We start from the raw sequence: 56,211 nt of genomic DNA, 5'->3' as shown, positions 1-56,211 counted from the left end.
GACCTCGTCGACGCGCATTCGCTCGCCGGCGTACGACGCTACGCGCGCGTCGATGCCTTCGTACCGGCCGCACGCGAACGCGAGCCAGGGCTCCGTGGCGAGCTCGTAGGCGAGCTCCTGGGTGAAGGGCCGCCCGGCCGGGGTCGGCACGATCAGCCGGGGCTGTGCGGGACCGTCCACGGGCGCGATGGCGTCCAGCGCCTGTCCCCAGGGCTCCGGCTTCATCACCATGCCCGCTCCCCCGCCGTACGGAGTGTCGTCGACGGTCCGGTGGCGGTCGTGGGTCCACTCGCGCAGGTCGTGCAGGTGGACGTCCAACAGGCCGCTCTTGGCCGCCTTCCCGACCAGGGACACGTCAAGTGCGGCCAGGTACTCCGGGAAGATCGTGACGACGTCGAGCCGCATGTCAGTCCCCTGACTCGGTCTGGACCACCTCTGCGCCCTCGGGGTCGAGCAGGCCGGGGCGGTCCGCCACGACGACGTACCGCTTGTCGATGTCGATCTCCGGGACGAGCTCCTCGACCATCGGGACCAGCACGAGGTTGCCCGCGGTACGCCGGATCTCCAGGAGGTCCTGCGACGGCAGGTGCACGATGTCGGTCACCTCGCCGACCTCGGCGCCGTCAGTGGTGCGGACCGCCAGACCGATCAGCTCGCGGTCGTAGTACTCGTCGGGGTCCTCGGGGCGCTCGTCGGCGTCGATCTCGGACTGGAGGACCAGGTTGCGCAGCTGCTCCGCCGCGGTCCGGTCCGGCACCTCGGCGAACTTCACCAGCAACTTCCCGCTGTGCCAACGGCTCGAAGCGACGGTCAGCGTCCGGGACACCTTGGCATCGGTCACGAGGGACGCCCCGTCGGCGAACCGGCGGTCCGGCTCGTCGGTACGCACCTCGATACCGACCTCGCCCTTGATCCCGTGTGCGCGGCCGATCCGCCCGACAGTCACCAACACCTGCACTACTCCTTTGTACGAGATGAGGGGCCGCACCCCAGACCGGGGTGCGGCCCCTCACAGGACTGCTGTGGACTACCGAGTCAGCGCCGGGGGCGCTTGTTGAACTCGTCGACGAAGTCGATGCGCAGCGAGGACTCGGAACTGAGGGCGCCGACGACGGTGCGGATCGCGGTGGCGGTGCGGCCGTTGCGGCCGATCACCTTGCCGATGTCGTCGGGGTGGACGTGCACCTCGAGGGTGCGGCCACGCCGCAGCGTCCGGGCCCGGACGCTGACGTCGTCGGGGTTGTCCACGATGCCTCGGACCAGGTGCTCGAGCGCCTCGGTCTCCATCATCGTCAGGCCTCGGTGGTCTCGGCCGCAGCCTCGTCGGCCTTCGGCGCGGCGGCCTCGGCCTTCGCGTCGTCGGCCTTGGCCTCAGCCTTCGGAGCCTCGGCGGCCTTCGGCGCCTCGGCGGCGGCCTCTTCCTTCGCGGTGTCGTCAGCCTTCGGGGCCTTCTTCGCCGTCTTCTTGGCGGTGACGGCCTCGGTCTTCAGCGAGCCGTGGGCCTCGGCCAGCGCCTCGTTGAAGATCTCCTGCTTGTCCCGCTTCGGCTCCTTGACGCGCAGCGGCGCCGGGGCCGGCAGGCCCTTGAACTGCTGCCAGTCGCCGGAGGCCTTGAAGATCGCCTCGACGGCCTCGCTCGGCTGCGCGCCGACGCCCAGCCAGTACTGCGCCCGCTCCGAGTCGACCCGGATGAACGAGGGCTCGGTCTTCGGGTTGTAGATCCCGATCTCCTCGATCGCCCGGCCATCCCGCTTGGTGCGGGCGTCCATGATGACGATGCGGTAGTGCGGGGTGCGCTTCTTGCCGATGCGCTTCAAACGGATCTTGACTGCCACTTTCGGGTGGTCTCCCTTGGAATTACAGACTGGGTGAGCAGCACAGCGTCGTGGGGACAACGGAGTGACACACTCGATGGGCCGGCCGGGCAGTGGAGTTAGAGGGCTGCACAGAACCTGGACGGACTCAGCAGGCCATTCTGCCAGAAACCGGGCCGCCCAACCAATTGGCCTCAGGCGCGCAGGTACGCCAGGTTCGGGAGCTGCTCGACGTACGCGTCCAGGAGGCTGCGGCCGACGGTCACCGAGTCTACGAGCGGGTGGTAGGCGAAGGCCTTCACAGCGGTGGTCCGTGAGGCGGTGGCAGCGGCCTCGATCGTCGCACGCTCGACAGCCTTCACAGCGCTCACCAGACCGGCCTGATGATCGGTCAGTTGCGACACCGTCACCGGCAGTGCCCCGTTGGCGTCCACGGTGCAGGGGATCTCCACCACGGCGTCGTCGTCGAGGTGGTGCAGTACGCCGCGGTTGCGGACGTTCAGGATCAGCGAGGCGCGCTCGTTGTGGGCGATCGCCCGCATCAGCGACAGCGCGACCTGTTCGTACCCGCCGGCGGCCATGTCGCGCTCGTCCCGTTCTCCCGCGTCCGCGACCTCACGACTCTCCACCATGTACGTCGACTCGCGCTCGGCCCGGGTCTTCTGCCACAGCTCGAACGCCTGCTCGGGGTGCTCCCCGGTCTCGGCGTAGAACGCGGACTGCTGCTCCAGGAGGAACGTGCCACGCGTCTGCCGAACCCCCTGTACGGCGGCCAGCGTCTCGCGCGCGAAGTAGTAGTAGTGCAGGTACTCGTTCGGAATCGAGCCCAGCGACCGCAGCCAGTCCACCCCGAACAGCCGGCCCTCCTCGAAGGAGGCCAACGCGTCAGCCGACTGCAGCAGGTCCGGCAACCGGTCCACTCCGCCGGACCGCAGCCCGCGCAACCATCCGAGGTGGTTCAAGCCGGCGTAGTCGTAGAACGCGGTAGACGGGTCCACTCCGAGCGCCAGCGCTGCCCGGAGCCCCAGGCCGGACGGGGAGTCGCAGATGCCGATCACCCGGTCGCCCAGGTACGGAATCATCGCCTCCGTCACCATGCCGGCCGGGTTGGTGAAGTTGATCGTCCACGCTTCCGGAGCGACGGCTGCGATCCGCTGCGCGATCTGTACGGCGACCGGCAGCGTCCGCAGCCCGTAGGCGATCCCGCCGGCACCGACGGTCTCCTGGCCGAGCACGCCGAGGTCCAGCGCGACCCGCTCGTCCACGGTCCGCCCCTCGAGCCCACCGACCCGGATAGCCGAGAAGATGAAGTCGGCACCCCGCAACGCCTGGTCGAGGTCGGTCGTCTCGGTGACGACCGGAGCGTCCGCCAGACCGTCCGCCTGCTGGCGCAGCACTGCTGCGATCGCGGACAGCCGGCCACGGCCGGTGTCGTACAGCACCACCGACGTGATCCGTCCAGGACCGCGGTCGCCCAGCAAAGCGTGGTACACGAGCGGCACCCGAAACCCGCCCCCGCCGAGGATGGTCAGTTTCAACTGGGTCGTCGCGGGAATCCCTCTCTGCGTAGGGACCGCGACTCCCTCCCTTCGTGGATCGAAAAGAACTGTCGGCGCAAGCTGATTGAGTGGACGGCATGTCCCGATTCCGGATGTTCCCGACTCCCGCGCAACAGTCTGCGTTGCTGGGGCAGTGCAGGCACGCCCGGTATGTGTGGAACCTGGCGCTTGAGCAGTGGTCGATGTGGACCCGTGACAAGGGCTCGACGCCGAGCTTTGCTGAGCAATGCCGGCAGTTGACCGAGGCGCGGGCCGAGTTCAGCTGGTTGCGGGCCGGATCGCAGACCGTGCAGCAGCAGGCGTTGCGAGACGTCGACCAAGCCACCAAGTACTTCTACGCCGGCACCCACCGACGCCCGACCTGGCGCAAGGTCGGGCGCCATGAGGGATTCCGCATCGTCGGCAGCCAGGCGACCCGGATTGTCAGGCTGAACCGCAAGTGGGCACGGATCAATGTGCCGAAGGTCGGCTGGGTCCGGTGCCGGCTGTCTCGTGCCGTCCCCGAGGCGAAGTCTTACCGAATTACCCACGACCGCTTCGGCCGCTGGCATATCGCCTTCGCCGCCCCTCCGACTCCGATCCCCGCACCGGGAACAGGTCAGGTCGTCGGCGTAGACCGCGGTGTCGCCGTGTCCGCGGCACTGTCCACCGGTGAACTCCTGGCCTGCCCTCGCTCGTCGGAGACTGAACAAGGACGCCTCAAGCACCTGCAACGCCGCCTCGCGCGCTGTCGCCCCGGCTCCAACCGCTGGCGACGTGTGAAAGCAGCGATCGCACAGCTTTGTGCCCGCGCCGCGGACCGGCGCAAGGACTGGGTCGAGAAAACGAGCACCCATCTCGCGCGCCGGTTCGACGTTATCCGCGTTGAGGACCTGCGCATCACCCAGATGACCAGGCGACCCAAACCGAAGCCCGATCCCCAACAGCCCGGTGGATACCTGCCGAACCGACGCCGGGCCAAAGCCGGCCTGCACCGGGGAATTCTGGCCAACGCCTGGGGAACATTGGTACGTCGTTTGGAGGAGAAGGCACCGAGACGAGTCGAGAAAGTCAACCCCTCGTACACGTCGCAGACCTGCAGCGTCTGTGGGCATCGCGCACCGGAGAACCGCGAGAGTCAAGCGGTCTTCAGGTGCGTCGCCTGCGGACACCAGGCACACGCGGACGTGAACGCGGCGATCAACATCGCGGCCGGACGGGCCGTCAGAGCACGTCGAGAGACGCCGGTACGGGTCTCGCCGAAGCGTGAACCTCAACGCGCTACCTCCCCGTAGCAGTTGGAATCCCCGTCCTAGAGGGCGGGGAGGACGTCAAGCGAGAACCACCTCTACTCCTGCTTCGGTCAGTTGGGCACGGGTTGCCGCGTCGGAGTCGGGCTCGGTGACGACCATGGAGAGCTCCCCCGGCTCGCACACCCGGGCGACGCCGTGCCCCGGGAACTTCGTCCGGTCGGCGAGCAGGACCACCCGGTCGGCAGCGTTGATCATCGCCCGCTTCACCGGGACCTCGATCATCGTGCTGTCCATGACCCGTCCGTCCGGCCGGACTCCACTCGTCCCCAGGAACAGCCAGTCGACGTGGATCTGCCGCAGGCTCTCCTCGGTCAGGTAGCCGACCAGCGACCGGTAGCTGCGCCGCACGAACCCGCCCAGCACGATCAGCTCGATCTGCTCGTCGTTCTGCAGCTCCTCCAGTACGGCGAGGTTGCTGGTCACCACGGTCAACGACCGCCCGTGCAGGTGCTGTGCAACCCGGAGTGCCGTCGTACCGATGTCCAGCAGCACCGACTCGCCATCGGCGACCAGCTCGGCGGCACGCCGCGCGATCCGGTCCTTCTCCTCGGCATGTACGGCGTTGACGTCGGCGAACGGCTCGTCACCGCCGTCGACCGCGAGCGCACCGCCGTACACGCGGGTCAGGCGACCCTCGGCGTGCAACTGCTCGAGGTCGCGCCGGATGGTGGCCTCGCTGACGCCGAGCTTCCCGGCCAGCACCTTGACGCCCCCGGCCCCGTCGGCCCGGAGCGCGCGAACGATCTGATCCTGACGCTGCTTCGGCAACACAGGCAGACCGTATCACGCAAACTCCGTCATTTTCAGTCAAAGTTCTGATTAGGTATTGCGGATCCTGCGCAGGAGTTTCAAGATTCATGCACGAGTTTGATCGACCCTGCAGGAGTGTGCTGAGTATGCACGACCTGGATGTTGTGGTGTCCGGTCTGGTCTTCCAGGACCTGGTGCTCGGCCTGCCCACTGCGCCGCGTCCCGGCACCGAGGTCTGGGCCACCGAGTCGCACGAGAGTCCGGGCGGCATCGCGAACTTCGCGGTCGCGCTCGCCCGGCTCGGCCTGCGGACCGGCATGGCCGCGGCCTTCGGGGAGGACGCCGACGGTGACCGCGTCTGGACGTACCTGACCGCCGAGGGCATCGATCTGACACTCTCCCGCAGACTCGCCGGCTGGCAGACCCCTCTTACGGTGGCCCTTGCCTACGACAACGACAGGGCACTGGTCACCCGGGGTACCTCTCCCCTGCTGTCGGCCGACGAGCTGATCACCACGCCGCCGGCTGCTCGAGCCGTCGCCGCCCACATCGGACCCTGGCCGAACGAGTGGCTGGCGAAGGCGAAGGCGGCCGGCAGCGTGGTGTTCTCCGACGTGGGCTGGGACCCGACCGAGCAGTGGGACCCGGCAGTGCTCGACCAACTCCAGCACTGCGACGTGTTCCTGCCGAACGCCGACGAGGCCATGCACTACACGCGGACGGACTCACCGGAGCAGGCCATGCACCAGTTGGCGGAGCAGGTGCCGCTGGTGGTCGTGTCCAACGGCGCTGCGGGCGCTACTGCACTTGACGCGAGTACTGGCGAGCAGGTCGCCGTACCTGCGTATGCGGTTCCGGCGGCGGACACCACCGGGGCGGGTGATGTGTTCGCCGCCGGTTTCATCGCTGCCGCGCTCTGGGACCTGCCGCTAGCGCAACGGGTGCGGTTCGCCGCACTCACCGCTGCGCTCTCCGTCACCCGGCTCGGCGGTGCGGACGCAGCACCGCGCTGGGCCGACCTCGTGGCCTGGCAGGCCGCGCATCCCGAAGACCACCACCTCCAGGCGCTGATCAGCGCACACTCATGGGCAAACTCAGGAAGGTAGAACCATGGAGCTCTCACGTCGGACATTGCTCGGGGGCTTCGCAGCCGTAGCGGGCGGGTCGCTGGTCGGCTGCTCGTCAGGAATGAACAGCACCGGGACGACCGCCAAGAAGAACACCGCCACCGCGCTCACGATGTGGTGCTGGCCGGGCGGCCTCGGCAAGTCGGTGCTGGACGACACGATCGCGCACTTCCCGGACCCGAAGATCAAGTACTCCGAGATCGGCGGCGACTTCAAGCAGAAGCTGATCACCACCTTCAACGGCGGTACGTCGATCCCGGACATCACCGGCCTGAAGGGCGAGGACATCGCGTCGCTGCTGCCCCAGGCCGAGCGGTTCGTGGATCTGAAGACCGTCGGCGCGGACTCGATCCTCGGCGACTACCTGGAGTGGAAGGTCAAGCAGGCCACGACACTGGACGGCAAGGTCATCGGTCTGCCGATCGACGTCGGCCCGACCGCGCTGTTCTACCGCGAGGACGTCTTCGCGGCGGCCGGGCTGCCGAGCGACCCCGCGAAGGTGGCCGAGCAGCTGAAGACCTGGGACGACTTCTTCGACGCCGGTGTCCAGCTGAAGGCGAAGAACCCGAAGGCGTTGCTGGTCTGGGACGCCACCGACCTCTACGACATGGTCATCGGCCAGGGCACCGAGCGGTACATCTCCAAGGACAACAAGTTCATCGGCGACCAGGACCACATCCGCAAGGCCTGGGACACCTCGGTCAAGGCGATGACGATGAAGATCGACGGCAAGACGCCGAGCGGCTCCCCGGACTGGAACGCCGGCCTCGACCAAGGCACGGTGCCCGCGCACATCGGGGCCGCCTGGGTCGCGCTGGACATCAAGTCCGCGGTGAAGAAGACCGCGGGCAAGTGGCGGCTCGCGCCGACGCCCGGCGGTGCGGCGAACTTCGGCGGCTCGTTCCTCGCGATCACCAAGAACGCCGCCGATCCGCAGAAGGCGTTCGACGTGATCAAGTACATGCTCAACGCCGACAACGAGGCCAAGGCGTTCGCCGACGCGCAGATCTTCCCGTCGACGCCGGCGGCGTACGACAAACCGCAGCTCAAGGCGGCCGACGCGTTCTTCGGCGGACAGGTGCCGATCGACGTCTTCGGCCCGGCCGCGAAGGCGATCCCGGTCGCGTACCAGAGCCCGTTCGACGACTCGGTCGCCGCGCCGTTCCACGACGAACTGAAGACCGTGCAAACCGGCGCCAAGACCTCGGACGCGGCGTGGTCCGCCGCCGTCTCGAAGGCGAAGGCGATCGCCAAACGCCAAGGAGTCCAGTGACTGTTTCATGGCCACGCCTCCGGCGCGGCGGGTCATGGGGCTGGAACTCCCGTCCTTCCCTCGTCGCTCCGGTCGCTCCGCTCCCTCCGCTCCTCAGTCCAGGACGGGAGGCCCCATGACCGAAGCGACAACGATGCGGACGACGTCGCTGGCCGGTGCTTCGACCGGTCAGCAGCGGCGGGTCTGGTCGTACTGGCGGTTCTACCTGGCGCTGTCGCCGTTCTACGTCCTGTTCGCGGTGTTCGGGCTGTATCCGATGCTGTCCACGATCGTGCTGGCGTTCCAGCGCTGGGACGGCCTGAGCGCCCGCCGGTTCACCGGGCTCGACAACTTCGCGTTCCTGGTGAAGGACCCGACGTTCTGGCAGTCGCTGGAGAACACCGTCGTACTGTTCCTGATGTCGACGGTCCCGACGCTGGTGCTCGCGCTGGTGCTGGCGGTGATGCTGCAGTCGGCGGTCCGGTTCACGAACGTGTACCGAATCGCGTACTTCATCCCGAACGTCACGTCGCTGGTCGCAATGGCGATCTTCTTCAGCTCGATCTTCAGCACGAACTTCGGCCTGGTGAACGCGGCGCTGCGGTCGCTCGGCATCCCGCAGCAGGACTGGCTCGGGCAGCCGTGGGGGATCAAGATCGCGATCTCCACGATGATCGTGTGGCAGTGGGTCGGGTACAACACCCTGATCTATCTGGCCGGTCTGCAGGCGATCCCGAAGGACCAGTACGAGGCCGCGAAGGTGGACGGGGCGGGAGCGGTACGGACGTTCTTCTCGATCACGTTGCCGCAGCTGCGTCCCGTCGTACTGTTCACCGTCGTCATGTCGACGATCGGCGGGCTGCAGACGTTCACCGAACCGCAGGTCATGGTCGGCAACAGCGGCGGCACCGGGCAGAGCGGGATGACCGTGGTGCTGTTCTTCTACCGGGCCGCGTTCCTGGACAACGACTACGGGTACGCCGCCGCGATCGCGCTGAGCATCTTCGCGCTCGTGTTGTTGTTCACGGCAATCAACTGGCGGATCTTCCGTGGACGGGGTGAGGACCGATGACGCGGTACCGGCTGCGCGGCCTCGCGCTGCACGGGGCGCTCGTGCTGGCGCTCCTGGTGTTCATGTTCCCGTTCGTGTGGACGATCCTGATGGCGTCCAACACGACCGCGGACATCTACCGGTTCCCTCCCAAGCTGACCTTCGGCGGGCACTTCGGTGAGAACGTCCGGCACGTGCTCGAGAACGTCGCGTTCTTCCAGTCGATGGCGAACACCGCGGTGGTGGCGATCTCGACCACGTTGCTGGTGCTGTTCTTCGACTCGCTGGCCGCGTTCACGTTCGCCAAGTTCCGGTTCCCGGGGCGGAACGCGTTGTTCGTGATCCTGCTCGCGACGATGCTGCTGCCGGCGCAGCTGGCCGCCGTACCGCAGTTCCAGACGATGGCGATCCTCGGCTGGGTCGGTTCGCTGAAGGCGCTGATCATCCCCGGTGCGGCGAATGCGTTCGGCATCTTCTGGATGCGGCAGTACTTCCAGAACTCGATCCACGACGAGCTGGTCGAGGCCGCGACACTGGACGGCTGCGGCTTCTTCGGAACGTACTGGCATGTCGCACTGCCGTCCGCGCGACCGGCGCTGGCCTTCCTCGGCATCTTCACGTTCGTCGGTTCCTGGAACGACTACATGTGGCCGCTGATCGTGCTGACCAACCCGGACCACCTGACGCTGCAGGTCGCGCTGTCCACCCTGAACCGCTCGCACGGCGTCGACTACAGCATGGTGATGACCGGTGCGCTGCTCGCGATGGTCCCGCTGGTGATCGTGTTCGCGGTCTTCGCCCGCCAGTTCATCAAGGGCGCAACGGAAGGCGCGGTCCGCGGCTGAAGTCGCGGCTGAAACTCCGGAGTAAGCTGCGGAACCCAGAGCAGCAGCGGTACGTCGGAGGGGCAATATGGTAGGCAAGCGGGGGCGGGTGATCGGCCGGATCGCACCCGGGATCGTCGGCGAGGTGATGTTGCCGGTCCGGGGTGCCACCGAGGCCTTCTACGCTTACCCGGCGACCGACGAGGTGCTCGAGGTGGGGACGCAGGTTGTCGTCGTCGACTTCGACCCGCCTCGCACCGTGTACGTCGCTCGCGCTATCTAACTTCTGTTCCCTTGGAGGGGAAATGCTCTGGACGTACCTGATCACCGGTGCGATCGCGCTGGTGGTCCTGCTCATCCTGTTCCGGATGGTCTGGCGGGTGGCGGAGCCGAACGAGGCGCTGATCATCTCCGGCCTCGGCGCACACTCCAGCACCGAGCAGGTCAACGAGACCCTCGGGTTCAAGATCGTCGTCGGCCGGGGCACCGCGGTGCTCCCGGGTTTCCAGACGGTACGGCGGTTGCCGCTGGACATCCGCGCGACGCCGCTGACCGTGACGTGCGTGTCCAGCCAGGGCATCCCGCTGCACATCAAGGGCGTCACGGCGTACAAGGTCGGTGACGACTACGGCTCGATCGCGAACGCGGCCCGACGGTTCCTGGAGCAGAGCGACGAGCAGGTGATGAGCACCATCCACGAGCTGTTCGCGGGTCACCTGCGGGCGATCGTCGGCTCCACCACGGTCGAGGAGATGCTGCACGACCGGGAGACGCTGACCACCAACATCCGCGGCTCGCTGGCCGGGGACATGGAGAAGCTCGGCCTGGTGGTGGACTCGCTCCAGATCCAGGAGATCGACGACGAGTCCGGCTACATCAAGAACCTCGGCCGGCCGCAGGCCGCCGCGGTCGAGGCCGCGGCCCGGATCGCGCAGGCCGAGCGGGACCGGGAGGCGACCGAGCGCGAGCAGGTCGCCGCGGCGGCGAAGGCGGCCGCGATCCGCGAGAGCGAGATCGCGAAGGCCGGCTACCAGGCCGAGGTCGACCAGGCCTCCTCCAAGGCGTTCCAGGCCGGCCCGCTGGCGGCGGCGCTGGCCAAGCAGGAGGTCGTCGTCGCCGAGACGGAGACCGCGAAGCTGAACGCGTCGCTGTCCGAGCGGCAACTGGAGTCGACGGTGCTGAAGCCGGCCGACGCCGAGGCATACAAGCAGCGCACGCTGGCCCAGGCCGCCCGTGACGCGCAGATCGCGGCCGCCGAGGCGAACGCCAAGGAGGTTCAGCTCCGCGGTGAGGCGCAGGCGAAGGCCACCGAGCTGAACGGTAAGGCCGAGGCGTCCGCCGTACAGGCCAAGGCGATGGCGGAAGCGGCTGGTATCAAGGCGCGCGCCGAGGCGCTGGCCACGAACACCGAGGCGGTCGTGGCGCAGCAGCTCGCCGAGGCCTACCCGGAGATCGTGAAGGCCGCGGCGAGCTCGTTCGAGAAGGTCGGCAACATGGTCGTGCTGAACGGTGCCCAGGGCATCGAGGACACCCTGGTGAAGACCATCACGATGGGCGGATCGGGTTTCGCACTGGCCAAGCAGCTGATCGACTCGCTGGCCACGAAGCAGAACGAGGCCCCGAAACTGGAGCCGGTCCCGGACGAAACCGCCTGACAATCCACGTAACGTCCGAAGAACTGAGGCCTATAGCGCTCGGTTCTTCGGACGTTACTGCTTTCAGGCGGTGTGGAGGGTCAGGCCGTACGCCTGCAGGATCTCGTTGACCGGCTGGAACCAGGTCTCGCCGCCGCTGCTGCAGTTGCCCCAGCCGCCGGACGTCACGCCCTGCGCCTGGTCACCGGTGATGAACGACCCACCCGAGTCGCCGCCCTCGGCACAGACGTTGGTCTTGGTCGCGCCGTAGAACAGCTGCCCGTTGCCGTAGTTCACCGTCTCGTTCTTCGCGAGGATCGTCCCGCAATGCCAGTGCGTCGTCGAACCGCTCCGGCACACGGACGAGCCGATCGGCGCCTCCCACGACCCGCGGACCAGCTGGTCACTCACCTGTCCCCAGCCGAGCACGACCGGGACGGTCCACCAGCCGTAGCCCGTGGCGACCCAGGCGTAGTCGTTGCCGGGGAACGACCAGCCCTGGAACGAGCCCTGGTCGGTACCGTCCCAGCCGCGCACGATGCCGCTCCGGCCGCAGTGGCCGGCGGTGACGTACCCGCCGTACACCGAGAAGCCGATCGAGCAGCGGATGTTGCTGACGTAGTACGGGTCGCCGCCGACCGTGCCGGCCGCGAAGGTGCGGGGTGCCTGCGCCGCGACCTCCTTGACCGTGACCGCGCCGGCCTTCGCGACCTTGGCCACGAACGCGTCGACGGCCTGGGAACGCTTGCCTGCTTGGACTTTGATCACCACACTGCCGGTCCGCGGGTCGGCAGCCCAGCCGCTGACCGCAGCCGGCACTGCCTTGCCGGCCAGCTTGTCGACTACTGCCTTCTGCTGATCCAACGCCTTTGCAGGCACCGGTACGGCGGCCACTTGCGCACCTGTGGCGCGTACGGCGGCTGCGCGCGCGGAGCCGACCACACCGACGACCAGCTTCCGCGTGGCTGCGTCGTACCAGGCTCCGCCGAACGCGGCGCCGGCCGCTTTCTGGGCCGCAGGCAACAACTTGGCTGCCGAGGTCTCGGCTGCCAGGCGGTCCTGCATCTGCTGCTCGGTCAGCCCGAAGTCACGTTGCATGGCAGCAGACTGGCCGGGCACAGCCAGCGGCTCGGGTGCTGCCAACGCTTGCGCGGGCACAGTCAGGACAGCCGCCGTGAGTACGGCGGCCAGTAGAACCTTCATCGGAACTCTCCTCACCTAGGGGCGGTTCGGTGCGTGAGAGCGCTCTCTGGACGAGAGTGGCCTACGTTGTCAGGTGCGTCAAGAGCTCACTACAGCTTCACAGCCCGAGGTAGGCGAGAACGGCCAGGACGCGGCGGTGGCCGGAGTCGGTCGGCGGCAGGTCCAGCTTCAGGAACACGTTGCCGACATGCTTGTGCACCGCACCGTCGGAGATGACCAGCTTGTCCCCGATGGCCGTGTTGCCGAGGCCTTCGGCCATCAGTGCGAGTACTTCGCGTTCGCGCGGCGTGAGCCGGTCCAGCGGGCTGCTGCGCTTCACCATGAGCTGGCTGACCACCTCCGGGTCCAGCACAGTCCCTCCGCCCGCAACCCGGCGTACCGCTTCCAGGAACTCGTCGACGCGGGACACCCGGTCCTTCAGGAGGTACCCGACCCCCTCGCTGCCGGCCGCCAGTAGTTCGGCGGCGTACACCTCCTCGACGTACTGCGAGAACACCAGCACCGGAAGCCCCGGCCGGACGCGGCGGGCCTCGATCGCGGCACGCAGGCCCTCGTCGGTGAAGGTCGGTGGCAGCCGTACGTCGACGACCGCGATGTCCACCTGGTGCTCGTCGATCGCCTTGGCGAACTCGTCCGCGGCGGTGGCGACCGCAGCGACCTCGAAGCCGGAGTTGTCGAGCAGCAGGCTCAGACCCTCCGCGAGGATCGGGTTGTCCTCGAGGATGATCACCCGCACGGAAGGATCACCTCGACGGTGGTCGGTCCGCCGATCGGGCTCCGCAGCTCCATGTGACCGTCGATCGCCTGCACTCGGTGGAGCATGCCATGCAGGCCACTCCCCCGGCCCAGCAGGTCGGACTGCTCGCTGACTCGTGCACCACCGATCCCGTCGTCCGTGACGGCCAGGTAGAGCTCAGAACCGCGCCGCTCGAGCTGTATGTCGACATGTCCCGCAGCACTGTGCTTGGTGATGTTGGTGAGGGACTCGGCGACCACGAAGTACGCAGCGGCCTCTACTGCTGCCGGGACCTCGCCCAGCTCGCCGATGCGGAGCTCAACCGGTAGCGGGCAGCGGGCGGCAAGTGCGGAGACCGCTCCGGCCAGACCGCGGTCAGCAAGGATCGGCGGGTACATGGTCCGCAGTACGCCGCGCAGCTCGGTCATGGCTTGCTCTGCACCGTCACGGGCGTCGTCCAGCAGTTTGGCGGCCTTCTCCGGGTCATCTGCCATCGTCTGCTTGGCAATGCCGATCCGCATCGCCAACGACACCAGCTGCGCCTGCGTGCCGTCGTGCAGGTCTCGCTCGATACGACGCAGCTCAGCGCCGTGCGAGTCGACTGCACCCTCCCTGCTCTTGGTGAGCTCTTCGACACGCTGCTCGAGCTTTGCTGTCTCCAACTGCTCCTGGCTCGGCGCAAGCATGCTCAGCGCCGCCCTGGCGTGGCCACGAGCCAGAGCGGGCGCCACCCGGCCCAGGAACCACAGACTGGCACCGACCTGCAGAGGGCCGAGGGTGAGTGCCTTCCACCAGCTGTCGACGTCGAGACCCATCAGGCTGAAGTTGCCCGGGTCAAGCTTCCACAGCAGCATGCTCGCGACTGCTGCCGGCGCACCGATCACCGAGACGACGGCAACGAACAGCTCGGGGATCATCACGGCCGGCATCAGCAGGCACCGCAGGCTGCGCTTGAAAGACCTGTCCCGGAACAGCGTCACCACATCACCCGGTTGCCGCGGCAGTGCGGGTGGCAGCTCCTCGGCCTGCGGGAGGCCGAGGTACTTCGCTGCGCGGTACCGCTCGCTGTTCGCGAGTCGCACCAGCCCTGCGGTCGCGCCTGGGATGAGCCAGCCCCAGATCAGGCTGACCGGGACGGCCGCCAGCAGCGTGACCGACTTGAAGAAGCGGACGACCAGGTAGCCGGCGGCCGGGCCGCCCCGGGACAGGATCTTCGAGAGCATGCTCTTATCTTGCGGCACCCGCACAGCCGCAGTCGGTACAGCAGGCTCTACCTTTCATCCTCTAGCAGTCCGGTACGCCGGGCAGCTTCGCGTTCGGGTCGTCGATGTAGATGTTGGTCATGTAGCCATGCTGGTCACGCAACTTGGCCCACCAGTTGTTGGTGTAGCCGCCGGCGGTCACCGTGTCGCCCTGGACCTGGCACTCGACGAACACCTGCGTCGGGCCGGGCAGCGTGGTCACGACCGACGCGGACAGCTTCGGCGCCGAGCGGACGTTCACGCCGTTGCCCCAGGTGGTGAAGTTGTACTCGGGCGGGTTCGGGTCGCCGCCGTTCACCAGCTGCATGTAGTAGTCCCAGTTCCAGTTCGGTCCCGGGTCTGTGTGGTCGTTGTTCGGCATCTCGTTGTGGCCCTTGATGTGGGCCCGGTCCTTCGGGATCCCCCGCCGGTCGGCGATGTTGCGGGTCAGCGCCGCCGACGAGCGGTACATCGCGTCGGTGAACCAGGACGGCTGGTCGACGTACCCTTCGTGCTCGATGCCGATCGAGTACGGGTTCTCCGTCCGGACGTGCCAGGCGGTGTCCTTCTCGGCCACCATCTGGGTGACCTCGCCGTCGCTGGAGCGCACCACGTAGTGCGCGCTGACCTGTGCGGACGGGTTCTTGAACCAGCTGATGGTGCCGGCGTACGAGCCCTGGGTCACGTGGATGACGATCGTGGTGATCGCCGCGGTCCGGCCGACGCGGTAGTTGCTCGTGCTGGCCGGGTTCCAGATCGCGCCCGGGTAGTCGACTGCAGCGGTCCTGAGTGGTGCGGCCTTCGCGTAGACGCCACGGTCAGGCGTGACCTTCTTCGGGTCGGTCGAGACGCCTGCGGTACGGACGCCGCGGGCGATCACGCGATAGACCTCGTCGGTGTACAGCCGCGCGGTCGGGGCGTCGGCGGAGTGCGAGTACTCCGCAATCACGCCGTACCACTTGCCGAGATCTTCTCTGTCGGTCAGCTTGGCTTGATCGGCGTAGGAGTCGAGCACAGCGGCGGCGCCGAGGATGTTCGACGTGTCGTCCTTGGCCAGCTCGGCGACCGGCAGCCCGGTCAGTTTGGTTGCCTCGGACATCGTCTTGTTCACGTTGTTGCTTGCCAGGTGCATCACGCCGTAGCCGTTCGCCTGGCTCGGGGTGCCGTTGTGGCCGTCGAGATGCGTCTCGGCGAAGCCGACACCGACCAGGACTTCCCGCGGTACGTCGTACTTCGCGGACGCCGTCTTGAACGCGGCGGCGAGGTCCGGTTGACCGGTGGGCTGCGCCGGCTCCGCGGCGTTGCTCGGAAGGGCGGTCAGCGCGAGTGCGCCGACAGCCAGGACTGCGGCCAGTTTCGGTACTCGGGACATGGGGCGGATCCTTCCCGTATCTGGTCCGCCGAGGGGCGTCGGCGGTCCCGAGAGTCACGCTAAGGGAAGATCTTCCGGTACATCTAGTGTTTGAGTGAATTTCTTCCCGTCACCGGGAGAAGACCACGTTTCCACGCAGAGCGATCAGCCGGGGATGCGTCAGTACGGCGGGGTACGCGCGCGGATCCTCGTCGTACACGACCAGATCGGCCGGATCGCCGGGCCGCAGCTCACTGGGCGCCCCGAGCCACGCGCGGGCCGCCCACGACCCGGCGGCGAGGGCCTGCTCCCCCGACATGCCGATCTCGGTCAGCGCCTGGATCTCCTGCGCGACCAGGCCGTGTCCGAGGACACCGCCCGCGTCGGTCCCGGCGTACACGGGTACGCCGGCCTCGAAGGCGTCCCGCAGCCGATGCAGGCGCCGCTCGTACAGGTCGCGCATGTGCGTCGCGTAGACCGGGAACTTGGCCGCGGCCTGCTCGGCGTACTGCGGGAAGTTGTCGAGCTGGATCAGGGTGGGTACGACGGCCACCTGACGCTCGGTCAGCTCGCCGAGCAGGCCGGGCTCGATGCCGGTGCCGTGCTCGAGGCAGTCGATACCCGCGGCCACCAAGTCCGGGAGGGCGTGCTCGCCGAACACGTGCGCGGTCACGCGGGCGCCGAGCTCGTGGGCGCGGGCGATCGCGGCGTTCAGCGCCTCGGCCGGCCAGCACGGGGTCAGGTCGCCGGCGTCGCGGTCGATCCAGTCGCCGACGAGCTTCACCCAGCCGTCCCCACGGGCGGCCTCCTGCTCGACGTACGCGACCAGCTCGTCGGGCTCGATCTCCCAGCCGTAGTTCCGGATGTACCGCTTCGAGCGGGCGATGTGCCGGCCGGCCCGGATGATCTTCGGCAGGTCCGCGCGGTCGTCGATCCAGTGGGTGTCCACTGGCGAACCGGCGTCGCGGACGAGCAGCGCGCCCGCCTCGCGGTCGGCGATCGCCTGCTGCTCCTGGATCCCCTCGTCGACACCGCCGTGCTGGTCGAGGCCGATGTGACAATGCGCGTCGACCAGACCAGGAACGATCCAGCCGCCGGTGTGCACGGTCGTCACATCAGCAGCGGTGGGCCGGTCGACGACCAGCCCACCGCTGAGGTGAAGCTCCTGCTGTTCACCGGCCGGCAGCACCGTGCCGACCAGCCTGAGTACGCCGGAATCACTCATGGAGCGACCGTATCCGGCGCAGTGTTATCCGTGCGAGCCGCCGCCCGGCGTACAGGTCGGGGTGGTGGTCTCGTTGCCGGCGCACGGCGATCCGGACGGGGTGTTCGTCGGGGTCGAGGTGGGCGTCGGGGTCGGAGTCGGCGTGGGGGTCGGAGTCGGGGTCGGCGTCGGCGTCCTGGTAGGCGTCTTCGTCGGCGTCTTGGTGGGGGTCTTGGTCGGTGTGCTCGTCGGCGTCTTGGTCGGCCGGTCGGTCGGCGTGTCCACCGGCCTCGGCAGGGTCGGAGTCGCCCACGGCGTGGACGGCGGCACGGCGGTCGGCAGCGTCGTCGGCACCGCGGTCGGCGTCGGAGTCGGCGTCTTGGTGTCGTCCGGTACGTCCGGGACGTCCCGCGGGTCGACCCGGCGGTCGGCGTTGCCGTTCGCCTTGGCGCTCGCGATGTTGCCCTTCGCGTTCGGCACCAGGACCGCGTTCTTGCTGTAGACGCGCATCCACTTCAGCACGGTCGCGACGAAGTCCTTGGAGTGCTGGTAGCGGAGCAGAGCGGCGACCAGGTCCCGTGGGCTGCGCAGGTCGTCGCCCTCGGAGCAGAGCACCACGGCGACCGTGGTGATCGCGTCGTACACGTTGTTCGGGTTGCGGTAGCCGTCACCGTTGCCGTCGGCGCCGTACTCGTCCCAGACCTGCGGGATGATCTGCATCGGGCCGACCGCGCGGTCCCAGGTCGAATCCGCGTCGTACTTGCCCTTGTCGGAGTCGGCGATCCTGCCGTTGCCGTGCCGGCCGTTCAGCACCGGGCCGAGGATCCGGCCGCGGGTGGTGCCGGCCACGTCGACGCGGCCGCCGCTCGCGTGATCGGACTCGACCTTGCCGACACCGGCCAGCAGCGGCCAGGTCAGACCACAGTTCGGCCGCACGACCGCGAGGTTCGCGGTGGCGCGGCGGTAGGCGGGGAACACCCCGCGCGGAATGCCGTTCACGGCACCCGGACGACCCGGACGGACGACCGAGCGGCCGTCGGTGGCCCCCTGCACGGGGACGTCGTCGCGGGCAGGTTTGTCGGATCCGAGCCGGCCGTCCACTCCGGGACGCTGCGGCACGATCATCGTCAGCTCGTCGAACTCACCGCTGTTCAGCCCGGCCCCAGGCGATGGGGCGACCGGGTTACCTGCCGTGAGCGGTCCGGAGGCACCGGCTCCGCCCGAGGCGACGGTCACGATGGCCCCGACCAGGAGCGGGGCCGTACACAATGAAGCGATGATGATTTTGACCCGACGGTTACCACTACGGGTTAGGCGCATAGCCCCTTCAACGAACCGAGCGCCAGAAAGTTACATCAAGACGACGCAAAGTTACGACGCCCAGAAACCCCTCGGAAACCCGGCACCGAGGTAACGAACGCCGCTACCTGACCCTACAGGCCGTAGGCACCAGACCGACAATCGGCTGCGGTTCAGTTGGTCGTCTGCGGAGCAGCACCGGGAGTTCGCCGTCGGCCGGGCTCGGCCGGGCTCAGCCGGCGGACGGCGCGGCGCTCGGGCTGCACGGAACCGGCGTCGTGGGCTCGGTCGGCGTCCCGTCCGGGGTCGTCGACGTGGTCGTCGAGCCCGACGGCTCGCCGCTCGGAGTCGTGGTCTCCGGAGCCGGCGTCGGGGTCTCGCTCGGCGCCGGCGTCGGCGTGCAGGTCGGGTCGCTCGGAGTCGGCGTCGACGGTGTGGTCGTCGGGGTGTTCTGCGTGTTGGTCGGCGTGCTGGTCGGCGGATCGAGCGGCGGCCTGGTGACCGACGGCGTGGGCTTGCTCGACCCGGTCGCGCTCGGGATCGGCCGCGACGACGGGGCCACCGTCGGGTGCGTGGTCGGAACGGTCGTCGGCACCGTGGTGGGCACAGTGGTCGGGACCGTCGTGGGCGCCGACGTCGGTGCGGTGGTCGACGGCGAGGTCGTCGTACGGGTCGAATCCCGCTCGTCGTTGTTGCCGTCGTCGTCCGGGGTGTTGATGACGCCCGGCTTGTCCGGGATCGTCACGGTGTCCTTGCTGTACGTCTGCATCCACCGCAGCACGGTCGACACGTAGTCCATCGAGTGGTTGTAGCGCAGCACCGCCTGGACCAGGCCCTGCGGATCCGCCAGGTTCGCGCCGCCGGAGCACAGGTAGTCACCCGCCGCCCGCGCCGCGTCGAACACGTTGTGCGGATCCTTGAGCCCGTCACCGTTGCCATCGGCACCGAACGCCTTCCAGGTGCCCGGGACGAACTGCATCGGGCCGACAGCGCGATCCCACGTCGCGTTCCCGTCGTACACGCCCTGGTCGGTGTCGGAGATCGCCGCCATCCCGGGGCCGCCGTCGAGGACCGGGCCGAGGATCTTGCCGCGGGTGTTGCCGTTCGCGTCCACCTTGCCGCCGCTCGCATGCCCGGACTCGACCTTGCCGATCCCGGCCAGCAGCGGCCACGTGATGTGGCAGCCCGGCATCGACATCGCGAGATCGCGCGCCGCCTTCTGGTACGCCGCCAGCACGGTGCCCGGGATGCCCGAGGTGTCCCCGAACACGCCGGGGATCGGCTTCACGGTGCCGTCCGTCGTACCCGTGATCGGGACCTGGACGGTGGACTTCTCCTGCGTCGGCAGACTGCCGTCGACACCCGGCTGGTTCGGCACCGCGTCGGCCAGGTCGTCGAACACCGCGTCCTGCCGCGGGGCGGCCAGCGCGTGCGCGTCGACGATGAACGTGTTCGAGGTGACCCCGCCGACCACGAACACGGCGACCATGGCGGTGGGCGGAGCCAGGCAGACCCAGGTGGCGGTCAGCTTTCCCCGCCACGTGTCCAGGTTCTTGAACTGCTGCCTCATCCGAACCGTCCTCGACGCATTCCGCAGATGGTGTGTCACTCGGGCGTAGGGACGATCTTAGCCGCCGGAAGGTCGGCCACAACCGGAGCCGGTGCGCCGTGACCGAGTACCGAACAGGCAAGTTCAGGTATTCGTCCCCCGGTGTTCACTCCCCCACGCCTCACCACAGTAGGCCTCAGGCAGCACCGAGCGCGCCGGGTGAACGGATGACAATTTGGACATCCGTTCGGCCGACACGGGTCTGCCCTTTCAGGAAGGGCTCAGTTGCCGCCGAGCATCTTCTTCAGGTCGTCCGGCAGCTCGAAGTCGCCGCCGTCCTGCCCGCCGCCGAAGGCCGCCGGCAGCTGACCCGGCTGCGGGGCCTGCGGCTGCTGGCTGCCTTGGTTCGCCCGCTTGGCGGGGTTACCGGAACCGCGCTTCTTGCCCTTCTTCTGCTGCTGCTGCTTGGCCTTCCGGCCGCCGCCCACACCCGGCATCCCGGGCATCCCGGGCATCCCCGGCATCCCCTTGCCGGACGCCATCGCGGACATCATCTTGCGGGCCTCGAAGAACCGCTCGACCAGGCCGCTGACGGTCGCCACCTCGGTCCCGGACCCCTTCGCGATCCGAGCCCGGCGGGAGCCGTTGATGATGTTCGGGTCGTTCCGCTCGGCCGGGGTCATCGAATGGATGACCGCCTCGATCCGGTCGATCTCGCGCTCGTCGAAGTTCTCCAGCTGGTCCTTGAACTGGTTCGCGCCGGGCAGCATGCCGAAGATCTTGGTCAGCGGGCCCATCTTGCGCACCGACTGCATCTGGGCGAGGAAGTCGTCCAGCGTGAAGTCCTTGCCGCCGCGCTTCTGCAGCTTGGCGGCCGTCTTCGCGGCCTCCTCGGCGTCGAACGACTTCTCCGCCTGCTCGATCAGGCTCATCACGTCGCCCATACCGAGGATGCGGGACGCCATCCGGTCGGGGTGGAAGACGTCGAAGTCCTCGAGCTTCTCGCCGTTGCTGGCGAACATCACCTGGCGACCGGTGACCTGCGCGATCGACAGCGCGGCACCACCGCGGGCGTCACCGTCCAGCTTGGACAGTACGACGCCGTCGAAGCCGACCCCGTCGAGGAAGGCCTGCGCGGTGTTGACCGCGTCCTGACCGATCATCGCGTCGACGACGAACAGGATCTCGTCCGGGTTGACCGCGTCGCGGATGTCGGCGGCCTGCTTCATCAGCTCTTCGTCGACACCCAACCGGCCGGCGGTGTCGACGATGACCACGCTGTGCTGCTTGGTGCGCGCCTCGTCCATCGCCTTGCGGGCCACGTCGACCGGATCGCCGACGCCGTTGCCGGGCTCCGGGGCGAACACCGGTACGCCGGCGCGCTCGCCGACCACCTGCAGCTGGGTGACCGCGTTCGGCCGCTGAAGGTCGGCGGCGACCAGCATCGGCGTCTGGTGCTTGGTCTCCCGCAGCCATTTCGCGAGCTTTCCGGCCAGGGTGGTCTTACCTGCACCCTGCAGACCGGCCAGCATGATCACCGTCGGCGGCCGCTTCGCCATCCGCAGCTCGCGGGTCTCGCCGCCGAGGATGTTGACCAGTTCCTCGTTGACGATCTTGATGACCTGCTGCGCCGGATTCAGTCCGCCGCGCACGTCGGCCCCGGAGGCCCGTTCCTTCACCGCCGCGATGAACTCCCGCACGACGGGCAGCGCGACATCCGCCTCCAGCAACGCGATCCGGATCTCCCGGGCGGTCGCGTCGATGTCGGCGTCGGTCAGCTTGCCCTTGCCCCGCAGATTCTTGAACGCGGTGGAGAGCCGATCGGAAAGCGTGTCGAACACGAGAAACAGTCCGTTTCCTCGAAGCGATGAACTCCCCGAGTCTACCGGCCCGCCAACCTGTGGATAACTCCACCGGCCAACCCCTCTTTCTCGCTACCGTGCTCCTGTCGCCCCCGTCCCCCAAGGAGCCGAGAGATGCCCCTCGACATCCCCGCTTTCAACGACGCATTCGGGCGCGCCCGCGATCGGGTGCGCGACGACGTACACCCGACGGACGTCGCGGCGGAGCAGGAGAAGTTGCGCGCGCTCGTACCCGCCGATGCCTCGGAGGAGGACCTCAACTGGACCGCTCGCGTGATCGCACGCCTCGATGAGCCGCCGGCGCCGCCCCGTGAATGGAGCGAACTGTTCCACGAGGCGGACCGCATCCACGCCGTCGCGTACCCGCCCACCGGTACCACCGAGGAGCAGATCACGATGCTGGCGGACGCACGCCGACAGATCTGGGAGATCGCCGAGCGCGCACCTCAGGACGAGCAGGACGATATCCGTGCCATGACCCAGGACCTCGAGTCCCTCGAGAACTTCCTCCGCGACCCACCGTTCCCGCTGACCGACGAGCCGTTCCCGTCGACCGATGGCTGAGTCCGCCCAGCGAGTCCCCGAGCACTCCGCGACGTACCAGGAATTCGCCCGGTTGTACGACGTCGCACGGCGCCTCCGCCCGACGGGGATCGACCGCTGGAACGGTGAGCTGTATGCGACGAGCGGGCTCGGTGGCTTCGATCAACGGACCGGTGCAATCGGAGTCCACGAGCCGATCCTGCGTGAGGGTCTGTCTCAGACACCGGACCACCGGCGGCAGGCCCACGCGCTGGCGACGGTCCTGCACCGCGCCACGCATGCGGGGATGGACCTGGACGCACCTCGCGAGGCGAATGCGGTTCGCACCAATCATTCCCTGGGCATCGCCGAAGGGTTTGCAGCAGTACGCGCCACCAACGACTTCACCACCTTCAGCGAACTGGCGGGCTACGAAGGACTGGTCTTCGACGAGCAGCAGCACACCGGTGCCTACGCGGCGACGACCGCATTGATCGCGCAGGCCGCTGGTCCACGGGTCGACAGGCGCGACCTGATCAATCGCCTCAGCCGCGGGCCGGCGGTGATGCAGTTTGATCGGTTGGCTGAGGGGGTGGTGCGGAATCGGTTGGAGGAGGTGGTGCCTGGTGAGGGGGTGGATCGGCGGGCGGTTCGGGGGGAGTTGATCGGGGCGATGTTGCATCCGAGGTGGGAGGAGTTGGCGCGGCGGTCGCCGGAGGCTGGGCGGCAGGTGGCGGAGGAGATCGGGCGGGCGGTCAACTCGAAGGTCGACGAGATTCGGCACCGGTTCCAGCACACGGCGCAGGAGCCGGCGGCGGACGGCGTACGGCAGCGGGCTGTGGAACCCGTACGCGACAGCAAGCAGGCAGAGGTGCCGGCGGCGCGCTTCTTGAACGATGTTGCACCTGCCGCCGGAGCGACCGGAGAGCGGCCATCGCTCGGGGACGGTTCGCGAGCAGCGGCCGCCCGTGCGTCGGCGCCGGGGCGAGCAGTTGGGCAGAAGTTTCCACGGGTAGTTGATTGACAGCCGATCGCAAGACCGCCGACGATCTAACCTATTCAATTGAGGTTATCGGTTAGGAGACTCGGGTGCGGGTTGTGGTGGACGGGCCTTCCAATCTGGGGTTGCGGGCGCCTGGGGCGGGAGTGGTGCCGGGGTGCTACAAGTTGGCGGGGGCGGTGCGGGATCGGGGGTTTGTGGGGCGGATCGGGGCGGCGGACGGCGGGTGTGTGACGCCGCCGCGGTACGACATGCACGACTGGAAGCCCGGCGACGGCGTGTTCAACGCGGAAGGTATGGCGTCGTACACGGTGCGGTTGGCGGATCGGGTGGCCGGGTTCGTGGGGCAGGGGAAGTTCGTGGTGTTGCTGGGTGGTGAGTGCAGCAATCTGCTCGGGCCGGCGTTGGCGTTGAAGCGGCTCGGCCGGTACGGCGTGGTGTACATCGACGGGCACTCGGACTTCCGGACCGTCGACAACTCGCCGTACGTCGGGGCAGCGGGTGGTGAGGCGTTGGCGTTGGTCACCGGGCGAGGCCAGGTGGACCTGACCGATCTCGAAGGACTCGGGCCGTACACGCGGGACACCGACGTCGTGCTGCTCGGGATCCGGGCGGACGACGAGTACGTCGGCGACGTGGAGAAGGCCGGGATCCCGGTCTGGCCGGCGTCGAAGATCGCGGACGATCCGAACGCGGCCGCCCGAGGAACGCTGGCGCACCTGGCCGAGCTGGACGGGTTCTGGGTGCATCTGGACGTGGACATCCTCGACGCGGCGATCATGCCGGCCGTCGACAGCCCGGACCCGGGCGGGATCGACCACGACCAACTACGGGCGCTCCTCCGGCCGCTGCTCGCGTCCCCGAAGTGCGTCGGGTTCGACATCGGCATCTTCGACCCCGACCTCGACCCTGACGGCACTTACGCCACCGAACTCACCGACACCCTGGTCGCCGCGCTCAGCTGAACGACACCGGGTCCCACACCAGGCCCTGTCCGTGGGGTTCGGCGCGCCCGAGGACCCGGCGCACTCCGCCCGGCCAAGTCTGCAGGTCGACGCGGAACTCCCAGCCGGTCGTGCCGGGACCGTGAGTGGTCACCTGGTGCGGCTCGAGCCGCAGACGGGCCAGGGGCGCGGACGGGGTGGCCGATGCGCCGAGCTCGTCCAGGCGCGCCTCGATCGCGGCCCGGTCCGGGCGGCGCAGGTACTGCCACATGATCGAGTGCCACACGACCGTCACGTGCCCCGACGACAGCTCCAGCCCATGCAGGAACGAGACCGCGTCCTCCGGCCGTACGTCGGCCGGGATCTCCCGCGCGACCTTCAGCGCACCACGGAGCCGCTCCAGGCGATCAGGCATGTCCGGCCACACGTACGACGTCAGCGTGAGCGCACCGTCCGCTGTCAGCGGGTTCACCGGGGCGATGTCGCACCCCACCCGCTCAGCGATCCGCAACTCCACTGACGGCACCTGTCCCGACCAGGCGGAGTCAAACACCACAGGACTGTCGGCTGGCCCGTACGACGCCCCGTCCGTCACGTACCGGTACCGATCGGCCCGTAGGTTCAGCCCGCCGCTGGCACCGATCTCGAACAACCGCACCGGCAGCGGCACCGCCTCGACCAAGTGCAATAGGCCGCCGTACAGCGCAGCCGACCGTCCTACCTCGTTCGTTTGCGGCGGCTGCGTGAGTAGTGACCGCACCTCTCCCAGCCGTGACTGCAGTACCTGCTCGAACGCCTCCCAGCCGAGCACTGGGTCCCATGCTCCGCCGACACTCGGGTAGAACGCCGCAAGCTCAGGCGCCGTACCGGACAGCACCATGCCGTGTAGAGCAGCCAGCAGCCGCAGACCGACCGCCTCACCGAACGAACGGCCCTCGTACTCGGCCAGTACCTCAACCGACACCCCACCGACCTCGTAGTCGTCCACGAGCAGCCGCAGCAGCTCGGCGTACATCGGGGACCCCAGGTCCTCGCAGGCGGTCGCTTGTCGCTGGAGAGCCTCTACAACATCCACGTAGCCGAGATTAGAAGGTCAGTCGATCCAGTACGGACTTTGCGGTCGTCCGCGCGTCTTCGGACTCGAGTGGCGCGCCGTGGCTGTCTGTGAGGTAGAAGACGTCCACGCACTCGGCACCGAGCGTGCTGACGTGTGCGGAGCGGATGTCCGCACCAGTGGCAGCGATCGCCGCCGTGACGTCGTACAGCAGGCCCGGACGGTCGTGGGCGCGCACCTGCAGCACCGTGGCTGTTTCCGACGCTTCCGGCAACAGGTCGACACGACTCGCGACACGTTCGCGTGACGAGTCCCGTGCGGCCAACCGCCGTACGACGTCGGCCGAGTCACGCAGTGCCACCGCGAGCCGGTCGCGCAGGCGCACCGGATCAGGAGGCGATCCAGCGACGGTCCACTGCGAGATGCCCAGTCCGTCAACGGACGTTATGACGGCAGACCGCACCGCCAGCCGTTCTACCGCGAGTACGGCGGCAACGGTCGACAGTGTGCCTACTTGATCGGGTACGGCGACGTTCACCCGCAGGTCGCCGTGGTGGTCGGACACGGTGACGCCGAGTCGGCCAACACCAACCACCTGGTGCAGCACTGGTACCGCGACGGGCGGCACCTCGGTCCACATGCTCTCGCCACCACCGGCCAGCTCACCACGCACGCGCCGGCACAGCTCACCGACCAGGCGCATCCGCCACGGCGACGAAGCGGCCGGACCGGCTGCCCGCGCGTCGGCGTACGTGAGGGCTTCCAGCAGGTCCAGGGTCTCGGTGCTGCGCACGATGCCGACGACCATGTCCACAGTCATCGGGTCTTCCAGGTCTCGCCGGGTGGCGACCTGCCCAAGCATGAGGTGCTGTCGGACCAGCAGGGTGATGGTGTCTGCGTCGGCCTCGCTGAAGCCGATGCGACGCGCCACCCGAGCTGCGATGCCTGCACCGGTGACGCTGTGGTCGCCGTCGAGCCCCTTCCCCAGGTCGTGCAGCAGAGCGGCAACCAGCAACAGGTCAGGTCGCCGTACGTCGCGCACCATCGCGGACGCTTCGACGCAGGTCTCCAGCAAGTGCCGGTCGACGGTGAACCGGTGGATCGCCGACTGCGGCGGCCGGAACCGTACGGCGTCCCACTCGGGCAGGATCCGGGAGATGTACCCGGCCTGGTCCAATGCCTCCCACACCTCGAGCAGTCCGTTGCCCGCACCGAGCAGAGCGCACAGCAACCGCCGCGCCTCCCCCGGCCACGGCTCGGGCAGGTCCGCGGCCGACGCTGCCAGCCGCGCACAGACAGCAGGTGAGAGCACGAGCTCACGGTCCGCAGCGACTGCAGCAGCACGCAGTCCGAGGACAGGGTCCCGCTCCGGACGCGCGTCCGGCATCAGCACGACCTCGCCCTCGTGCTGGCCCACACCCTCGTCCAGTGCGAGCAGCAACGGCCCACCGGACCGCTGACGACGCCGGGACCGCGGCGGCTTCGTCATCAAGCTCTCGACACGCCGCCAGGACACGTCACACACGTGCGCGAGTGTCCGGCCCGTCGCGTACACGTGCCGCAGCAGTTCGTCCCGCCCCGACATCCCGAGCCCAGCCGCCACTTCACCGGCCAAGTCGGCTACAAGTCTGTCCGTCGCGCGGCCAGCCACCTCGTGCAGTACGTCGCGGACCTCGAGCAGGTCCCGCCGCGCACGCTCCAGCACAGGATGCGGTACGTCGACCAACCATGCCGCCACCAACGCCCGCAGTACGACGGCATCGCGCAGACCGCCGTACGCCTCCTTCAGATCGGGCTCCGCGAGGTGTGCGAGCTCTCCGACCGTGGACGCCCGGTCACGGCACGCCTGCGCCAGTCCGGGCATCCGGGACCGCGCCGTACGCCGCCAGTCGGCCATCAGCACCGACCGCAGTTGCAGTGTGAGGTGCGTGTCGCCCGCGACATGCCGTGCGTCCAGCAGCCCCAGAGCCACGCGGTCGTCGGCCGCCGCGGCTTCCTGCGCTTCGGCCAGTGTGCGGACGCTGTGGTCCAGCTTGGTCCTCGAGTCCCACAGCGGGTACCAGATCTGGGCGGCCAGCTCGTCGATCCGCGGGTACCCCTCGGCGTGCACGAGCATCACGTCGAGGTCGCTGTACGGCGACAGCTCCTCACGCCCGTAGCCGCCCACCGCAACCAGGGCAACGCCCTCGGTAGGTACACCGAGGGCGTCACAAGCCTTTGCGAGCAGCAGCTGCAACAGCGCGTCGGCCTCTTCGGCACGCCCGCGCCGCTGCTCTGCTCGATCGACCATCTAGAGTGCGTCTCCGTCCAGCTCGCCGGTGCGGACCCGGACGATCGTTTCTACCGGCGTGACCCAGACCTTGCCGTCGCCGATCTTGCCGGTCTGGGCGGCCTTCACGATCACGTCCACCACATCGGCGCCGTCACCGTCCTCGACGACCACCTCGAGCCGCACCTTCGGCACCAGGTCCACCTCGTACTCCGCGCCACGGTAGACCTCGGTGTGGCCCTTCTGCCGGCCGTAGCCGCTCGCCTCGGTGACCGTCATGCCGGTGACGCCGAACGTCTCCAGCGCGGCCCGGACGTCGTCGAGCTTGTGCGGCTTGACCACCGCGGTGATCAGCTTCATGCCTTGACACCTTCCTTCTCCGAGGCCTCAGTGGTCCCATTCTCGGTCTCGGCGGGGGCCGGGCGGGCCGTCATGCCGCGCAGACCGGACGAACCCAGGTAGTCGTACGCCGTCTCGGCGTGCTCGACCTGGTCGACACCGGTGACCTCGTCGTCCTCCTTGAGCCGGAAGCCGATCGTCTTGTCGATGATCTTGCCGAGGATGAAGGCGACCGTGAAGGAGTACACACCGACGACCAGGTTGGCCAGCGCCTGCCTACCGAGCTGGGTCGCTCCACCGCCGTAGAACAGGCCGTCGACCGCGGACGGAGCTGCCGCCGTACCGAGCAGGCCGATCGCCAGCGAGCCGAACAGACCGCCGACGAAGTGCACGCCGACCACGTCGAGCGAGTCGTCGAAGCCCAGCCTGTACTTCAGCGAGACCGCGCCGCAGCAGATCGCGCCGGCCGCCAGGCCGAGAATGAGAGCACCGATCGGCGAGACCGCGCCACAGGACGGGGTGATCGCGACCAGACCGGCGACCGCACCGGACGCGAGTCCGAGCGTGGTGGCCTTGCCGTGCACGATCCGCTCGACGATCAGCCAGCCGATCACGGCGGCGGCGGTGGCGGCCTGGGTGTTCACGAAGGTGACGGCGGCGGTGGTGCCGGCGCTCAGCGCGGAGCCCGCGTTGAACCCGAACCAGCCGAACCACAGCAGACCGGCGCCGAGCAGGACCAGCGGCAGGCTGTGCGGCCGCATCGGGTCCTTCTTCCAGCCGACCCGCTTGCCGAGCACGATCGCCAGCGCGAGCGCTGCGGCACCGGCGTTCAGGTGGACCGCCGTACCGCCGGCGAAGTCGACCGCCTTCAGCTTGTCACCGATCCAGCCGCCGTTGCCGTCGTCCAGGAACCAGACCGAGTGCGCGACCGGGAAGTACACCAGGAGCGTCCAGCCCACGACGAACGCGATCCAGCCACGGAACGTGGCCCGGTCCGCGATGGCACCCGAGATCAGCGCCGGTGTGATGATGGCGAACATCAGCTGGAAGGCGACGAAAGCGAGCGTGGGCGTCGTCCCGCTCACCGCCTCCGGTGCGAGCAGGCCCTTCAGGCCGACCTCGGAGAAGTCCCCGATCACGTGCCCGGTGTCGCCGGCGAAGGTCAGCGAGAAGCCGACCACCACCCACAACACGGTGACGACGGCGATGGTGATGAAACTCATCATCATCATGTTCAGCACGCTCTTCATGCGCACCATGCCGCCGTAGAAGAAAGCCAGGCCCGGTGTCATCAGCATCACCAGGGCGGCACTTGCCAAGACCCAGGCGGTATCGCCGGCGTTGATCTCCATCAACGTCATCCCTTCCATCGATACAGGGGGTGGCCGACGTCCTCAGTCGGGAGAACTCCACAACGCCGGGGAGCCCGCGCCCAGCCACACGGCAAACGGTGTCGGCGCGCCGTTTCAGCCGATCGGTCCATTTGTTTCAGGCATGTGACAAAGCGGTCTCCCAGGTGACATCGAGGTGACATGGCTCACCGGAGGCCAACATGTGGCACTCTGGCCTGGACCACACGGGCAGCAGCCGCGCCACTGCACCCGTCTGAGCTGGGGAACGACGAAATGGAGCCGAACCACGGGGTGCGGCCGCGCCGCGGCAGACCACGGGACCCGGAAGCGGAGCCGAGAATCCGCAGGTACGCCGTGCAGCTGCTGCTGGAGCGGGGATTCGAAGGAATGACGGTGGACGACGTCGCCGAGGCCGCGGGGGTCGGCAAGGCGACGATCTACCGGCGGTGGGCCAGCAAGGAGCTGCTCGCCAATGACGCGATGGCCGATTTGTTCGACCTGGAGATCCCGGACGCGGACACCGGTTCGATCGCGGGTGACCTGCGCCAGGTCTACCGCGTCGCGCTGGCGTTCGCGAACAGCGAGTACGGCCGGGCGATGATTCGCCTGGCGGTCTCGGAGGCGAACCGCGACGAGCGGTCCGCCGCGATCTACCGCGGTGTACTGGAACGCCGGATCGAGCTCACCCGGCAAGCACTTGAACGCGCACGGGCGCGTGGCGAACCGATCAAGAGCACCGCGGACCCGGTGCTGATGGTCGAGTGGATGGCCGGGGTGTTCGTGATCCGAGCCCTGACCGGACAGCCGATGCCGCCGCCCGACGACGCCGATCGCCTGGCCGACGTCACACTGCGCGCAGTACTCGAGTTGCCTGTCTCAGAGCCGTAGTCCGGGGCCCAGAGCGACCTGGTCGACGCCCATCTCGGTGACGCGTCGAACCCGTCCGCTGTCGAGGTTCCAGGCCAGGAGCCAGCCGTGGACCCGGAACAGTACGTTGCTGTCGTCGTACCAACCGAGTACGACGCAGCAGCCTGCCTCACGCACGTACGGATGATCCCCCGCCCCCTCGTTGGTCGGGGGATTGTCCTGTGGTTCCCCGAGCACCAGCAACCGGCTGGGCAGTGTCCGCAGCGTGGAGATCGCGGCCAGCACCTGAGGCTGCGACACCCTCGTCGGGACCTCCGGAAGCTTCTCCGCGACGAAGACGCGCGCCGCGGCGGTGTTCGACGACATCGTCTGGCCTTGCCAGGACCGGACCGGCAGGGTGAGAGGACTGTCCTCCACCCATTGGCCGTTGAACAGGTACCGCATCACGGAGCCGGTCTGGATCCGGTACGGCGACGTGGACTCGTTCGGATCGTTCGTCGCCGAGACCGGGATCACCGGCTGCTCTCCGTCACCGCCTTCCCCGACGAGCACCTGGTAGGCGTGGCCTGGCCCGCTGACCAGCACACGCTGCTCGTCCTGGACCCAGGACACGCTGCGGAAATCACCGGCAGGCAGCGGGAACCGGGTGATGCGGGCTGTCGTCGCATTCACCGTGACCAGCTCGCCCGGCTGCGGGAACGCGACGATCCGGCCGTACGGAGAGACGGCTCCCGAGCTGAGTGGCGACTGGCCACCGACCGCGACGAGGCCGACGTCGGCCTGGGCCCAGGACCCGTCCACGCCGAGCAAGACCGGCGCATAGCGGTCACCCTGCTTCACCAGAACGACGGCCGCGACGCTGCCCAGCGTGTGTTTCGCCAGCGGGTGCACCTTGTGCGGCAACTCCAGCCGATCGCCGAGTGGCGTCTCGAGGCGGTCGAGGAAACGCTCGCTACCCGGCGGCGGCGCCACCCAGAAGTCGATCCCGCTGATCTGTCCGGACGCTTCGATGTAGCCGGGCGGAGTCCTCGGCGGGGTGATGTCGTCGGCGCTGCGCGACGTACGGATCCCGACCAGGACCGACGCGACGATCGCCCCCACGATGAAGGCGATCACACAGATCACGACGGTACGGCGCCGACGCCGATGCGCTGTCACGCCGGCTGCCCACGCTGCGTCGGCCAGTTCGGGCTCCGGTAGCTGGTCGGCCGCCTGGAGCAGCAGGGGCTGGACGTCTTCCCGTCTCATCGGGCGTCACGCCAGTCGCCCGCGCCCAGCGCCGTACGGAAGCGACCGAAAGCGCTCATGCCGTGCGCGTGTACGGCGGTGTGCGACAGCCCGAGCAGCTCGGACACCTCGAACTCGGTGAGCTCCTCCAGGTGCAGGAGCACGAACACAGTGCGCTGCACGGGCGTCAGCTCAGCCAGTGCGAGCTTTACCGGGTCTTCCTCGTCCGGGAACGGTTTCGTCCGGTTCCACGGCCGCAGGGCCGGCTGGTAGAGCATGCGCTGGACGAAGGCGTCCGGGTCGTCCACCTTGGTCCAGCGCACCGACAGCTGCGTGAAGGCGCGCAACAGCACCTCTTCGGCTCGGCGCAAGTCGCCATAGACGAGGTACGCCGTACGGAGCCATCTGCCCTGCCGCGCATCGACGAACGAGGCGAAGTCCGGGTCGACCGTGTCCTGCATCCACCCTCCCGCCTCTATTCAACTCCTCAACTACTGCGCGCTGCTACTGCCCGACGCGTCTCTTCGCTGATCAGGTCGAAGTTGATGCCACCTGCAGCCGCCAGTCCCGCCGCTGCGGACGGCATCACCTGTGCCATCGGGTTGCTGACGTTGCCGGCTGCGAAGACACCTGGGACCTGCGTGGCACCCATAGCGTCGACCTGGACCGCAGTACCGACCTCTACTCCGTTCGACTCCACCAGAGTGGTCTCCAGGCCCAGGTCGGCCAAGAAGCCCGCGCGTGCCCGCATGGTGGTCTGAATCGCCAGTGCCTGCCGCGGAACGACCGTGCCGCCCTCCAGCCGGACACCAATGATCCGGTCGCCCGTGACCTCGACCTGCTCGACCTTCCCTTGTACTACAGCGATTCCGCGCGCAGCCAGCTCCTCCCACTGCTGCTCGGTCGGTTCCGGCGCAGTGTGCAGGAACAGCGTCACGTCATCACTCAGCTGCCGGAACAGCTGCACCTGGTGCATCGCCATCGAACTGGTCGCCAGTACGCCGATGGCCTGGTCCTGTACCTCCCACCCATGGCAGTACGGGCAGTGCACCACGTCCTTCCCCCACCGGTCAGCCAGCCCAGGTACGTCGGGCAGCACGTCAGTGAGCCCTGTCGTCACCAGCAACCGCCTACTCCGGTACGTCGTACCGTCGGCCAACTCCACCGCGAATCCGTCCTCGTCGCGCCGGGCCGTTGTCACAGTGCCGTTGACGAACTCCCCGCCGTACCCCTGCACCTCCTGGCGGCCGAGCGCGTAGATCTCACCGGGCGGTACGCCGTCACGTGTCAGGAAGTTGTGCACGCCGCCGGCGGGCCCGTTGCGCGGCGTACCGTCGTCGATCACCAGGACCGACCGACGGAACCGGACCAGCGCCAGTGCCCCGCTCAGCCCGGCCGCGCCGCCGCCGATCACGATCACGTCGTACTTCGTCATCTCTGGACTCCTCTGTTCTAGCGTCTGAACCGAGGATGTGTCGTGATTTTCAGTTTCGACAAGTATTGTTGCCGGTATGGCAAACGACGAGGACGTTCTCGAGTCGGTCGGACCGCGGCTGCGGGCGCTCCGGAGCGAGCGCGGCACGACGCTGGCCCAGCTGTCCGAGACGACCGGCATCTCGGTCAGCACACTGTCCCGGCTGGAGTCCGGCCAGCGCCGACCGACGCTGGAACTGCTGCTGCCGCTGGCTCGAGCACACCAGGTGCAGCTGGACGAACTGGTGGACGCACCGCCGACGGGAGACCCGCGGATCTACCAGAAGCCGATCAAGCGCCACGGCTCCGTGCACATCCCGCTGAGCCGGCGGCCGGGCGGACTGCAGGCGTTCAAGCAGATCCTGCCGGCGGGGTATCCGGGCAATGACGTGGTGCAGAAGACCCACGAGGGCTACGACTGGTTCTACGTGCTGTCGGGCCGCATCCGGCTCAAGCTCGGTGACCAGGACTTCATCGTCAAGGAGGGTGAGGCGGTCGAATTCGACTGTCGCGTGCCGCACTGGTTCTCCAACCCGGGACCTGGACCGACTGAGGTGCTATGTCTTTACGGCCCGCAGGGGGAGCGGATGCACGTCAGAGCCCGCACCACATGAGGAGAGACCTAGTGAGCGTCGCGTTGTTCACGCTGGGCGGGACCATCTCGATGGCCGGCACCCACCGCCTGACCGGTGACGACCTGACCGCCGCGATGCCCGGCCTGCCCGAGCTGGGCCATTCGGTCGAGATCCAGGACATCGAGAAGGTACCGAGCTCCAACCTGACCGCTGCCAAGCTGCTCGAGGTCGTCGACGCCGCCTCCAAGGCCGTCGCCGCCGGAGCCGTGGGAGTCGTCGTCACTCAGGGAACCGACACGCTGGAAGAGAGCGCCTTCCTGGCCGACCTGATCTGGCCGCACCCGCAGCCGCTCGTGTTCACCGGTGCGATGCGCAACCCGACACTGGCCGGTCCCGACGGCCCTGCGAACCTGCTGGCCGCGCTGCGGGTCGCCTGCTCCCCCGCGGCACGTGACCTGGGCGCACTGGTCGTCTTCAACGAAGAGATCCACGCGGCCCGCTGGGTGCGCAAGACGCACAGCACGAGTACGGCGACGTTCGTGTCACCGAACACCGGTCCGATCGGCCACGTCGTCGAAGAGCAGGTGCGCGTACTCACGCGCCCGCTGCGGCTGGACGGCGTACAGGGCAGTGCTGAACCTGCTGAGCTCGACAACATCCACGTGGCGCTCTACACAGTCACGTTGGACGACGACGGTCTACTGCTGCAGGGCCTCGCCGACACACACCAGGGGCTCGTTGTCGCCGGGTACGGCGTCGGCCACGTACCGGCTGCCCTCGCACCGGTCCTGGGCGAACTGGCGGCGCAGATACCGGTCGTACTCACCTCACGGACCGGCGCCGGCTCGGTGATCCGCAACACCTACCACTCCCCCGGCTCGGAAGTCGACCTGTTGCAGCGCGGCCTGATCGACGCCGGTTTCCTCGACCCGTACAAGGCGCGCATCCTTCTCCGGTTGCTCCTGGCAACAGACGACGACCTCGCGGCGGCGTTCGCGCAGTACAGCTGATACTTGGGTCGGAAGTTCGCGACATATCCCCGGAGTGGGTACCCGCCCCGGCGGGGTGCAGCGGGGGTGCAGCGGGGGTGCAGCGGGGTGGCAGCGGGGTGGCGGCGTTGTGGGGAGTTCTACCCTCCCGAATCGGGCAGCAGCCCTCCCCAGTCCTGGTGGAAAGTCTCCCCAAACCGGTTTGGGGAGGAGCGAGGCGGCAGCACCCCCCTTTTGGGACATCTTTGAGAACCCACCAACCATTTCGGCGGGCGAATTCTGGTCGGTGGCTTCTCAAAGATGGAGCGGCCGATTCCGGTTGTTTGGGGAGGGTTACTGGCTGATCCGGGGGTACGGCTCCCCAAACCGGTTTGGGGAGCCCGAGCGCCGCGAGTTCCGGGGGTGTGCGTCGAATCCCCGCCGCACTTATGGCACGAACTTCAGAAGCAGGACACTAGGACCTAACTGAGCGACGCGGCCTTGGTCATCAGGTAGTCGCGCTCCGGCAGGCTCGTCGTACCGCGGGCCGCCGCCCGGAAGTGTTCGGCGGCGGTCTCGTGGTCGCCGCGCATCTCGTAGAGGTGTCCGCGGGTGGCGTCGAGGCGGTAGTGGCCGGACAGCTCGTCGTCCAACGGGGCAAGGAGTTTCAGCCCGGCGTCCGGTCCGTCGACCATGGCGGCGGCGATCGCTCGGTTGAGCTTCACCATCGGGTTGCCGGACAGGTCTTCGAGCAGGCCGTACAGCATCAGGATCTGTGGCCAGTCGGTGTCCTCGGCGCGGTCCACCTCGTCATGCAGCGCGGCGATGGCTGCCTGGATCTGGTACTCCCCCAGCGGAGGCGTGTTGAACGCCTGTACCGCGAGTGCCACGCCTTCTGTGATGGCGTCGTGGTCCCACAGCGACCTGTCCTGCTCAGCCAGCGGTATGAGCTCCCCGCTCTTACCTGTGCGCGCTGTGCGACGTGCGTCGGTCAGGAGCATCAGAGCGAGCAGTCCGGAGACCTGACCGTCGTCCGGCAACTGTGTCTGCACAGCGCGAGTCAGGCGGATCGCCTCACTGGAGAGGTCGCTGCGATGCAGCTCCGGTCCACTGGTGCTCGTGTAGCCCTCGTTGAACATCAGGTACAGCACGTGCAGCACGTTGCGCAGCCGGTCCGGGTCGGCGTCCAGCTCGAAGCTGGAGCCCTTGAGCTTCGACTTCGCTCGGCTGATGCGCTGCGCCATCGTTGCCTCAGGCACGAGGTACGCCGTGGCGATCTCGGCCGTGGTGAGGCCGCCGACCGCCCGCAGGGTCAGTGCGATCGCCGAGGCCGGTGTGAGCGTCGGATGGCAGCACAGGAACAGCAGCCGCAGCGTGTCGTCGTGCTCCTCGACCTCACCGGCCGGCACCTCCCGCAGCGCGGCCCGCTCCTCGCGGCGTCGACGGGCCTGCTGCTGGCGGACCTCGTCGATCAGCCGTCGCGACGCGGTCTGGATCAGCCAGCTCTTCGGGTTGTCCGGGCGGCCGTCCCGCGGCCAGGTGGTCGCCGCTGCGAGCAGTGCCTCCTGGACCGCGTCCTCGGCCGAAGCGAAGTCACCGGACCAGCGCACAACGGCGCCGAGGACCCGCGGCGTCAGCTCTCGCAGCAGGTCCTCCAGCTCGCCGTCCGGTTCAGATGTCGTGGAGATCGGCATCCGACTCCATCAGGCGGCGGATCTCCATCGGCTGCTCGAGCGGTACACCGCCCGGCCCGGGCGCCGCGGACTGCTCCGCCGCGATCTCGATCGCGCGCTGCTCCGACTCGACGTCGACGATCATGTAGCCGGCCAGGACCTCTTTCGACTCGGCGTACGGACCGTCCGTCAGCACCGGCGCAGCCACGCTGGCCGCCCGGACCACCTTGGCGTGCGCGGGCCAGGTGAGGGCCTGCACCTCGACCAGCTCGCCACTCTTCCGCAGCCGCTCGACGTGGTCGCCGAGATACGTCATGTGGGCCTTCATGTCTGCCTCGTCCCACTCCAGCATCGGCGTCTCGCAGTTCCCGCCGTCCATGTTCATCAACACCATGAACTTGGTCATGTCGTCTCTCCTTCGTAGAGCCCTTTACCCGGAGACGGAGCCGGTGCCGGGTTCTCTACATCAGTCCAGCAGCGCGTCGACGAATTCTTCGGGGTCGAACGGGGCCAGGTCGTCCGGCCCCTCACCGAGGCCGACGAGCTTGACCGGTACGCCGAGTTCGCGCTGCACCGCGATCACGATGCCGCCCTTCGCCGTACCGTCCAGCTTGGTCAGGACCAGGCCGGTGACGTTGATGACCTCGGCGAACACCCGGGCCTGCGTGAGGCCGTTCTGACCGGTGGTGGCGTCGATGACGAGCAGGACCTCGTCCACCTCGGCGGACTTCTCGATGACCCGCTTCACCTTGCCGAGCTCGTCCATCAGGCCGGTCTTGGTGTGCAGGCGGCCGGCGGTGTCGACCAGGACGACGTCCGCCTCCTCCTCGATGCCCTGCTTGACCGAGTCGAACGCGATGCTGGCCGGGTCGCCGCCCTCGGGGCCGCGCACGGTCCGGACACCGACCCGCTCGCCCCAGGTCTGCAACTGGTCGGCCGCGGCGGCGCGGAACGTGTCGGCAGCACCCAGTACGACGTGCTTGTCCTCGGCAACCAGCACCCGGGCCAGCTTGCCGACCGTGGTGGTCTTGCCGGTGCCGTTGACGCCGACGACGAGTACGACGGCCGGCTGCGTCTCCCTGCGGCTGACCTTCAGCGTCCGGTCCAGCGACGGGTTGACCAGGTCGATCAGCTCCTCGCGGAGGATCTCACGGGCCTGTGCGGCGCCGACGCCTTCGACGCGCATGCGGGTGCGCAGCTTCTCGACCAGCTCCTGCGTGGGCGCCACACCGACGTCCGCGGTGATGAGCGTGGTCTCGATGTCCTCCCACGCCTCCTCGTCGAGCTTGTCGCGGGAGAGCAGCGCGAGCAGCCCCTTACCGAGGGAACCCTGCGAACGCGCCAGCCGGGCGCGGAGCCGGACGAGCCGGCCCTGCGCGGACTCGGGCTTCTCGACCGTCTGCTGGGCCGCTGCCGGCTCCGGCAGGTCGGTGTCCTCGAGCGTGCGGGTCGGGGTGTCCCGCGGTTCCTCGGCGTCGTCACCGACCTGCGGCTCGGCGGACTCCACCGCAGGCTTGGGAGCGGCCGGCGGCAGCTCGGCGCGGCGGCGCCGCGCGACGACCAGACCGGTGGTTCCGACGACCAGGACGGCCGCGATCACCACAACGATCGTGATCAGCGCCTGGTCGGTGAGCTGCGAGACGAGCAAAGGGATCAACACGGTTCCCCATCTTGGCAGACGCCCGGCCCGCCGCCCGCATCTGTCACGTCAGGGAAACCAGTTGTCGCGGTACGTGAGGAGGCACCAACTCCGGGCGATGAGTGAGCAGCACCACGGTCCGGTCGCCCGCCGCCGCGAACAGGTCGGCGAGCAGCCCCCGGCCGGTCTCCTCGTCCAGGTGCTCGGTCGGCTCGTCGAGCACCAGTACGTCGCGATCGGCCAGCAGCAGCCGTGCGAAGGCGAGCCGCTGGCGCTCACCGCCCGACAGCCGCGCACCGTGTTCCCCGACCATGGTGTCGAGGCCGTCCGGAAGCTTCTCGACGAGCAGCCCGAGTCGCGCCCGGTAGAGCGCCTTCCACAGCTGCAGGTCGCTCACACCCGGCTTCGCGAGCAGCAGGTTCTCTCGGATGCTCGTGTCGAACACATGGCTCTCCTGGGTCAGGAGCCCAACAACGGACCGCACCTGGTCGCCTTCCAGCTTGGCCAGGTCGACACCGTCCAGCAGCACCTCTCCCCCGCGTGGCTCGAGGAACCGGAGCAGGACCGAGGCCAGCGTGCTCTTGCCGGAGCCACTCGGTCCGGTCATCACAACACGGCTCCCGGCCGGCAGGTCCAGGCTGAGTCCATCGAGTACGTCGGCGCCGTCGTACCCGGCTCGCAGCAGGTTCACCTGCAGGTCGCGTCCCGTCGGGAGCGGCAGCGGCCTCGTCGGCTCGGTGACCGGTGCAGGGGTGTCTACGAGTTCCTGCACTCTGTCGAGGGACGCCCGTACCCGGATGGCCAGTTGAGCGGCGGCCGGGATTCCGCCGAGTACGTCGGCCAGGGCGAGCGGGGTGAGGACCAGTACTGCGAAGACGGCACCTGTGATGTTCGCCGTACTGCCGAGGACCAGGGCGGCCACGCTGGCGCAGCCAACGCACAGGACGAGCAGGGCGCTGCCGAGACCGGCGCTCCAGGCGGACCGGCGTTCGGCCGCGGCCAGGCGGGCGTCGCGGCGGCTGAAGTCGTCCAGCACCGCGTCGATCGCGTTGTAGGCGACCACGTCGGCTGCGGTGAGCAGCGACTCGGTCGTGGTGGCTGCGATGTCGCCACGGGCGCCAGCGAGGAGGCGCTCGGCTCGCTCGGCGGTCCGGGCGGTCAGCCACGGTACGACTGTGCACGCGACCAGGACCACCAGCGCGACGGCGGCACCGGCGGCTGGGAGCAGGAGCGCGAGGAGGCCCACCGTGGCGGCTGCTGTGACGGCTGCGACAGCAACGGGTAGGAGGACCCGCAGCCAGAGGTCGAGGACTGCATCCACATCCAGCACGAGCCGGGCGAGCAGATCGCCCTGCCGCAAGCTGAGTGGTGCGAGCTTCTCCAGCCGCCCGGTGATGCGAGCGCGGGTCTCCCCGAGTACCCGGTACGCCGCATCGTGTCCGACGAGCCGTTCGACGTACCGGAAGACGCCTCGCCCCACACCGAAGGCGCGCACGGCGACGATCGGGACCATCAGCAACAGGACTGGTGGTTGTGCTGAGGCTGCTGTGATCAGCCAGGCTGAGGTGGCGAGCAGGGCGACAGCTGATCCGGCCGCTGCAACACCAAGTGCCAGCGCCAGCAGCAGCCGCCACAACGCACTGCCCTGCGGGCGGGCGAGGGAGTGGAGAGGCCGACGGGCGAAGGGGTGGAGAGGCGGGCGGGTGAGGGGGTGGAGAGGCGCCGGGGGGCGGGTCAGATGGAGATCCGACTTCATACGGTCACCAACTCTCGGGCGCCTACGGTGACCGTGCGGTCGGCGGCAGCGATCAGGGCTGGGCGGTGGGCGACCATCAGGACTGTGCGGCCGCTGGCGCGCAGACCGGTGATGACCGCGGCTTCTGTGTCGGCGTCGAGGCCGGCTGTTGGCTCGTCGAGCAGCAGCACCGGGGCGTCGGTGAGGAGCGCGCGAGCGAGCGCGACCCGGCGTTGCTGACCGCCCGAGAGTTGCTGCCCCTGCTCTCCTACCTGCTTGTCGAGAGGCAGATCGGCAGCACCCGCAGCCAGGAGCGCCAAACGGACCTCGTCGTCCGACGCATCCGGTCGACCCAGCCGCACGTTGTCCGCCACAGTCCCCAGCCGCAGGCCTGGACGCTGCGGCACCCACGCGAACTGCCGCCGCCATGCCACCGGATCGAACTCGTCCGCTGCACTGCCCGCAGCGACGACGACACCGCGCTCCGGCTCGACGAACCCGAGCAGTACCGCCAACGCCGTCGACTTCCCAGCACCACTGGGCCCGGTCAGTGCCACCACCTCACCCGGCCGCAGCTCCAGATCGAACCCTTCCAGCGCCGGCACGTCCCGCCCCGGGTAGGTCACCGTCACGTCGTACAGGTACAGCGGACTCACCCGAAGATCGGGTACGTCGGTGCGCTCGCCACGTACGGGCAGTGGTGTCTCCAGCACGCGGAACACCTCTTCGCTCGCCGCGACCCCGTCCGCGCTCGCGTGGAACTGCATGCCGACCTGTCGCAACGGCAGGTAGGCCTCCGGTGCCAGGATCAGCACCATCAACGCGGTCTCGAGCCCGAGTTTCCCGTCCACCAGCCGCAGACCGACGCCAACCGCAACCAGTGCGACTGACAGGCTCGCCAACAGCTCCAACGCGAACGACGACAGGAACGCCAGCCGCAGGCTCCCCATCGACGCAGCGCGGTGCTGGTCGGTAACCCGTCGTACGGCGGACTCCTGCGACTTCGCGCGGCCGAACAGCTTCAGTGTGGTCAGTCCGCCGACCACATCCGCGAAGTGATGCGCCAGCACGGCCAGAGCGTGCTGACGCTGCCGGCTGCGGGCCTGGGTCACCCAGCCGATCAGTGCCATGAAGATCGGGATCAGCGGCAGTGTGATGAGCACTGTGCCTGCAGCGATCAGGTCACCCGTTGCCATCCAGCCGATCACGCCGGCCGGCACAGTGGCGGCCAGCACCAGCTGTGGCAGGTAGCGGGCGAAGTACGGGTCCAGATCGTCCAGGCCCTTTGTCAGCAGGGTTGTCAGCGCACTGCTGCGTTCACCGCTCAGCCAGACCGGTCCGAGCTTCAGCGAGTGCTCCAGCACCTGCCGCCGCAGCGTGGACTTCACTGCGGCTGCTGCGCGCTGTGCGACCACCTCCTGCGCCCACATCAGCAACGCCCGGCCCACGACAACAGCGACCAGACCCCAGGCGACAGCAGTCACCCCACTGCCCCGCAGTACGACACCAGTGATGCCGTGTGCAAGCAGCACCGCCTGCACGATGATCAGCACCCCACTGGCGACGCCGATCAGTACTGACGCCGCCCGGAAGACCCTGGCGCCACGGGCGCGCTTCAGCAGCCGTGGGTCGAGCGGCTTCACGACGCCGCCACCGGCTCAACGGTGACTCGCTTGCGGAACACCCAGTACGTCCAGCCCTGGTAGACCAGCACCAGCGGGAAGAAGATCGCCGTGATGATCGTCATCGCCTTCAACGTGTACGGCGAGGACGCCGCCGCGACCACCGTCAGCGTCGACCCCGGGTCCAGCGTGGACGGCATCACGTCCGGGAACAGTGCGACGAACAGCGACACCACGGCCAGTCCGATCGCGAGCGTCGTACCGACGAAGGCCCAGCCCTCGCGGCGCAGGACGTTCGCGACCAGGCCGCCGGCGAACGCGACGACCGCGGCGATCGTCACGACGACCGAGACGGTGTCGCCGCGCAACGCCTGCGCCCAAGCGAGGAAGGCGATCGTCAGTACGGCGGCGACCGCACCGGTGCGGGTGGCGAGCCGGTTGGCGCGAACGCGCAGGTCGCCGGTGGTCCGCAACGCGAGGAAGATGGCGCCGTGGGTGACGAACACCGCGACGAAGGTCAGGCCGCCGAGCAACGCGAACGGATTGAGCAGCGTCCCGAAGCTGCCGACGTACTCGTAGTCGGCGTCCAGCGGCACGCCGCGCACGATGTTGCCGAAGGCAACGCCCCAGAGCAGTGCCGGCAGCACCGAGCCGACGACGATCATCACGTCCATCCGCGCACGCCACACCGGATCGTCCCGCTTGCCGCGGTACTCGAGCGCGACGCCGCGCACGATCAGCCCCACCAGGATCGCGAACAACGGCAGGTAGAACCCGCTGAACAGCGTCGCGTACCACTCCGGGAACGCCGCGAACGTGGCCGCGCCGGCCATGATCAGCCAGACCTCGTTACCGTCCCAGACCGGGCCGATCGTGCTGATCGCGGCCCGCCGTTCGGGCTCGTTGTGGCCCAGCACGCGGTACAGCATCCCGACTCCGAAGTCGAAGCCTTCGAGCACGAAGTACCCGGTCCACAGCGTCGCGATCGCGACGAACCATACAGTCGTGAGTTCCATCAGAGGCCCCTCAGTACGCGAACGACAGCGGTTTGTCGGGTTGATCCGGAGCCGTGTCCGGTGGCGCATCCGTCCCGGCCAGACCGCCCCGGATCGTCCTCAGCAGCAGCTTGGTCTCGACCACCGCGAGTACGCCGTACAAGGCGGTGAACCCGACCAGGGACGTGATCACCTCGCCGCTTGTCGTACCGGGTGAGACACCCGATGCCGTCGGCAACAAACCGAAAACCAGCCATGGCTGCCGACCCGTCTCGGTGAAGATCCAGCCGAACGTGTTGGCCATCAGCGGCAGCAGCGGCAACGGGGCCGCCAGCCAGATCAGCCAGCGCGTAGGAGCCCGGCCGCGGCGCGTAGTCCACAACAGCCACAGCGCGATCGCGGCGGACGCCATCCCGACGCCGATCATCAACCGGAAGGTCCAATAGGTCAGGGGGATGTTCGGTTTGTACGACCCCGGTCCGTACAACTGCTCGTACGCGTCCTGCAGCGAGTTGATCCCCTTCACCTCACCGTCGAAGTGCCCGGTGGCGAGGAAGGACAGCAGGTACGGCAGCTTGATCGAGAAGATCTCCTTCGAACCGTCCAGCGTCCCGACGGTGAACACCGAGAACGACGCCGGCTGCTCGGTCTCGTACAGGGCCTCGGCCGCGGCCATCTTCATCGGCTGCACCTCGGTCATCACCTTGCCCTGCAGGTCGCCGCTGATCGCGACGCCGACGCTGGCCACCAGTACGACGGATGCGCCGATCTTCAACGCCGAGCGGAACACGTCCTTGTCGACCGTGGGACGCCGTACCAGATGCCACAACGCGACACCGGCCACGAACGCGCCGCCGACCATGAACGCGGCGAAGATCGTGTGCGGAAAGGTGACGAGCACGACCTTGTTGGTCAGCACCGCCCACAGATCCGTCAGCTCCGCACGACCACGAGCCGCGTTGTAGCGGAAGCCGACCGGGTTCTGCATCCACGAGTTGGCCGCGAGGATGAAGTACGCCGACAGTTGCGTGCCGAGCACCACCATCCAGATGCACCCCAGGTGCACGAGGCGAGGCAACCGCTCCCAGCCGAAGATCCACAGGCCGATGAACGTCGACTCGAGGAAGAACGCGAGCAGGCCCTCGAGCGCCAGCGGGGCGCCGAACACGTCGCCGACGAACCGCGAGTAGTCGCTCCAGTTCATCCCGAACTGGAACTCCTGCACGAGGCCGGTGACGACGCCCATCGCGATGTTGATCAGGAACAGCTTCCCGTAGAACTTCGTCAGCCGCAGGTACTTCTCCTTCCCGGTCCGGTACCAGGCGGTCTGCAGGCCGGCGGTGATCGCGACCAGCGAGATCGTCACCGGCACGAAGAAGAAGTGGTACACGGTGGTGATCGCGAACTGCCAGCGCGCCAGATCGAGGGTGTCCATCGGGAGGCCTCCCCAGCCCATCTACGACGTGTCGTAGTAGATGCTAGCGTGGATCTACTACGACGTGTAGTTATACTCGTCACGTGGCGAGTGAGGACAAGGCACCAAGGCCCCTGGGTGACCTGGAACGCCTGGTGATGGAGCAGCTCTGGGCGGCGTCGGCCGCGCTGACCGTGCGTGAGGTGCACGAGCAGCTCGCCGGCACCCGAGAGCTGGCGTACACCACCGTGATGACCGTTCTGGACCGGCTGGCGAAGAAGAACCTGACGGAGCGCGAGCGCGACGGCAAGGCCTGGCGCTACCGCGCCGCTGCACCACGCGAGGAACTGGCCGCCGATCTGATGCGGGACGCACTCGACCGTGCGGGCGACCGGCGCGAGGCACTGGTCCGTTTCGTCGGGCAGGTGTCCGACGAGGAAGCGGCACTGCTCCGCGAGGCGCTGTCCCAGCTGGACGACCAGGAGCAGACGGGGTGACCACCGCGGTCCTGCTAGCCGTACTGGCGCTGGTGCTGACCGGCCCGGCACCGGCTCTGCTGGCTCGTTCCGCCTGGCCCTACCGGGTCCCCCGCGCCGCAGTCATCCTGTGGCAGGCGATCGCACTGGCCGCCGTACTGGCTGCGCTAGGTGCTGGTATCGCGTTGTCGTACTCGATTGCTGGACGGCCAGGTGAGCCACGGTTCGATCCGTCGTCGGCACGGGACCTGGTGGCGGCGGCGATCCTCGCCATGGTCGCTCTGGTCGTAGTGCGACTGCTGTGGGCGGTAGGACGCGTAGCGGTCGGTACGCGGGCACGGCGCAAGCGGCACCGCGATCTGGTCGACGTACTGGCCACACCGGACGGGCTGATCCCAGGACTGCGGGTGCTGGCCGAGGAGACTCCGCTGGCCTACTGCTTGCCGGCACTGCGTGGCGCGCGGGTTGTCGTCTCCGTCGGCGCGTTGGACCGGCTCGACGACAGTGAGCTGAAGGCTGTCCTCGCACACGAGCAGGCGCACCTGCGGGCTCGGCACGACCTGGTGCTGGAGGAGTTCACCGCGCTGCACCACGCCTTCCCACGCTGGGTACGCAGTGACGTTGCACTGGAGCAGGCACGCACACTGGTCGAGCTGCTCGCCGACGACGACGCCCGCCGCCGCAACGGTCCACGTCCACTGGCGCGTGCGCTGGTCGCGCTCGCCGGTGCACCTGCACCAGAGGCCGCCCTGGCCGCAGCCAAGTCCGCCACGGTGCTGAGAGTGCAACGCCTCGCTGGCCCGGCTGCCAACGAGTCCAGGCTCTCCGCGGTCACGTACGCCGCAGCAGCCGCTCTCCTGGTCCTGCCGACGATCACCATCGCCGCACCGATCGTGAAGGCGATCGTCGACGCAGTCAGCTGATCGGCCGGTAGCGCACGAGTACGCCGCCTACACCCCACGGACGCGCCTCGATCAGCTCCAGGCCCACTGGCGAATCGCCGGACGGGAACGCGCTCTTCCCCGCACCCAGCAGGATCGGGCAGATCCGCAGCTGCACCTCGTCGATCAGCCCGGCCAGCAGCAGCGACTGGAACAGCGTGATGCTGCCCCACAGGATGATGTCCTTGCCGGTCTGCTCCATCTTGAGCTCACGCACCGCGTCCAGGTCCCGGATCACCAGACCAGGCTCGTACGCACCCCAGGGCGCACGGTCCAGCGTCGTCGACACCACGACCAGCCGCAGCGCGTTGAGCTTCTCGGCGATCGGCTCGTCGGCCGACGCCTCGGTCGGCCAGAACTGCGCGAACAGCCGGTACGTCTCGGCACCCAGCAGCATCGTGTCGACACTCTCGAGCAGTGCGAGGTTGTCGTTGTCCGGATGCGCGCTGATCGCGTCGAAGAACTCCAGTCCGCCGTCCGGCCCCGCGGCGTACCCGTCGAGCGTCACGTACTCCTGGAAGATCAGCCGCCTCATCCAGCGAGGCTACCCGAAATGCTTCCCTTCGCCCCGAGCTACCGCCAGGAGCACCAGCCCCGACAGAACCAGCAGAACCACCATGGTGACGACGAATATCAGCACTTCTCTCCCCGGATCCCCAACCCCAACACAGTTCCTGACGTACTCAGCGTGCCAGAAGTTCCCCGAACGCCTTGCCGATCTCGTCGACCTGCCATTCCAGCGACGTCGGCGTCATCACCAGCTCGACCCACGACCACCCAGGTACGTCGGCCGGCTGCCACGGACCGCACAGCGCCTCGTGCGTCCGCTCCATCCGCTCGACGGCGGTCTGCTCGATCGAGTCCGCGGCGCGCGGCGCGTAGACCCGGAACGAGTTGGTGTGCGGCGGCTCCGGGAAGACGCGGAATCCTTCGCTCTGCAAGGTCATTGCGACCTCGACGGCCCGCTGGTGCAGGTCGTCCATCAGCGGCAGTACGGTGCGGAGTCCGTTGCGCGCGGACACGGCGTACGGGAAGAGCGAGTACAGGTTGCCGCCGAGCCGGCGCTGCCACCGCCGTACCTCTGCGATCACGTCCTCGGGCCCGGCGAGCGCTGCACCGCTGATGCCGCCCAGCACCTTGTAGAACGACACGTACACCGTCGACGCCAGCGCCGCGATCTCAGCCAGGCTGTGCCCCAGGTACGGCGTGCTCTCCCAGAGCCGCGCGCCGTCGAGATGCAGCGGTACGCCTCGCTCCGCACAGGACTCGGAGAACACGACCAGCTCGTCCCAGGTCGGCAGCACGAACCCCGCGTCCCGCAGCGGCAGCTCCAACGTCACTGCGGCCAGGTTGCCCGGGATCGCCGCCAACTCGTCCGGTCGCGGCTGACGCGGTTCTGACGTCAGCCGCTCGATGCGCAGCTGGTGTACCTCTTCCAGCGCGTTCAGTTCGTGCACCAGCAGGTGCGCGAGCCCGTGGACTGCTACCCGGCTGGTGCCCGCGCGGTCGGCGTACACCCGCAGTACACCCTGCTGGGCCAGGATGCCGGTCGGCAGGAACACCGCGGCCGGCTTGCCCAGCAGCTCGGCAACCTCCTGCTCCAGCGCGGCTACCTCACCACCGTTGCCGTAGACATCGACCAGGTCGTCGGTGGCGACCTCCGCGAGCTGCCGCAGCCGGTCCGCGGCCGGCACTCGCCGCTGGGTCAGCCAGCGCTCACAGTTGTCTGCCGCGTTCTTCCGGCGCTCTCGCAGGTCCTCGGAGGTAGTAGCCACAGCTCCATCCTCTCGTGTCCCGCAACTGTGTTAGATCGTGGCTGTTACTACGTGCTTTCCCTCGACGGTTCTGATCTCCACCGAGCGCACCTGGTCGAGCGGAATCAGTACGCCGCCGCCGAACGCGCTTCGGCTCTTGGCAGCCTTCTCCGACACCACCCAACTGCCTGCTGTCCAGCTCCCGCCGGACTTGTCGGTAACGACCATCTCGCACTGGTCACCGGCCTTCAGACCGCTCAGCTGTACCTCCACCCAGCTCCATCCCGCCCGTGGCTCCACCGTGGCGGCCATGGTGACGCCAGTGGTCGTGTCGGACGTCGTGACCTGCTTGGAGCCGGCGACAGGCTGATCGGGACCCGGTGCAGTAGACCGGCCGAGTACGACGCCCCCGCCGAGCGCACCAGCCACCACGACAACCGCGGCGGCGATCAAAAGCCAACGGGACCGGCGCTTGGGGGTTTCCTGGGGCTCCCGGATCTCCCGCAGTGTGCGCTGCAGCAACAGGTCGCCACCCTCGGGTGGTCCCTCCAGGAACGCCTCCGGCGGCACCTCTCCCAGGAAGTCTTTCATCTCGGTCAGCTCAGCCAGCTCCTCGCGGCAGTCCGCACAGGTCGCCAGGTGCTCGTCGACAGCCGCTACCTCGGCCGGCTCCAGAGCGCCGAGGGCGTAGGCGCCCAATTGCGTACGGTCGTGCTCACTCATGGGCCACCTCCGCTGCTTTCCCTGCCATCACCGCGCGCAGAGCTCGGAGGGCGTAGTACGAACGCGATTTCACGGTACCGGGTGGAACACCCAGCTCCTTGGCAGCCTCAGCGACCGACCGGCCGCGGTAGTACAGCTGCACGAGTACTTCGCGGTGCTCGGGCGACACCTTGTCCAGTGCGTCCAGCACCACCATGGTGTTCACGACGGACTCGGAGTGGTCCCCCGTGACCGGTGGCTTGTCCACCACGTCCGCCACCTCGGTCGGACGCGCCGCACGAGCACGCGCCCGGTCAGTGACCAGATTGCGCGCCACCGTCAACAGCCAGCCCCGCACCGACCCTCTGCCGCTGGTCAGGTCGTCCGCGTGCTTCCAGGCCCGCAGCAACGTCTCCTGTACGACGTCCTCGGCCGCGGCTCGGTCTCCGGTGAGGCGGGTCGCGTACGCGAGCAGGCTGCGGCCGTGTTCGGCGTACAGCGCACGGATCAGGGTCTCGGCGTCGTGCGGCCCTGGGTTGTCACCCACCGACCGCACGATACCGGGATCGGCTGGTGCCCACACCACGACCGGGCCAGTCAGGTCAGTAGCCGTAGCCATTACCGCTCCCCGGTCAGGTCCGCACGTCACCCGCCACACGTGCGAAACCACCGACCGGTTCAAACGGGAGCGATATCGTCGTCGGCATGAGCCAAGAGATTCCCGCAGCGGTCCAGCGCGCGCTCGACGCGATCGACGCCCTGGACAACGACGCGTTCGTGGCAGCGTTCGCCGCGGACGGCTACGTGAACGACTGGGGCCGCGAGTTCCGCGGCCACGACCGGATCCGCTCCTGGAGCGAGAGCGAACTGATCGGCAAACGCGCCACCTTCACCGGCACCCAGGTCAGCACCCCCGGCAACCCGCTGACCATCCGCACCGAGGTCGGCGGCGACGGCTTCAACGGCCCGTCCCACTTCACCTTCGCCATCGAAACCGACCAACTCACGTCAATGACGATCACCGCGTGACCCAGTTCCGGCTGAGCCGCTGCAGCAGGCGGAGGGTCTGTGATCAACCCATCGGGGCTCGGCACAGGCAATAGCTTGTTCACGGCCCCCCGGGAGTGTCTCCAGACCGGGCTACACCCGTTCGGGTTCGCGGATGCGTTGGGAGATGACGGCGGAGACGCCGTCGCCGCGCATCGTGACGCCGTACAGGGCGTCGGCGACCTCCATGGTGCGTTTCTGGTGGGTGATGACCAGGAGCTGGCTGTTCTCGCGGAGTTCCTCGTAGATCTCCAGCAGGCGGCCGAGGTTGGTGTCGTCCAGGGCGGCCTCGACCTCGTCGAGGATGTAGAACGGCGACGGGCGGGCCTTGAACAGCGCGACCAGGAACGCGACCGCGACCAGCGAACGCTCACCACCGGACAGCAGCGACAGCCGCTTGACCTTCTTGCCCGGCGGGCGCGCCTCGACGTCGATGCCGGTGGCGAGCATGTCGTCGGGGTCGGTCAGCACGAGCCGTCCCTCACCACCCGGGAACAGCCGGCTGAAGACGTGCTCGAACGCGGTCTCGACGTCCCGGTACGCCTCGGTGAAGACCTGCTCGACCCGGTCGTCGACCTCCTTGACGATGTCCATCAGGTCACGCCGGGACTTCCGCAGGTCCTCGAGCTGCTCGGAGAGGAACCGGTGCCGCTCCTCCATCGCCTCGAACTCCTCGAGCGCGAGCGGGTTGATCTTGCCGAGCTGGTTCAGCGCACGCTCGGCCTGCTTGAGCCGCTTCTCGACCTTGGTCCGGTTGAACGGCTCACCCTCGAGCTCCAGGGTGTCGTCGTCACCGGTCGTGGGCAGCGGCGGCACCAGCTGGTCCGGTCCGTACTCCGTGACGAGTGCGTCCACCTCGATACCGAGCTCGCCGAGCGCCTTCTCATACAGCTGCTCCAGGCGCATCTTCTGCTCGGCACGGGCCAGCGCGTCCCGGTGCACGGTGTTGGTCAGCTGCTCCAGCTCGGAGCTGAGGTTCCGCGTCGCGGAGCGTGCCTGGGCGAGCGCCTGCTCCCGGTCCGCCCGCTGCGCCTGGATCGCCGACCTCTCAGAAGCCGCCAGCTGCAGCGACGACTCCAGCCGCGCCAGCACGTGACCAGCAGCCAGGTGTACGGCGTTCGCAGCCTCGGCCTGCCGCGCCCGGCGTGCCGCCCGCGCGATCGACCGGGCCCGCGCCTCGCGTTCCTGCCGGGCCGCGCGCTCCAGCGAGTCCGCGCGACCGGACAGCGCCCGGGCCCGCTCCTCGGTGGTCCGCAGCGCCAGCCGCGCCTCCATCTCAGCCGCACGCCCTGCCTTGGCCTCCTCGGCCAGCCGGTCGCGCTGCGACGTGTCGGGCTCGTCGCCGTCCTCGTCGAACGCCTCGGCGTCCATCAGCCGCTCTTCGAGCTCGGCCAGCCCGGTCAGGTTCCGGTCGCGCTCCTCCTCGGCGGCCGCGATCGCCTCCGCCATCCGCTCGGCCTCGCCGCGGGACGCCTTCGCCAGCGATCCGAAGTGCCCGAGCTGCTCTGCCACCGCCGCCATCGATGCGTCCGACTCGTGCAGCCGGGCCAGCGTGATCTCGACGGACTCCTTCTGGCGGCTCCGCTCGTCCTCCATGCCCTGCAGCTCGAACCGCAGCCGCTCGCTCCGCGCGGTCGCCTCGGTCAGTTTCTCCGACGCCTCGTCGACCGCGGACTGCACCTCGATCAGGCTGGGTGCCGCGTCCGACCCGCCGTACGCGAAATGCGCACCGAGTACGTCGCCGACGCGCGTCGTACACGTGACGTCGGGCAGGTTCCGCAGAAGCGAGCGTGCCGCGTCCACGTCGTCAACGACCGCGACCTTGCGCAGCAGCCGCCGCAGAGCGGGCCGCAGCGTCTCCGGGCAGTCCACGACATCCACGGCGTACGACGCTCCGTACGGCAGCGCCGGCCACATGGCGTAGTCGTCGGCCGGGGCGTCGCCGAGAAGCATCCCCGCGCGGCCGAGGTCGTGCTCCTTGAGGTGACCGACGGCTTGCAGCGCCGCGTCGGTGTGCGTGATCGCGACCGCGTCCGCAGCCTCGCCGAGCGCCGCGGCGATCGCGGTCTCGTACCCGGGCCGCACGCTCAGCAGCGCGGCGACCGAGCCCATCAGCCCGTTGATCTGCTCCGACGCGGCCAGCAGCGCGCCGGCCCCGTCCTTGCGGTTCAGACCGAGCTCAAGTGCTTCCTTGCGCGCGGCCAGACCAGTGCGCTCACGCTCGGCGTCGCGCTCCTCGGCCCGCAGCTTCGCCAGCCGCTCGTCCAGCTCGTCGAGCACCGCCTGGGCAGCCTCGTACTGGTCGTCGAGGCCCTTCTCGCCGGCGTCCAGCCCGGCGACCTGGGTCTCCAGCGCCGTGAAGTCGTGCTGCGCCTTCGCGGCGCGTTCCTCGGCTTCGCGCCGGTTGCTGGCGAGGCGGCCGATCTCGGACTCGGCGGCGGCCGCGCGGCTCTTCAGCGCGTTCACCTGGCCGGTCAGCCGGGCCAGCCCTTCGCGGCGGTCCGCGGCGGCCCGGATCAGCGCCGAGATCCGGCGCTCCTCCTCCGCCTCCTGGGCCTCCAGTTGCTGGCGGCGCTCGACGGACTCGGCGAGCAGCTCGGAATGTGCCTCGACCTCGGCCTCGATCTGCGCCTCGGTCTCGCGGACCCGGGCCGCTTCCAGTTCGAGTTCCTCGGGGTCGCGACCGGCGCGCGGTTCGTCTGCCTCGTCGTTCAGCGACCGGATCCGGTCCGCCGCGATCCGCGCCGTACCCTTGATCTTCTCCCCGAAGCCCGACAGCTGGTACCAGGTGTCCTGGGCGGCCTGCAGCGCCGGCGCGTCCTCGCGGAGCGCTTCCTCGAGCTCGGCCTCCAGCTCACGGGCCTCGTGCAGCTTCGCCTCGGTCTCCGTACGCCGCTGCGTGAGCGCGGCCTCGTCCCGCAGCTCCGCCTCGAGCGCGGACTGCGCCTGGACGATGTCGTCGGCGAGCAGCCGGGCGCGGCCGTCGCGGACCTCCGCCTGGATCGTCACCGCTCGCCGCGCCACCTCCGCCTGGCGCCCGAGCGGCTTCAACTGACGGCGGATCTCCTGGATCAGGTCCCCGAGCCGGTGCAGGTTGCCCTCGGTGGCCTCCAGCTTCCGGATCGCCTTTTCCTTGCGCTTGCGGTGCTTCAGGACGCCGGCGGCCTCCTCGACGAAACCGCGGCGGCCTTCTGGCGTGGCGCGCAGGATCGAGTCCAGCTGGCCCTGACCGACGATGACGTGCATCTCCCGGCCGATACCGGAGTCGCTGAGCAGCTCCTGGACGTCGAGCAGCCGGCAGTTCTGGCCGTTGATCTGGTAGTCGGACCCGCCGTTGCGGAACATCGTCCGGCTGATCGTCACCTCGGCGTACTCGATCGGCAGCGCGCCGTCGGTGTTGTCGATGGTGAGCACCACCTCGGCGCGGCCCAGCGGGGCGCGGCCGGAGGTGCCGGCGAAGATGACGTCCTCCATCTTGCCGCCGCGCAGCGACTTGGCGCCCTGCTCACCCATCACCCAGGCCAGCGCGTCGACGACGTTGGACTTGCCGGAGCCGTTCGGCCCGACGATGCAGGTGATGCCTGGTTCGAAGTTCATCGTCGTCGCGGACGCGAACGACTTGAAGCCCCGGAGCGTCATGCTCTTCAGGTACAAGGCGAAGCTCTCCAACCCGTGAAAGGACAGACGGTACCGAAGGAACCGCCGTAGCTGAAAGTCGCGCTGCCGCTACCCGGGGGAAGGTGTTCCGCTTCGCAGTCTACAAAGAGATCCGCGGAATCCAGCGGAGGCCAGGCCGTTCAGAGGGAGCCCGGCGAAGGATCAAGGGTGCACAACAATCGATACTCGGTCAACCTACAACCGGCGGAGGCCCGGACGGGGGCCACCGCCGTTCTGCAGTGTTACTGCGGACGGTCGAAAATGAATCGCTGGTGCGTCAGACCGAAGCGGGAGTGCGCAGTGCCTCGTCGACGGTGAGCAGCCGACCCTCGTGGATCTGGGCCACCAGGTGGTCGTTCTCCGCCTGGAGCCGCATCACGTGCGCCTCCAGATCTGCGACGCGCCGGTTGAGCAGACGAACCTGCTCGAGCATGCGCGGGTCAGTGCCTCCAAGATGCCCTAGAAGAGCCTTGGCCATTGTGCTGTCCTCCGGAAGGGTTCTGGCCGGTCGCGCTCCGTATCGGGGTCATCAGGGAGCGCCGAAAATGTGTGCCGTCTTTCAGGGTGACACCGGCGAGGGCGACGGGTCAACCTGGGCCACGTTTATTAACGATACCTCGTTCACCAGCGGACCAGGCGCGGGACCGGTTGACATTTCGGGCACCGGTACGACGAACGGTTCATGAACGGCTCGCGACGGATCGGCCGGCCGTCCCGCGGGCACGGCGATCCCTCCTGCCCGTAGACGTTCAGGCCGCGCTCGAAGTACCCCGATTCCCCGTTCACGTTGACGTACAGGGCGTCGAAGCTGGTGCCACCAACGGTCAGCGCCTCGGCCATCACGGCGTGCGCCTGCTCGAGGATGTCCTTTATTCGTAAGGGTTTCAGCGTTTCTGTCGCCCGGGCGTAATGCAGCTTGGCTCGCCACAACGCCTCGTCGGCGTAGATGTTGCCGATCCCGCTGATCGCGGTCTGGTCCAGCAGTGCGCGTTTGAGGCCGGTCCGGCGGCGGCGGATCTTGGCCGTCGCCTCGTCCGGATCGAACAGAGGATCGAACGGGTCCCTGGCGATGTGGGCAATCTCGGCGGGCAGCTCGGCGCCGCCCTCGGAGTACGACAGACCACCGAACATCCGCTGGTCCACAAAACGGACCTCTCCGCCGCCGTCGGCGAACCGGAACCGGACGCGGAGATGCGGCTCGTCGGGCGCGCCGACCGGCTGGACCCGGAACTGGCCGCTCATTCCGAGGTGTGTCAGAACCGCGTCACCGGACGTCAGCGGCAGCCACAGGTACTTGCCGCGCCGGGCCGGCTCCGCGAAAACCTGCCCCTTGAGCCTCGAGACGAAGTCCTCCGGCCCGGCGGCGTGACGCCGTACCGGGCGGGGGTGGAGCACCTCGACGGACTCGACGGTCCGCCCGGTGAGGAACTCCACCAGGCCCCGCCGGACCACTTCTACCTCTGGGAGCTCCGGCACTCAGGGCTGCTGCGAGGGGTCCGTGCTGTCGGGATGCGCGGCGCGCAGGGCCTTCCAGGCGGTCTCGGCGGCCTGCTGCTCGGCTTCCTTCTTGCTCCGGCCGATGCCGTGCCCGTAGGTGTCGGAACCGATCCGGACCCGCGCCTCGAACGTCTTCGCGTGGTCCGGTCCGGACTCCGCGATCACGTACTCGGGGACGCCGACGCCGAGCTGGGCGACCAGCTCCTGCAGCGACGTCTTCCAGTCCAGGCCGGCGCCGAGCCGGGCCGACGACTCCATCAGGTCGTCGAACAGCCGGTGCACGACCCCGCCCGCGACCTCGAAGCCGCGGTCGAGGTAGACGGCGCCGATCAGCGCCTCGACGCAGTCGGCAAGGATCGACGACTTGTCCCGGCCGCCGGTGGCTTCTTCGCCGCGGCCGAGCCGCAGGTACTTGCCCAGCTTGAGCTCGCGGGCGACACCCGCGAGCGCACGCATGTTGACCACCGCGGCCCGTAGCTTGGCCAGTCGGCCCTCGGACAGGTCCGGGTGGTTCCGGAACAACGACTCCGTGACGATGACGCCGAGCACGGAGTCCCCGAGGAACTCCAGCCGCTCGTTGGTCGGCAGCCCACCGTTCTCGTACGCGTACGAGCGGTGGGTGAAGGCGTGCTCCAGCAGTTCGTCAGCCAGCGATACGCCGAGCCGCTGGTTCAGCTCGGCGTAGAGCCCCGTTTCGTTGGCAGAGTTCACTGTGAAGGTTGCCGTTTAGCTCTCGACGACCTGGCGGCGCTCACCCTTGGCGCCGTACTGGCCGCAGTTCGGGCAGACGGTGTGCTGCAGGTGCTTCGCGCGGCAGGCGGGGTTCACGCAGGTGACCAGCGACGGGGCAGTCGTCTTCCACTGCGCCCGGCGGCTCCGGGTGTTGCTGCGCGACATCTTCCGCTTCGGAACGGCCACGGTTATGACTCCTCGGTTCGGCCGGGGGCTGGTGGACCCGGCCGGCTCAGTCTGACGATTTCGGTACTGCGGTGGTGCGGTGGAGCTGTTTTCAGTTGTCCTGCTCGTCCTGCGTGAGCAGTCCGCCGAGGGCGGCCCAGCGTGGATCGGACCCGTCCTCGTGTTTGTGGCCGGGCTCGTCCGCCAGGCGTACCCCGCAGTCGGGGCACAGACCCGTGCAGTCGTCCGTACACAGTGGCTGGAACGGCAGTGCGAGCACCACCTGGTCCCTCAGCACCGGCTCGAGGTCGATCAGATCGCCCTCCATCCGGCTGGCCTCGTCCGGCTCGGCTTCGCTCTCCGGGTAGACGTACAGCTCCTGGATGTCAGCGAGGAACTCGTCCTCGATATCAACCAGGCACCGCGCGCACTCCCCGACCAGACGGCCGCGGGCCGTTCCGGTGACGAGCACCCCTTCGACCACCGCTTCCAGCCGTAGATCGAACTGGATCGGATCGCCTTCGGGGACGCCGATCACGTCGATTCCGAGATCCGCCGGCGCCGGGCTCGAGAAGGTGACTTCGCGTTGGGACCCTGCGCGGCGGCTCAGCTCGTGCGTATCGATCACGAGTGGGGACCGCGGGTCCAAGACGCTCAGAACATCCCTCTCAGGCGTGGGCAGGCAAGAACTCGGTCTCGTCGAGACCGGTGATCTACACTACCAACTCCCCGGCGCTCCGCCCAATCCGGGGGGAACCTACAGCTTGTTCAGTAACCGTGCGTGAACGGACGGGGTCACGAACGTGCTGACGTCGCCGCCCAGGCGGGCGATCTCCTTGACCCAGCTGGACGAGATGAACGCGTTTTCCGGGGCGGTCGGCAGGAACACCGTGTCGACACCGGTCATCCGCCGGTTCAGCTGCGCCATCTGCAGTTCGTAGTCGTAGTCGGCGGCCGAGCGCAGGCCCTTCACGATCACACCGGCGCCCTCGGCCCGGCAGTAGTCGACCAGCAGCCCCTCGAAGGTTCCGATCCGGACGTTCGGGAACGGCTCGACCAGTTCGGTGAGCATCTCGATCCGCTCCTCCGGCCCGAACAGCCGGTTCTTCGACTGGTTCACCCCGGTCGCGACGATCAGGTCGTCGAAGGCGGCAGCCGCCCGCGTGACGATGTCGAGATGCCCGACAGTGGGCGGGTCGAAGGTCCCTGGGAAAACGGCCCTAACCATGGCGGTGACCGTACCAAAGGCGCGCCTCGCCGTACTTGCGGTCTCGCAGCGCGGCGAACCCCTCGGGCCAGTCCCAGGGCTCCCGTTTCCCGCGTTCGACGACCACCACAGCGTCGTCGGCGAGCCAGCCGTGCGCCACCAGATCGGTCAGCACGTCCTGCAGCTCCTCCGTCTCCAGCTTGTACGGCGGATCCGCGAACACCAGATCGAACACCGCGGGAGCGTCACTCGCTGTCACCTTCTCGACAGGCCGGGTCAGCAGCATCGCTCCGGGCAGCCCCACGACCTTGACGTTGGCCGCGATCACCTCGGCCGCCTTCCGGTCCGACTCGACCAGCACGACCTTCGCGGCACCCCGCGACAGCGCCTCCAGCCCGATCGCGCCGGATCCGGCGTACAGGTCGAGGACCGCGAGCCCGTGGAAGGTGCCGAACTCGGACTCGAGCGACGAGAACAGCGCCTCCCGCACCCGGTCCGCGGTCGGCCGCGTCCCACTCCCCGCCGGTACGCCGATCCGCCGCCCCCCAGCCGCTCCCCCGACTATCCGCGTCACGGGGCCTCCCGTTCTGGACTGAGGAGCGGAGGGAGCGAAGCGA

The 56,211-nt window shown here is 68.5% G+C and carries 56 protein-coding genes (1 of these 56 only partly in view); 16 read left to right on the top strand and 40 right to left on the bottom strand.

What is annotated here, in order from left to right; translation table 11 throughout:
- The 5 genes from trmD to ACWF0M_RS17065 form a co-directional block, all read right to left on the bottom strand.
- A protein-coding gene (gene trmD, locus ACWF0M_RS17085) for a tRNA (guanosine(37)-N1)-methyltransferase TrmD (protein WP_452236619.1) crosses the window boundary here: on the bottom strand, window positions 1-405 show its 5' portion. It extends 795 nt beyond the left edge of the window; only the first 405 of its 1,200 coding nucleotides appear in the window; it begins with the start codon at window positions 403-405; its stop codon lies off the left edge, out of view.
- 1 nt (window position 406) lies between these two features.
- On the bottom strand, window positions 407-952 hold the full coding sequence (rimM, locus tag ACWF0M_RS17080; protein WP_452236618.1) for a ribosome maturation factor RimM: 546 nt from the start codon (window positions 950-952) through the stop codon (window positions 407-409).
- 83 nt (window positions 953-1,035) lie between these two features.
- Window positions 1,036-1,287: an RNA-binding protein gene (locus ACWF0M_RS17075; protein WP_452236703.1), complete on the bottom strand. Its 252-nt coding sequence runs from the start codon at window positions 1,285-1,287 to the stop codon at window positions 1,036-1,038.
- Window positions 1,288-1,292: 5 nt separating this feature from the next.
- The gene (rpsP, locus tag ACWF0M_RS17070; protein WP_452236617.1) at window positions 1,293-1,835 is read right to left on the bottom strand and encodes a 30S ribosomal protein S16; all 543 of its coding nucleotides are present in this window, start codon (window positions 1,833-1,835) and stop codon (window positions 1,293-1,295) included.
- Window positions 1,836-2,008: 173 nt separating this feature from the next.
- A complete protein-coding gene (locus ACWF0M_RS17065; protein ID WP_452236616.1) occupies window positions 2,009-3,352 on the bottom strand; it encodes a 6-phospho-beta-glucosidase in 1,344 nt (447 codons plus the stop codon).
- Window positions 3,353-3,450: 98 nt separating this feature from the next.
- Between ACWF0M_RS17065 and ACWF0M_RS17060 the strand changes: the two genes are divergently transcribed.
- Window positions 3,451-4,647 carry an RNA-guided endonuclease InsQ/TnpB family protein gene (locus tag ACWF0M_RS17060; RefSeq protein ID WP_452236615.1) on the top strand — a complete coding sequence of 399 codons (1,197 nt, stop codon included), beginning with the start codon at window positions 3,451-3,453 and terminating at the stop codon, window positions 4,645-4,647.
- 36 nt (window positions 4,648-4,683) lie between these two features.
- Here the strand turns inward: ACWF0M_RS17060 and ACWF0M_RS17055 are convergent, their stop codons facing one another.
- The gene (locus ACWF0M_RS17055) at window positions 4,684-5,436 is read right to left on the bottom strand and encodes a DeoR/GlpR family DNA-binding transcription regulator (RefSeq protein WP_133788702.1); all 753 of its coding nucleotides are present in this window, start codon (window positions 5,434-5,436) and stop codon (window positions 4,684-4,686) included.
- Between the two features lie 125 nt (window positions 5,437-5,561).
- Between ACWF0M_RS17055 and ACWF0M_RS17050 the strand changes: the two genes are divergently transcribed.
- From ACWF0M_RS17050 to ACWF0M_RS17025, 6 genes are all read left to right on the top strand, one after another.
- A complete protein-coding gene (locus ACWF0M_RS17050; RefSeq protein ID WP_452236614.1) occupies window positions 5,562-6,521 on the top strand; it encodes a carbohydrate kinase family protein in 960 nt (319 codons plus the stop codon).
- Window positions 6,522-6,525: 4 nt separating this feature from the next.
- Window positions 6,526-7,815: an ABC transporter substrate-binding protein gene (locus ACWF0M_RS17045; protein WP_452236613.1), complete on the top strand. Its 1,290-nt coding sequence runs from the start codon at window positions 6,526-6,528 to the stop codon at window positions 7,813-7,815.
- 115 nt (window positions 7,816-7,930) lie between these two features.
- Entirely contained in the window at window positions 7,931-8,866 is a 936-nt protein-coding gene (locus tag ACWF0M_RS17040) for a carbohydrate ABC transporter permease (protein ID WP_452236612.1), read from the top strand.
- Window positions 8,863-9,690 carry a carbohydrate ABC transporter permease gene (locus ACWF0M_RS17035; protein WP_452236611.1) on the top strand — a complete coding sequence of 276 codons (828 nt, stop codon included), beginning with the start codon at window positions 8,863-8,865 and terminating at the stop codon, window positions 9,688-9,690. The genes ACWF0M_RS17040 and ACWF0M_RS17035 overlap by 4 nt, the downstream gene beginning before the upstream one ends.
- Before the next feature lie 67 nt (window positions 9,691-9,757).
- Entirely contained in the window at window positions 9,758-9,952 is a 195-nt protein-coding gene (locus ACWF0M_RS17030) for a hypothetical protein (RefSeq protein WP_130387656.1), read from the top strand.
- A gap of 22 nt (window positions 9,953-9,974) precedes the next feature.
- Entirely contained in the window at window positions 9,975-11,324 is a 1,350-nt protein-coding gene (locus ACWF0M_RS17025) for a flotillin family protein (protein WP_452236610.1), read from the top strand.
- Window positions 11,325-11,387: 63 nt separating this feature from the next.
- Here ACWF0M_RS17025 and ACWF0M_RS17020 read toward each other — a convergent pair whose 3' ends face one another.
- The 8 genes from ACWF0M_RS17020 to ffh form a co-directional block, all read right to left on the bottom strand.
- Window positions 11,388-12,506 carry a S1 family peptidase gene (locus ACWF0M_RS17020; RefSeq protein ID WP_452236609.1) on the bottom strand — a complete coding sequence of 373 codons (1,119 nt, stop codon included), beginning with the start codon at window positions 12,504-12,506 and terminating at the stop codon, window positions 11,388-11,390.
- A 97-nt stretch (window positions 12,507-12,603) separates the two neighbouring features.
- Window positions 12,604-13,242, bottom strand: a complete 639-nt coding sequence (locus tag ACWF0M_RS17015) for a response regulator transcription factor (protein ID WP_452236608.1) — start codon at window positions 13,240-13,242, stop codon at window positions 12,604-12,606.
- Window positions 13,233-14,465: a sensor histidine kinase gene (locus tag ACWF0M_RS17010; RefSeq protein ID WP_452236607.1), complete on the bottom strand. Its 1,233-nt coding sequence runs from the start codon at window positions 14,463-14,465 to the stop codon at window positions 13,233-13,235. Before ACWF0M_RS17010 ends, ACWF0M_RS17015 begins: the two co-directional genes overlap by 10 nt.
- Window positions 14,466-14,526: 61 nt before the next feature.
- The gene (locus ACWF0M_RS17005; RefSeq protein ID WP_452236606.1) at window positions 14,527-15,855 is read right to left on the bottom strand and encodes an N-acetylmuramoyl-L-alanine amidase; all 1,329 of its coding nucleotides are present in this window, start codon (window positions 15,853-15,855) and stop codon (window positions 14,527-14,529) included.
- A 109-nt stretch (window positions 15,856-15,964) separates the two neighbouring features.
- A complete protein-coding gene (locus ACWF0M_RS17000; protein ID WP_452236605.1) occupies window positions 15,965-17,059 on the bottom strand; it encodes an amidohydrolase family protein in 1,095 nt (364 codons plus the stop codon).
- A 24-nt stretch (window positions 17,060-17,083) separates the two neighbouring features.
- Complete coding sequence (locus ACWF0M_RS16995) at window positions 17,084-18,274, bottom strand: lytic transglycosylase domain-containing protein (protein ID WP_452236604.1); 1,191 nt, start codon at window positions 18,272-18,274, stop codon at window positions 17,084-17,086.
- Window positions 18,275-18,569: 295 nt separating this feature from the next.
- The gene (locus ACWF0M_RS16990; protein ID WP_452236603.1) at window positions 18,570-19,907 is read right to left on the bottom strand and encodes a lytic transglycosylase domain-containing protein; all 1,338 of its coding nucleotides are present in this window, start codon (window positions 19,905-19,907) and stop codon (window positions 18,570-18,572) included.
- 260 nt (window positions 19,908-20,167) lie between these two features.
- Window positions 20,168-21,727, bottom strand: a complete 1,560-nt coding sequence (gene ffh, locus ACWF0M_RS16985; protein ID WP_452236602.1) for a signal recognition particle protein — start codon at window positions 21,725-21,727, stop codon at window positions 20,168-20,170.
- 135 nt (window positions 21,728-21,862) lie between these two features.
- Between ffh and ACWF0M_RS16980 the strand changes: the two genes are divergently transcribed.
- The 3 genes from ACWF0M_RS16980 (at window position 21,863) to ACWF0M_RS16970 (ending at window position 24,235) form a co-directional block, all read left to right on the top strand.
- A complete protein-coding gene (locus ACWF0M_RS16980; protein ID WP_452236601.1) occupies window positions 21,863-22,312 on the top strand; it encodes a hypothetical protein in 450 nt (149 codons plus the stop codon).
- A complete protein-coding gene (locus tag ACWF0M_RS16975) occupies window positions 22,305-23,294 on the top strand; it encodes a hypothetical protein (protein WP_452236600.1) in 990 nt (329 codons plus the stop codon). Before ACWF0M_RS16980 ends, ACWF0M_RS16975 begins: the two co-directional genes overlap by 8 nt.
- A 173-nt stretch (window positions 23,295-23,467) precedes the next feature.
- Window positions 23,468-24,235 (top strand): arginase family protein, encoded by a 768-nt coding sequence (locus ACWF0M_RS16970; RefSeq protein WP_452236599.1) that lies wholly within the window; start codon window positions 23,468-23,470, stop codon window positions 24,233-24,235.
- Here ACWF0M_RS16970 and ACWF0M_RS16965 read toward each other — a convergent pair.
- Genes ACWF0M_RS16965 through ACWF0M_RS16950 form a run of 4 tightly spaced genes read right to left on the bottom strand, consistent with a single transcriptional unit; the run spans window position 24,228 to window position 29,237 of the window.
- On the bottom strand, window positions 24,228-25,289 hold the full coding sequence (locus ACWF0M_RS16965) for a DUF2332 domain-containing protein (protein ID WP_452236598.1): 1,062 nt from the start codon (window positions 25,287-25,289) through the stop codon (window positions 24,228-24,230). The two genes, ACWF0M_RS16970 and ACWF0M_RS16965, sit on opposite strands and share 8 nt — an antisense overlap.
- Before the next feature lie 10 nt (window positions 25,290-25,299).
- Window positions 25,300-27,558 carry a [protein-PII] uridylyltransferase gene (locus ACWF0M_RS16960; protein WP_452236597.1) on the bottom strand — a complete coding sequence of 753 codons (2,259 nt, stop codon included), beginning with the start codon at window positions 27,556-27,558 and terminating at the stop codon, window positions 25,300-25,302.
- Window positions 27,559-27,897, bottom strand: coding sequence for a P-II family nitrogen regulator (locus ACWF0M_RS16955; RefSeq protein ID WP_452236596.1), 339 nt, complete (start codon window positions 27,895-27,897; stop codon window positions 27,559-27,561).
- Complete coding sequence (locus ACWF0M_RS16950) at window positions 27,894-29,237, bottom strand: ammonium transporter (protein WP_452236595.1); 1,344 nt, start codon at window positions 29,235-29,237, stop codon at window positions 27,894-27,896. Before ACWF0M_RS16950 ends, ACWF0M_RS16955 begins: the two co-directional genes overlap by 4 nt.
- Before the next feature lie 264 nt (window positions 29,238-29,501).
- Here ACWF0M_RS16950 and ACWF0M_RS16945 point away from each other — a divergent pair, with 264 nt between their 5' ends.
- Entirely contained in the window at window positions 29,502-30,116 is a 615-nt protein-coding gene (locus ACWF0M_RS16945; protein WP_452236594.1) for a TetR/AcrR family transcriptional regulator, read from the top strand.
- Here the strand turns inward: ACWF0M_RS16945 and ACWF0M_RS16940 are convergent.
- The 3 genes from ACWF0M_RS16940 to ACWF0M_RS16930 are packed head-to-tail and all read right to left on the bottom strand — an operon-like array spanning window position 30,105 to window position 32,757.
- Complete coding sequence (locus tag ACWF0M_RS16940) at window positions 30,105-31,343, bottom strand: hypothetical protein (protein WP_452236593.1); 1,239 nt, start codon at window positions 31,341-31,343, stop codon at window positions 30,105-30,107. The two genes, ACWF0M_RS16945 and ACWF0M_RS16940, sit on opposite strands and share 12 nt — an antisense overlap.
- The gene (locus tag ACWF0M_RS16935) at window positions 31,340-31,783 is read right to left on the bottom strand and encodes a sigma factor-like helix-turn-helix DNA-binding protein (protein WP_452236592.1); all 444 of its coding nucleotides are present in this window, start codon (window positions 31,781-31,783) and stop codon (window positions 31,340-31,342) included. Before ACWF0M_RS16935 ends, ACWF0M_RS16940 begins: the two co-directional genes overlap by 4 nt.
- Before the next feature lie 26 nt (window positions 31,784-31,809).
- Entirely contained in the window at window positions 31,810-32,757 is a 948-nt protein-coding gene (locus ACWF0M_RS16930) for an NAD(P)/FAD-dependent oxidoreductase (RefSeq protein ID WP_452236591.1), read from the bottom strand.
- A 76-nt stretch (window positions 32,758-32,833) separates the two neighbouring features.
- On the opposite strand from ACWF0M_RS16930, the gene ACWF0M_RS16925 reads away from it, so the two are divergent.
- Window positions 32,834-33,409, top strand: a complete 576-nt coding sequence (locus ACWF0M_RS16925; RefSeq protein ID WP_452236590.1) for a helix-turn-helix domain-containing protein — start codon at window positions 32,834-32,836, stop codon at window positions 33,407-33,409.
- 11 nt (window positions 33,410-33,420) lie between these two features.
- Window positions 33,421-34,380: an asparaginase gene (locus ACWF0M_RS16920; RefSeq protein ID WP_452236589.1), complete on the top strand. Its 960-nt coding sequence runs from the start codon at window positions 33,421-33,423 to the stop codon at window positions 34,378-34,380.
- A 440-nt stretch (window positions 34,381-34,820) separates the two neighbouring features.
- Here the strand turns inward: ACWF0M_RS16920 and ACWF0M_RS16915 are convergent, their stop codons facing one another.
- From ACWF0M_RS16915 to ACWF0M_RS16885, 7 genes are read right to left on the bottom strand one after another with little or no spacing between them, the layout of a single operon-like run.
- Window positions 34,821-36,032, bottom strand: coding sequence for an RNA polymerase sigma factor (locus ACWF0M_RS16915; RefSeq protein WP_452236588.1), 1,212 nt, complete (start codon window positions 36,030-36,032; stop codon window positions 34,821-34,823).
- Window positions 36,010-36,417, bottom strand: a complete 408-nt coding sequence (locus ACWF0M_RS16910; RefSeq protein WP_452236587.1) for a YciI family protein — start codon at window positions 36,415-36,417, stop codon at window positions 36,010-36,012. Before ACWF0M_RS16910 ends, ACWF0M_RS16915 begins: the two co-directional genes overlap by 23 nt.
- A 60-nt stretch (window positions 36,418-36,477) precedes the next feature.
- Entirely contained in the window at window positions 36,478-37,671 is a 1,194-nt protein-coding gene (ftsY, locus tag ACWF0M_RS16905) for a signal recognition particle-docking protein FtsY (protein WP_452236586.1), read from the bottom strand.
- Between the two features lie 43 nt (window positions 37,672-37,714).
- The gene (cydC, locus tag ACWF0M_RS16900) at window positions 37,715-39,406 is read right to left on the bottom strand and encodes a thiol reductant ABC exporter subunit CydC (RefSeq protein ID WP_452236585.1); all 1,692 of its coding nucleotides are present in this window, start codon (window positions 39,404-39,406) and stop codon (window positions 37,715-37,717) included.
- A complete protein-coding gene (gene cydD, locus ACWF0M_RS16895; protein ID WP_452236584.1) occupies window positions 39,403-41,028 on the bottom strand; it encodes a thiol reductant ABC exporter subunit CydD in 1,626 nt (541 codons plus the stop codon). The genes cydC and cydD overlap by 4 nt, the downstream gene beginning before the upstream one ends.
- Window positions 41,025-42,023, bottom strand: a complete 999-nt coding sequence (gene cydB / locus ACWF0M_RS16890; protein WP_452236583.1) for a cytochrome d ubiquinol oxidase subunit II — start codon at window positions 42,021-42,023, stop codon at window positions 41,025-41,027. The genes cydD and cydB overlap by 4 nt, the downstream gene beginning before the upstream one ends.
- 10 nt (window positions 42,024-42,033) lie before the next feature.
- Window positions 42,034-43,437: a cytochrome ubiquinol oxidase subunit I gene (locus ACWF0M_RS16885; protein WP_452236582.1), complete on the bottom strand. Its 1,404-nt coding sequence runs from the start codon at window positions 43,435-43,437 to the stop codon at window positions 42,034-42,036.
- Window positions 43,438-43,520: 83 nt separating this feature from the next.
- Between ACWF0M_RS16885 and ACWF0M_RS16880 the strand changes: the two genes are divergently transcribed.
- Window positions 43,521-43,913, top strand: coding sequence for a BlaI/MecI/CopY family transcriptional regulator (locus ACWF0M_RS16880; protein ID WP_452236581.1), 393 nt, complete (start codon window positions 43,521-43,523; stop codon window positions 43,911-43,913).
- Window positions 43,910-44,815, top strand: a complete 906-nt coding sequence (locus ACWF0M_RS16875; RefSeq protein WP_452236580.1) for a M56 family metallopeptidase — start codon at window positions 43,910-43,912, stop codon at window positions 44,813-44,815. Before ACWF0M_RS16880 ends, ACWF0M_RS16875 begins: the two co-directional genes overlap by 4 nt.
- On the opposite strand, the gene ACWF0M_RS16870 is transcribed toward ACWF0M_RS16875, so the two are convergent.
- From ACWF0M_RS16870 to ACWF0M_RS16855, 4 genes are all read right to left on the bottom strand, one after another.
- A complete protein-coding gene (locus tag ACWF0M_RS16870) occupies window positions 44,808-45,368 on the bottom strand; it encodes a dihydrofolate reductase family protein (protein ID WP_452236579.1) in 561 nt (186 codons plus the stop codon). The two genes, ACWF0M_RS16875 and ACWF0M_RS16870, sit on opposite strands and share 8 nt — an antisense overlap.
- A 148-nt stretch (window positions 45,369-45,516) precedes the next feature.
- Entirely contained in the window at window positions 45,517-46,608 is a 1,092-nt protein-coding gene (locus ACWF0M_RS16865) for a threonine aldolase family protein (protein ID WP_452236578.1), read from the bottom strand.
- 30 nt (window positions 46,609-46,638) lie between these two features.
- Window positions 46,639-47,310, bottom strand: coding sequence for an anti-sigma factor family protein (locus ACWF0M_RS16860; RefSeq protein ID WP_452236577.1), 672 nt, complete (start codon window positions 47,308-47,310; stop codon window positions 46,639-46,641).
- Window positions 47,303-47,836: a sigma-70 family RNA polymerase sigma factor gene (locus tag ACWF0M_RS16855; protein WP_452236576.1), complete on the bottom strand. Its 534-nt coding sequence runs from the start codon at window positions 47,834-47,836 to the stop codon at window positions 47,303-47,305. Before ACWF0M_RS16855 ends, ACWF0M_RS16860 begins: the two co-directional genes overlap by 8 nt.
- A gap of 158 nt (window positions 47,837-47,994) precedes the next feature.
- Here ACWF0M_RS16855 and ACWF0M_RS16850 point away from each other — a divergent pair, with 158 nt between their 5' ends.
- Window positions 47,995-48,318: a nuclear transport factor 2 family protein gene (locus ACWF0M_RS16850; protein ID WP_452236575.1), complete on the top strand. Its 324-nt coding sequence runs from the start codon at window positions 47,995-47,997 to the stop codon at window positions 48,316-48,318.
- Window positions 48,319-48,429: 111 nt separating this feature from the next.
- Here the strand turns inward: ACWF0M_RS16850 and smc are convergent, their stop codons facing one another.
- The 8 genes from smc to rsmD form a co-directional block, all read right to left on the bottom strand.
- Window positions 48,430-51,990, bottom strand: a complete 3,561-nt coding sequence (smc, locus tag ACWF0M_RS16845) for a chromosome segregation protein SMC (protein WP_452236702.1) — start codon at window positions 51,988-51,990, stop codon at window positions 48,430-48,432.
- Window positions 51,991-52,270: 280 nt separating this feature from the next.
- On the bottom strand, window positions 52,271-52,426 hold the full coding sequence (locus ACWF0M_RS16840) for a hypothetical protein (protein WP_238151152.1): 156 nt from the start codon (window positions 52,424-52,426) through the stop codon (window positions 52,271-52,273).
- A 188-nt stretch (window positions 52,427-52,614) separates the two neighbouring features.
- On the bottom strand, window positions 52,615-53,469 hold the full coding sequence (mutM, locus tag ACWF0M_RS16835) for a bifunctional DNA-formamidopyrimidine glycosylase/DNA-(apurinic or apyrimidinic site) lyase (RefSeq protein WP_452236574.1): 855 nt from the start codon (window positions 53,467-53,469) through the stop codon (window positions 52,615-52,617).
- Window positions 53,470-54,201: a ribonuclease III gene (gene rnc / locus ACWF0M_RS16830; RefSeq protein WP_131291812.1), complete on the bottom strand. Its 732-nt coding sequence runs from the start codon at window positions 54,199-54,201 to the stop codon at window positions 53,470-53,472.
- Window positions 54,202-54,216: 15 nt separating this feature from the next.
- Entirely contained in the window at window positions 54,217-54,408 is a 192-nt protein-coding gene (gene rpmF, locus ACWF0M_RS16825) for a 50S ribosomal protein L32 (RefSeq protein WP_130387616.1), read from the bottom strand.
- A 91-nt stretch (window positions 54,409-54,499) separates the two neighbouring features.
- Entirely contained in the window at window positions 54,500-55,015 is a 516-nt protein-coding gene (locus ACWF0M_RS16820) for a YceD family protein (protein WP_452236573.1), read from the bottom strand.
- Between the two features lie 129 nt (window positions 55,016-55,144).
- On the bottom strand, window positions 55,145-55,615 hold the full coding sequence (gene coaD / locus ACWF0M_RS16815) for a pantetheine-phosphate adenylyltransferase (RefSeq protein ID WP_452236572.1): 471 nt from the start codon (window positions 55,613-55,615) through the stop codon (window positions 55,145-55,147).
- A complete protein-coding gene (rsmD, locus tag ACWF0M_RS16810) occupies window positions 55,608-56,168 on the bottom strand; it encodes a 16S rRNA (guanine(966)-N(2))-methyltransferase RsmD (RefSeq protein WP_452236571.1) in 561 nt (186 codons plus the stop codon). Before rsmD ends, coaD begins: the two co-directional genes overlap by 8 nt.
- Window positions 56,169-56,211 lie beyond the last annotated feature (43 nt).

The organism is Kribbella sp. NPDC055110, from assembly GCF_053607525.1.
This window is presented reverse-complemented; position numbering and strand designations above follow the sequence as displayed.

Excerpts from the sequence above, each read along its gene's own strand:
- ACWF0M_RS17075 (WP_452236703.1), bottom strand. The coding sequence starts at position 1,287 with ATGGAGACCGAGGCGCTCGAGCACCTGGTCCGAGGCATCGTGGACAAC.
- ACWF0M_RS17060 (WP_452236615.1), top strand. The coding sequence starts at position 3,451 with ATGTCCCGATTCCGGATGTTCCCGACTCCCGCGCAACAGTCTGCGTTG.
- ACWF0M_RS17050 (WP_452236614.1), top strand. The coding sequence starts at position 5,562 with ATGCACGACCTGGATGTTGTGGTGTCCGGTCTGGTCTTCCAGGACCTG.
- ACWF0M_RS17045 (WP_452236613.1), top strand. The coding sequence starts at position 6,526 with ATGGAGCTCTCACGTCGGACATTGCTCGGGGGCTTCGCAGCCGTAGCG.
- ACWF0M_RS17040 (WP_452236612.1), top strand. The coding sequence starts at position 7,931 with ATGACCGAAGCGACAACGATGCGGACGACGTCGCTGGCCGGTGCTTCG.
- ACWF0M_RS17035 (WP_452236611.1), top strand. The coding sequence starts at position 8,863 with ATGACGCGGTACCGGCTGCGCGGCCTCGCGCTGCACGGGGCGCTCGTG.
- ACWF0M_RS17030 (WP_130387656.1), top strand. The coding sequence starts at position 9,758 with ATGGTAGGCAAGCGGGGGCGGGTGATCGGCCGGATCGCACCCGGGATC.
- ACWF0M_RS17025 (WP_452236610.1), top strand. The coding sequence starts at position 9,975 with ATGCTCTGGACGTACCTGATCACCGGTGCGATCGCGCTGGTGGTCCTG.
- ACWF0M_RS17020 (WP_452236609.1), bottom strand. The coding sequence starts at position 12,506 with ATGAAGGTTCTACTGGCCGCCGTACTCACGGCGGCTGTCCTGACTGTG.
- ACWF0M_RS17010 (WP_452236607.1), bottom strand. The coding sequence starts at position 14,465 with ATGCTCTCGAAGATCCTGTCCCGGGGCGGCCCGGCCGCCGGCTACCTG.
- ACWF0M_RS17005 (WP_452236606.1), bottom strand. The coding sequence starts at position 15,855 with ATGTCCCGAGTACCGAAACTGGCCGCAGTCCTGGCTGTCGGCGCACTC.
- ACWF0M_RS17000 (WP_452236605.1), bottom strand. The coding sequence starts at position 17,059 with ATGAGTGATTCCGGCGTACTCAGGCTGGTCGGCACGGTGCTGCCGGCC.
- ACWF0M_RS16990 (WP_452236603.1), bottom strand. The coding sequence starts at position 19,907 with ATGAGGCAGCAGTTCAAGAACCTGGACACGTGGCGGGGAAAGCTGACC.
- ACWF0M_RS16980 (WP_452236601.1), top strand. The coding sequence starts at position 21,863 with ATGCCCCTCGACATCCCCGCTTTCAACGACGCATTCGGGCGCGCCCGC.
- ACWF0M_RS16975 (WP_452236600.1), top strand. The coding sequence starts at position 22,305 with ATGGCTGAGTCCGCCCAGCGAGTCCCCGAGCACTCCGCGACGTACCAG.
- ACWF0M_RS16960 (WP_452236597.1), bottom strand. The coding sequence starts at position 27,558 with ATGGTCGATCGAGCAGAGCAGCGGCGCGGGCGTGCCGAAGAGGCCGAC.
- ACWF0M_RS16955 (WP_452236596.1), bottom strand. The coding sequence starts at position 27,897 with ATGAAGCTGATCACCGCGGTGGTCAAGCCGCACAAGCTCGACGACGTC.
- ACWF0M_RS16950 (WP_452236595.1), bottom strand. The coding sequence starts at position 29,237 with ATGACGTTGATGGAGATCAACGCCGGCGATACCGCCTGGGTCTTGGCA.
- ACWF0M_RS16945 (WP_452236594.1), top strand. The coding sequence starts at position 29,502 with ATGGAGCCGAACCACGGGGTGCGGCCGCGCCGCGGCAGACCACGGGAC.
- ACWF0M_RS16940 (WP_452236593.1), bottom strand. The coding sequence starts at position 31,343 with ATGAGACGGGAAGACGTCCAGCCCCTGCTGCTCCAGGCGGCCGACCAG.
- ACWF0M_RS16935 (WP_452236592.1), bottom strand. The coding sequence starts at position 31,783 with ATGCAGGACACGGTCGACCCGGACTTCGCCTCGTTCGTCGATGCGCGG.
- ACWF0M_RS16930 (WP_452236591.1), bottom strand. The coding sequence starts at position 32,757 with ATGACGAAGTACGACGTGATCGTGATCGGCGGCGGCGCGGCCGGGCTG.
- ACWF0M_RS16925 (WP_452236590.1), top strand. The coding sequence starts at position 32,834 with ATGGCAAACGACGAGGACGTTCTCGAGTCGGTCGGACCGCGGCTGCGG.
- ACWF0M_RS16915 (WP_452236588.1), bottom strand. The coding sequence starts at position 36,032 with ATGCCGATCTCCACGACATCTGAACCGGACGGCGAGCTGGAGGACCTG.
- ACWF0M_RS16910 (WP_452236587.1), bottom strand. The coding sequence starts at position 36,417 with ATGACCAAGTTCATGGTGTTGATGAACATGGACGGCGGGAACTGCGAG.
- cydC (WP_452236585.1), bottom strand. The coding sequence starts at position 39,406 with ATGAAGTCGGATCTCCATCTGACCCGCCCCCCGGCGCCTCTCCACCCC.
- cydB (WP_452236583.1), bottom strand. The coding sequence starts at position 42,023 with ATGGAACTCACGACTGTATGGTTCGTCGCGATCGCGACGCTGTGGACC.
- ACWF0M_RS16885 (WP_452236582.1), bottom strand. The coding sequence starts at position 43,437 with ATGGACACCCTCGATCTGGCGCGCTGGCAGTTCGCGATCACCACCGTG.
- ACWF0M_RS16870 (WP_452236579.1), bottom strand. The coding sequence starts at position 45,368 with ATGAGGCGGCTGATCTTCCAGGAGTACGTGACGCTCGACGGGTACGCC.
- ACWF0M_RS16860 (WP_452236577.1), bottom strand. The coding sequence starts at position 47,310 with ATGAGTGAGCACGACCGTACGCAATTGGGCGCCTACGCCCTCGGCGCT.
- ACWF0M_RS16850 (WP_452236575.1), top strand. The coding sequence starts at position 47,995 with ATGAGCCAAGAGATTCCCGCAGCGGTCCAGCGCGCGCTCGACGCGATC.
- ACWF0M_RS16840 (WP_238151152.1), bottom strand. The coding sequence starts at position 52,426 with ATGCTCGAGCAGGTTCGTCTGCTCAACCGGCGCGTCGCAGATCTGGAG.
- coaD (WP_452236572.1), bottom strand. The coding sequence starts at position 55,615 with ATGGTTAGGGCCGTTTTCCCAGGGACCTTCGACCCGCCCACTGTCGGG.